The organism is Noviherbaspirillum soli, assembly GCF_015352955.1.
GTDB lineage: Bacteria > Pseudomonadota > Gammaproteobacteria > Burkholderiales > Burkholderiaceae_D > Noviherbaspirillum_A > Noviherbaspirillum_A soli.
This window is the reverse complement of record NZ_JACYOX010000003.1, coordinates 1-57,292: the sequence shown is the minus strand read 5'-3', so window position 1 is coordinate 57,292 and position 57,292 is coordinate 1. Positions and strand designations below refer to the sequence as shown.

Below are 57,292 nucleotides of genomic sequence, written 5' to 3'. Positions count from 1 at the left end.
AGCGGGCTTTTTTTATGGGCGACGCATTCCGGGCCGCCTAGCCGCCCATATTGGGCACGACGCCCGGTGAAGCGGGGACATGCTCGATGTCGCCATCGCGCACCGCCAGATGCAGGCTGTCGATGATCCCGGCGGCCTCTTCGCCGCCGACCGCGGGCCGGCTTGCCTGCAGGCGCGCGATCAATTCCTCCCGCGACGAGCACAATGAACGGTCCTTGTCGCCAAAGTCGATGGCGGCCGCCCCGTCATAACCCGAGATCTGCGCCAGCAATTGCCGGGCCTCGCTCTCCTGCAGCCGCAATGCATCACCCAGCACGGCGGCCTTCTGCTCGAATTCCTCACGATTGAGATACGGAGTATGCATCGTCATGGTCCCTATGATCGGCGCCGAACGGCAGACCGGACCAACATAGCGGATAGCGGCGCGATGTCCCGGCACTTCCGCGCCCGGGCTTGAAATTGCTCAACAATCCATGCTTGCGGCCATCCTGCGCCTGAAGTTTGGAAGGGCAACGGAACGAAGGCCGCGGCCCGATGCCAAACCGGCATCAGGACTCGCCAACGGAATCGCCATGCCAGGCATGCTGCCCAAAGCGCCGCTGTTTCCCTCCTCGTTCACCCAGGGCCTGCCTGCCTGCGAACTGGTTCTGCCACCCGCAGCGCCGCGCCATGCGGATGTCAACCGGCTGGCGCGTTCGCTGCCGCCCGGCATGCCTGACCGCTTGGAGGTCAGCATTACGCGGGCTGCGAACGGCAGCGAGCGCTGCACCGCGGCCTGGTACGGCAAGCGCGCCTACCTGATCCATCTGGCATTGCTGCCGGCCGAGAGCTGAAGCTCCCGGCTTGTCAGCGCAGCGCGCCCGATCCGCCGCGCGGCGTACGGGCACGTGCTCCCTGCCCAGCGCCGGCGCCTGAAAGGCCGCCGGGAACGCCCGCGCTGGCCGGCATCACGGTGGAGATCGCATGCTTGAACACGATCTGCGTCACGTCGCCGTGGACCGCAAGCACATAGTTGTCGAAAGACTCGATGGTGCCATGCAGCTTGATGCCATTGACCAGAAAGATGAACACCGGGGTGCGCTGGTCGCGCAGGTTCTCGAGGAATGCTGCTTGTAATAATTGCGGGTTACGTTCCACGGCACTTCCTTCAAAGGACAGGTTGGAGCGGCAGGCTGCGTTCGGCGCAAGACTCCGGGCGCAAAGGCGAACATTCAGCGTCGGTTCAGCTTAGTCCACAGCTTTGCGCCAAGGTTCGGTGTTCGACATCCAAAAGCGGCAACCGTCAAGTCGGGCTGGCGTTGTGCAGCCAACACAGTCGGTCGGCCGGGCTGGATGCGGCGCGCCGTCTTGCACGATCAGTTAACCGCAATCCTTACCACCTTGATACAATGTTTCTCCAAAGAATCTTTGTGGTGATCCGGATAGTCGCCGTGAAACGTGCTGCGTCAATGTGCTGCGCCCGGCGCGACTCCATCCCTTAACCTGTTCAGGTCGCCTGGCCGTGATTGCAGCATGAAAACTATTTCCAGCAGTGTGTCCGCCCACGCCGGCATCGGCAGCCAGCCCGCGAACCAGGTCAAGACGCTGGTGTGGATGACCGACACCAACGATGTGATCATTTACCTCAGCCGCAGCATCGCCCATCTGTTCGAGCTGGGCAACGTGCTGTCGGTCGACATGTACGTGCGCTTCATCCATCCGGACGACCAGGCGCGCGTGCGGCAGGTTTTCAGCCAGGCCAAGGCGGCACGGGAGGATTGCCAGGCGGATTACCGGGTCGCCGCGCCGGATGGCTCGGTGCGCTGGGTCACCGGCTCGGGCGCGCCGCGCTTTGCCGATAACGGCGACTTCCTCGGCTATGCCGGCGCCCTGATCGACGTCAGCGAGCAGTATGCCGCGCTGGAGCAGTTGGCCAAGAGCGAGGCCAGCCACCGTCTGCTCACCGAGAACAGCCAGGACCTGATCAGCCATCATGAAGCCTACACCGGGGTCTATCGCTATGCCTCGCCGTCCTTCGAACGGGTGCTGGGCTACGCGCCCGCGGAGCTGGTCGGCAAGGTCAGCATCTACCACCAGGTGCATCCCGACGACATCGACGTGATCCGGCAGGAGATCGCGCGCCAGGCCGGCAGCGACGGCGACAGCCGGCTCATCGAATTCCGGGTGCGCCACAAGGACGGCCACATGGTGTGGATGGGCACCAATGTCAAGCTGATGGTGCAGCCGGCGACCAGGGAGAACATCGGCTCGATCGCTGTCTCGCGCGACATCAGCGGGGAAGTGGAAATCGCGGAAAAGCTGGCCCAGCTGGCCGAGGAAAACAAGGCGCTGGTCGAGAACTCGCTGGACATCATCGCGCTGCTGGACGGCGACGGCCGCTTCCTGCGCCTGAACGCGGCAACCCATGACATCCTGGGCTATGCGCCGCAGGAACTGATCGGCCGCTCCTACCTGGAATTGCTCGACAGCGATGAAGTCATCCGGATGCGCGGCCTCGATGCCGGCCTGCGCAGCGGCCAGAATACCGCCACGGACCTGGAGGCCCGGTTCCGGCGCAAGGACGGCCGCATCATCCATCTGTCGCTGGGCATGCGCTGGTCCGAACACAAGCAGCTGATGTATGCCACCGCGCGCGACGTCACCGAGCGCTACCGGGCGCAGGATGAATTGCGCAAGTCCAAGGAGCGGGTCGACGCGATGCTGGAAAGCATAGGCGACGCCTTCTTCGCGCTCGACGGCGACTGGCGCATCACCTACGCCAACCGCAAGGCGTGCGCCTTTGCCTCGGTCGAGCCGGCCACGGCGATCGGCAGGCCGCTCATGGACCTGGTGCCGTCGATGCGGGACTGGGGCTCGCTGCTGCATTACCGCAATGCGATGGAGCGGCGCGAGAGCGCCTTCTTCGAAGACTACTGGCCGCCCAAGAACGCCTGGGTGGAAGTGCGCGTCTATCCGAACGAGGATGGCATCTCGGTGTACTTCCACGACGTCACCGACAAGCGCATGGCCGAAAACGCGCTGCGCAAGAGCGAGAAACGGTTTCGCAACCTGTTCGACCAGGCGGGCGACAGCATCATCATCGCCGACGGCATGCTGCGCATCCACGATGCCAACAAGCGTGCCTGCGAGGCGCTGGGCATGGACCGCGAAGCGCTGCTGCGCCTGACGATAGGCGACGTGGCGCCGCGCTTCGATGCCGCGCCGGCGCTGTGGGACCGGCTGCGCGCCGGCCAGACCCGGCTGGTGCAGAGCACCGTCAGCCATGCCGGCGGCACCACCTTCCCGGCCGAGATCCATGTGTCGCGCTTCGAGGAAGACGGCAATGAATACCTGCAGGCGATCGCGCGCGATGTGACGGAGCGGATCGAGGCCCAGAAGAAGATCAGCGCCAGCGAGCAGCGCTTCCGCGAGGTGCTGGAAATGACGCCGGCCGGCTACCTGGTGGCCGATGGCCAGGCCAGGATCACCGACGTCAACCCGGCGCTGTGCCTGATCGCCGGCTATGCCCGGGAAGAACTGATCGGCCGCACGCTCGACATGCTGTTTGCCTACTGTCCATGGGAGGGCGTGGCATTCGCGCCGGACGGACCGACCTCCACCCACGGCGCAGAGGCCGTGCTGCGGCACCGCAACGGCGGCCAGGTCTACGTGCTGTTCAATGGCAGCATCAGGCGCAACGCCGACGGCCGGGCCGAGTCCATGACCGGCCTTTTGACCGACATCACCGCACGCAAGGAAGCCGAGAGCCGGCTGGAACGGCTGGCCACCCATGACACCCTGACCGGCCTGCCCAACCGCAGCCTGCTCAACGACCGGGTCCAGCAGATGCTGGCCACCGGCCCGCGCAACATGCCGGTGGCGGTGATGTTCATCGACCTCGACCGCTTCAAGGAAGTCAACGACTCCTTCGGCCACGAGCCGGGCGATGTGCTGCTGCGGGAAGTGGCCGGACGCCTGGCGCGCGCGCTGCGGCCCAGCGACGTCATCGCCAGGCTGGGCGGCGATGAATTCGTGGTCGCTGCCTATTGCTCCACCGGCGCGGCGGGGGCGGCCAGCATCGCCGAGAAGCTGCTGGGCACATTGGCGGCGCCGATCGACATCGGCCACCAGGAAGTGATCATTGGCGCCTCGATCGGCATCAGCATGTTCCCCGACCATGCGCGCACCAAGGAACTGCTGTTCCAGAGCGCCGACACCGCGATGTACCGCGCCAAGGCGGCGGGCCGCAACGGCTACCGTTTCTTCGAAGCGGAAATGACGGTGGAGGCGCGCACCCGGATGACGCTGGAACTATCGCTGCGCCATGCGCTGGCGCGCGGGGAATTCGAGCTGCACTACCAGCCGCGCATCGACCTGCGGGCCATGTCCATCGTCGGCATGGAGGCGCTGATCCGCTGGAACCATCCGGAACTCGGCCTGGTGTCGCCGATGCAGTTCATACCCATCGCGGAGGAAACCGGGCTCATCGAAGGCATCGGCGAGTGGGTGCTGCAGGAGGCATGCCTGCAGAGCCAGCGGCTGATGGACAAGTTCGGGCGCGCGCTGTGCGTGTCGGTGAACATGTCGGCGCGACAGCTCAAATACCGCGCCATCGTCGACCAGGTCGGGGCGGCGCTGCAGCGGGCCGGGCTGAAGCCGGGATTGCTGGAACTGGAGCTGACGGAAAGCGCGCTGATCGAGAACATCGAGCATACGGCGCGGCTGCTGAAGGAATTGAAGGGGTTGGGCGTGCGCATCGCGGTGGACGACTTCGGCACCGGCTATTCCGGCCTGGCCTACCTGCGCCGCTTCCAGCTCGACGTGTTGAAGCTGGACCGCTCCTTCGTGCATCAGCGGGACGAGAACGACCAGAACTTCGAATTCATCAAGGCCTTTGTCGACATGGCCCATGCGCTGAAGCTGTCGGTCGTGGCCGAGGGCGTGGAAACCAGCGAGACCCTGCAGTTCCTGCGCAAGGCGGCCTGCGACGAGGCACAGGGCTATTTCCTGGCCAAGCCGCTGTCGCTGGCCGAGTTCGAGGCGTATCTGTCGCGGCTGCCGGCGTCCGGCAAGCTGGACTGACAGGCACAGGCCGAAGCGCAGGCTGGAACCGCAGGCCCGGCCGCTTGCGCCGGGCCTGTCATCGCCTATTGCGCGTAGGAGCAGGCTTTCACCACGCCGTACAGCGGATCGCCGAAGGTGGCGTTATCGCAGGCGATGCCATCGGTGGCGGAGCGGTAGGCATAGACGTCATTGGCGCCATAGCGCACCTGGCGGGTGCCGCTGAAGGAGCAGCTGCCATTTTCGCTGGCGCACTGGGCCCAGCTGGCATCGGTGGCGGCGGTGCTGCTGCTTGCGGTGGCCGTGGCGACGGCGGCGGTCACGGCCGACACCGTGCCGGCCACGATGGTCGACAGCGTGCCGCCCGCTTCATAGGCGCCGATATCGATGATGCCGTTGGCCGGCCTGGACTCGGTGCCGACCGGGAAACGGTATTGCAGGGTCGGCGACAGCGACAGGCCGCTGGACGAGGCGCCTACCGCTGCGCCGGCATCGATCATGGCCGCGCCCAGCGCCGGATGCAGGTCGAATTCGCCGCGGTTGATGAAGGACGGCGACAGCGAACGGTAGTTGTTGCGGTCGATTGCGCCAGCCTGGTTGGTTGCATTGCCGGTGCCGGAGAAGATGTTGTTCTGCAGCAGGGCCGGCTTGCTGACCTGGTCGCCGATCATCACGAAGGTGCCGCGCACGCTGTCGTCGTTGAGGAAGGTGTTGTTGACCACGTACAGCTCGTGGCCCGGGTTGCTGGCGCCTTCCTCGCCATAGGCCAGCATGGTGGCGGCCTGGTTGGCGCCGGGCTGCTGGATCACGTTGCCGATCACGTAGGCATTGCCGGCGTTGGGCAGGTCGATCTCGTAGCTGGGCTGGTTGCTCGAGGCGGAGAAGCGGCTGTAGACGATGGTGTTGGTGCGCGCGCGCGACTTCAGGTTGTGGCCGACATTGGCATCGTGTGAGTAGCTGCCGCGGAAGACCAGGCTGTTGATGTTGCCGATGTAGAGGTTGTGGGTATAGCCGGTTCCCAGGCCGTTGAACGCAAATTCGCTGTCCTCGATCACCACGTCGGAGGCGGCATCGCTGTTGGTCAGGATGCCGTTCTCGTTGTGGTGGAGATAGCTGTTCTTCAGCGTCAGGCCGCGCGCATCGAGGCGGATCGCCGCACCGTTCTGGTCGGGCACGGCGGCGCCGAAGAGCTCGACGTTGTCGATCGTCGTGTCATTGCCGTAGAGGACCCAGGTGCCCTTGCCGATGGCATTCTGGCCGGCGGCATTGATTTTCGGGCGGCCGTTGACGCCGCGTATGGTCAGGTTGCTGGCGTTGATCACGCACACGTCGCCGTCATAGCTGGCCGAGCCTTCGATTTCGATGGTGTCGCCGCTGGCGGCGGCAGCGAATGCCTTGCAGGGCGAGGAAAAGGTCTTGCCCGGTCCCACTGACAGCGTGGCGGCGGAAGCGCCGGCTGACACGGACAGCGCGCACAGGGCGGCAAGGGAGAACAGCGGACGTGGCGAGATCAGTGAAAACCTGGTCATGGATGAGTACATCTTTCTTCACAAGGGTTGGCGTCAGTACCAGCGGTTAAAACAGTCCACACTGACCCCCGGGAAGTTTGGATAGTTCATAGCCTGGCGGAAACGCCAAGTTAATGGGAAGAAACATACTCAACAATAAGACGGGATTGCAGGTGATGCTACAAGGAATGTATCGATGAGCTTGTACGACCGGAAGAAAAAACTGTGATCGGCAAAAATATTGCAGAGCAATTTTTTTGCCGAAATAACTGATTTTATTGAATCAAGGAAATCAAGATTTATTCTGGTCAATCAAATTTTTTCTAACAGGAAATTAAATACATTTCCTCATTGGAATAGTCCAAAAAAGTCGTCCACCATTTTCTGCAGCCGCTGCCATTGGCTTTCAATGGCCCGGATCGTGTCGTGCACGTTGGTGATGGTCTCCTGCAGCCGATCCAGCCATGACAGGCCGGCATGCTCTTCCCTGGAGGGTGCCGGCGGCCTGCGCGGATGCGCGGGCGCAGCCTCGCCCAGCAAGCCGCGCAGCCAGTCCAGCGCCGGCCCCCAGATCGCCGCACCCGGCCAGGCGTCGCGCGCTTTCGGGAACTGGGCAGCGGCGTCGATCATGCGGCGGCTGGCAGCCTGCCGCAGGAAGTCGCTGGACAGGAACAGCGCGTTATGGGCGCCCTGTCCCCAGTAACTGCTGCGCATGGTGACCCGGGCATCGTTGAAGCCGACCCAGGAACCGGTTACCAGTCGCGGATGCATCAGAATGAACCAGCCGTCGGTATTGTCCTGAGTGGTGCCGGTCTTGCCGGCCACGTCGAGCTGGATGCCGAACTGCCTGCGCACGCCCTGCCCGGTGCCGCGGTCGACCACGCCGCGCAGCATGTCGACCAGTTCTTCGGAAACGTCGCGCGACCATACCCTCTTGGCGCGCCCGGAAAATTCCACCAGCACCCGGCCCGAGCGGTCCTCGACCCGGGTCACCATCATTGGCGCCCGGTATTCTCCGCCGCTGGCAATGGTGCCGTAGGCCGATGTCATTTCCAGCAGCGTCACCGGACTGGTGCCCAGCGCCAGCGACGGCACTTCCTTCAACTGGCTCTGGCGCACGCCGGCGCGGCGCGCGAAGTCGGCCGCCCTGGCCGGGCCGACCGCTTCCATCACCTGCGCCGTCACCGTGTTCTTGGAATAGACCAGGCCGTCGCGCATGCTGACCGGGCGTCCGCTCGGCGCCGACTCGTCTTCCGGCCGCCAGACCGTGCCATCGTTCATCCGGATCTCGCGAACCTGGTCGATGAACTGGCGGTCCGGGTCCATGCCCCGCTCCAGCGCCGCGCCATAGACGAAAGGCTTGAAGGTGGAGCCGGGCTGGCGCTGGGCGCGGGCCACATGGTCGTACTGGTCAGCATCGAAACCAGTGCTTCCGACCCAGGCCTTGACATCGCCGGTGGTGGGATCGATGGCCACCAGTCCGGCCTGCAGCCGGGTCTTGTCGGCGCGCAGGCGGGCCATGAATTCGCCATCCTGCCTGAGCGCGGCCAGCGCGGCCGCCGGCTCGGCACCAGCCGCCACCGCATTGCGATAGGGGCCGGATTCACGGATGAAGGCGTCCACCAGGGCGGTCTTGCTGCGCCAGAAATACTCGAACGGCGTGGCCTGCCGCTGCGCGCTGACATAGGCGCCGGTGCTGGTGGCGAGCAGCCGCTCGCTGCTGCCGGCCCATTCCACGTCGGCCACGGCCTGCAGCGCATCCATCTGGCGCTTCACCGACTGGTTGGCGGCCGCCTGCAGGCGGGAATCGATGGTGGTGTAGACCTTCAGGCCGTCGGAATAAATGTTGTAGTCATTGCGGTCGGCCCAGTCGACCAGCCACTTGCGGATATGCTCGGCGAAATGCGGCGCCGCGCCGCGCGCTTCCAGCTGGCGCTCGAAGTCGAGCTGGATGGGCCGGCCCTTCAATGCATCGAAGCTGGCCTGGCTCAGCATGCCGCGCCTGACCATCTGCGACAGCACCACATTGCGCCGGGCCGTGGCGCGCGCCTTGTTCTGCACCGGGTTGTAGTAGCTGTTTCCCTTCAGCATGCCGATCAGGGTGGCGCTTTCCAGCACGCTCAGTTTCGCGGCCGGCTTGTCGAAGTAGGTGCGCGCCGCCATCTCGATGCCGAAGGCGTTGTAGAGGAAGGGCACCGTGTTGAGATAGTTTTCCAGGATCTCCTGCTTGGTGAAGGCGCGCTCCAGCTTCAGCGCGGTGATGGTTTCCTTGAGCTTCCTGGTGATCGAGCGCTTGCGGCCGATCTCCTCCGGATACAGATTGCGCGCCAGCTGCTGGGTGATGGTCGATCCGCCCTGCACGTCGCCGCCCAGGGTACGCACCAGCGCGCCGGCGGTGCGGTAGAAGTCGATGCCGTGATGCTCATAGAAACGATGGTCCTCGGTGGCGATCAGCGCCTTCGGCACGCTGGGCGCGATGCGCGAGAGCGGCACCCATTCCCGATTGAAGCGCTTGTAGGTCGCCAGCAACTGGCCGTCGACCGAGATCAGGGTGCTGGGCTGCTCGTTGCGGGTCTTGCGCAGGTCCGCCATGCTGGGCGTGAACGGGATCAGCAGCAAGGCATAGAGGAATAGCAGCAGCGCGCCGGCCGTAGCCAGCAGCACCATGGCGCGGCCTGCGGCAAGGCTTTTGGCGCGCCAGCCCAGGCCCGGCTGGATCACGGCCCAAAACGGGCCGGCGATGCGCCGCCACGGCCCGCGCGGCCGGGACCCTGTGTTTTCCGTATCGTCCAAATCATTTCCTGAATCACTATCCCGCGATCTCGGGTGCAATCTGAGAATAGTGGCTGGGCGCTGGCTGTGCTTGCGTGGATTCAACCGTAGCGCAGGCAGAATCGACGGCAGCACGGTCGGTTGATGTTGCGCATCCGGCGGAGATGCCAGAATTACAATATGGAAATAAATTTAAGGTCTGCCCGCCCGTCTTTTGCGTCGAGGCAAGACTTGCCAGGCGAAAGTGTCGTACAAGCTAGCCAAACATTTTCGAAGCACCCGATGGCAACTGGAAGCATAAGGAACGACGGTAAACCGATCGACGAGCAGGGGAATGGCCAGAGCGCCGGCGTGCCGGCCGACGGCGAGGTGGAAGGCAACAGCTACAGTCCGCTGGGCAGGCCTGGCATGCGCCACTGGCAGGCCAGCTACATCACCGAGCCTGGCCTCGATGACCGCAGCAGCGTGTTCTTCGCCGCCGTGGAAATGACCCGCATGCCCATGGTGGTGACCGACCCCAACCAGGACGACAATCCCATCGTCTTCGTCAACCGGGCATTCCTGGACATGACCGGCTACGAGGAAGACGCCGTGCTCGGCCGCAACTGCCGCTTCCTGCAGGGCGCAGAGACGGATCGCGACACGGTGCGGGAAGTGCGCGAGGCCGTTGCCGAGCAGCGTGCCGTCGCGGTCGACCTGCTCAATTACAAGGCGGATGGCAAGCCGTTCTGGAATGCGCTATTCCTGGGACCGATCTTCGACAGGGACGGCAAGATCCTGTATTTCTTTGCGTCGCAGATGGATATCACCCGGCGCCGGGTCTCCGAACAGTCGTTCCGCCAGGCACAGAAAATGGAAGCCATCGGCCAGCTCACGGCCGGCCTGGCGCACGACTTCAACAACCTGCTGCAGGTGATCACCGGCAACCTGGAAGTGGCGGCCCTGCATTGCGGCGACAATGCGCCGCTGCGCACCGCGATCGACCAGGCCGAACTGGCTGCCGCCAAGGGCGGCAGGCTGACCCAGCAGCTGCTGACTTTCGCCCGCAAGCAGCGGCTGGACCCGAAGCGCATCAGCCTCAATGCGCTGGTGGTGGAATTCAGCGAAATGCTGGTGCGCACGCTGGGCGAAAGCATCGACCTGCGGCTGGACTTGAAGCCCGGCCTGCCTTCCTGCACGCTGGACCCGACCCACATGGAAATGGCGCTGCTGAACGTGCTGATCAATGCGCGCGACGCGCTGCCCGGCGGCGGCCGGGTCACGATCGCCACCGCCATCATGACCGAGGGCAACCGGGCCGCGGCGCATCACCTGCCGCCGGGGCCCTACGTGGTGCTGTGCGTGATCGACGAGGGCGAAGGCATGCCGGCCGAGGTGCTGCAGCGCGCGACCGAGCCGTTCTTCACCACCAAGGGCATGGGAACCGGCCTCGGCCTGGCCATGGTGCATGGCTTTGTCCAGCAGTCCCATGGCCGGCTGGAAATCGACAGCAAGCCGGGCAAGGGCACCACGGTGCGCATGATCTTTCCGCTGGCTCCCGAGCGCGATGCCGCCGGGAGCCAGCCGGACCAGCCCGCCAGGGCGCCGGACGCCCCGGGCGAAGCGCCAGCGGCGGCGCAGACCATCCTGCTGGCCGAAGACAGCGAAGACGTGCGCCAGGTCGCCGCCAACTATCTGCGCAGCCTGGGCTACCGGGTGCTGGCGGCGCACAGCGGCGAGGAAGCCCTGGTGCTGCTGGAGCGCCATGGCAGGGTGGACCTGCTGTTTACCGACCTGATCATGCCGGGCGGCATGAACGGCCTGATCCTGGCGGAGCGGGTGCGCCAGAGCCAGCCGGACCTGCCGGTGCTGCTGACCACCGGCTTCATGGATGAACTGGTGCGCCAGGGATCGGGCGCCTTCGGCAAGGACATCCTGACCAAGCCCTACCGCCGCAGCGAACTCGCCGAACGCGTGCGCGCGGCGCTGGCCAAGCAGCATCCCGGGAAGCAGCCCGCCACGCCCGGCTTCCGCCATGAGGGCTGATCGCATGCCGCATGTGCTGGTGGCGGATGATGAAACGGCGCTGGCCGACATCATTGGCGCCTGTCTGGAAGCGGACGGCTAACGCATCACGGTGGCTAACGATGGCCGGGAGGCGCTGGCCCTGGATGCGCGCGACCCGGTGGGCATCAGCGCTCCCGCACAGTAAGCGGCGCCGGTGCCGCGATTGGCGCGACCGCGCAGGCAGTCCACGCGGAATACAGGCTGAAAATGCCTGGAAAAGACAGCGGAAAGGCTATACTACGCGCCACCTTTCCTTGCTCAGAACCATGCCATGCGACTTTTCGCCATTCTGCTCTCCAGCGCCCTCATCGTTCCGATGGCCTTTGCCGCCAGCGATACGGAAACCCTGCCATCCGGCGTCACCATCCAGAAGCAGAACAAGACCAGCGGCGCCCAGCCCAAGGCCAGCGACCAGGTCAAGGTCCACTATCGCGGCACGCTGGAAAACGGCACCGAATTCGACAGTTCCTACAAGCGCGGCGAGCCGGCCCGGTTTCCGCTTTCGCGCGTGATTCCCTGCTGGACCCAGGCGGTGCAGAAGCTGCATGTGGGTGAAAAGGCCAAGCTGGTCTGCCCGGCCGCCACCGCCTATGGCGCAGCCGGCATTCCCGGCATCATTCCACCCAACAGCACGCTCAACTTCGATGTCGAACTGATTTCGATCGAGTAAACGCCCAGCCAGCGGCGTCGGCCGGCAAGTGCCGGCCTGCGTCCCTGCATGCCGCCCAGCGCGAGATTGACGGCGCGCATTCTTTCTCCGACCATTGCGTCATGCCCCCTCTCTCTGCTTTCATTCCGGTTCTGTTCATCGTCTCGCTGGCGCTGTTGCTCAGGCACTTCCTGGGAGCGCTGGCCTGGGCTTTCCTGCTGGCCGTGATCACCTGGCCCTTGCACGAAAAACTGCTGCGCCGCGGCTGGTCGCCGCTTGGCAGCGCGACCACGCTGCTGTCGGTGCTGGTGCTCAGCTTCAGCGGGCCGTCGATCTTCCTGTTCAATGCGCTCGGCAACGAGGTGTCGACGGTCGAGCGGCTGCTCGGGCAACTGAACCAGACCGGCGTGCCAGCGCCGGCCTGGCTGACCAAGCTGCCGGTCGTGGCCAAGCCGGTGCTGGCCTGGTGGCAGGAACACCTGGCGGTGCCGGGCGGCCTGGCCACCCTGATCCGCACCACCGCCGGCGACCTGATTCCGCACGTGACCAGCACCATCAGCACGCTCGGGCCGACCATCCTGGCCAATGCGCTGTACCTGTTCCTGGCCATGCTGACGCTGTTCGTGATCTATGTGCAGGGACATACCGTGGTCAGCTACGTCGACCGCGCCGGCGTGCGCATCGCGCCCGGCTACTACCCGGTGCTGCGCCGCCTGTTCCCGCTGTCGGTACGGGGCACCGCGCTCGGCCTGTGCTCGGTGGCCTTGCTGGAAGGCGTGGTGCTGGGTTTCGCCTACGCCATCGCGGGCGCGCCGGCGCCGGTGCTGCTGGCGGTGATCACCGGCTATATGGCGCTGATCCCGGGCGGTGCGCCGCTGTCGTTCTCGCTGGTGTCATTGCTCCTGCTGGGCCAGGGCCACGCCGGCGCGGCGCTGGGCCTGTTCTGCTGGGGCGCGTTCGAGCTGTTCCTGGTCGACAAGTTCGTGAGGCCCAAGCTGATCGGCCGGCGCGTCGAACTGCCTTTCCTGGCAGTGCTGTTCGGCCTGCTGGGCGGGGTGTCGACGATGGGCGTGCTGGGCCTCTTCGTCGGTCCCTTCATGATGGCCGTGTTGTTCTGGTGGCTCCGCGGCGGCCGGGTGGACGCCATGGTCGCCACCGAAAAGCCTGCCAAAACCGACGAAGTGGCGCTTTAGCCACCTCGGGATTGCAAACTTTTTCATCCGAAGTGCGAAATTTGCAAGGCTGTACGAAATTCGGCGAACTTTCTGAATTTGCAGGCGATCAGATTACAATTTGACAATCCTGGGCCAACCGTATGAAACAAGTTTCCGTCGATAACGTCGTCAATACCTACCGTTTTTACGCTCCGCTCTATGACCGCATGTTCGGCGCGATCTTCGATCCGGGCCGCCGGGCACTGGCCGAAGCGGCCTGTGCGATCCGTCCGGCCTCGCTGCTCGAAGTCGGCGTCGGCACCGGCCTGACGCTTTCGCAATATCCCGCCAGCAGCGAAATCGTCGGCATCGACGTCTCCAGCGACATGCTCGACATTGCCCGCTACCGGGCCGAGCAGCTCGCCGAGCACAACATACAGCTCAGCCTGATGAATGCCGAGAGCATGGACTTCCCCGACGGCTATTTCGACTGCGTGGCCCTGCCCTACGTGCTGTCCGTGACGCCCAACCCGGACAAGCTGGTGGCAGAGATCCGCCGCGTCTGCCGCAAGGGCGGCACCATCCTGATCCTGAATCACTTCAGCGGCAGCCGCTTCTGGTGGCTGCTGGAACGCGCGGTGCGCTCGCTGGCCGACCGCATCGGCTTCCGTTCCGACTTCTGCTACAAGGAGCAGATCCTGCGCCACGACTGGGAAGTGCAGTCTGTCAGCAATGTGAATTTCCTTGGCTTGTCCAAGCTGGTGACGATCAGGAACGTCTGATTGCGCCAGGTTTCCCGGTTCTCTTCACGACCTGAGCCTTGCAACGCCCTTTTTGCCCCGGGCGTTGCGCAATGCGCAGCGCCCCGTCTCGCTGACACCTCAGCATCCGTGACGCCTCAACGCATGCCGGCCCCGGGCCTGTCCCACCCGTGTTTACCGGAGAGCCTCATGAAACGCGCCCTGCAGGCAGCAGGCAATTCCTCATCCCAAAGACCACGCATCGACACGCCGGCTGGCGCAGAGCCACCGCCAGACGCTACGGCTACCCTTGCGCCGATGGTCTCGGCAGGTGAGCAGAAGCGGACAAGCACCTTCCTGCAAGCCCAACTTTTTTCTCCAGCGTGGCCAGAAATGACCTCACGATGCTGAAAAGCTGACCCCGGCAATGGTCAGGGAGCTGATCAACGAGACCGACCGTGCCGGCAAGCCGAGCAAGCCCTCGTCATCGCCCCTGGCAATTTGCATGGCGCCTGCATGGGCTCCTTCACCGGAAGGCCATTCCACCAGATCGATCTCTATATCTGTCTGACAAGGCAATGCGGCCTGTATGACATCCCGGCCAAACGCGTCTGCGACGCCTTCGCCTGGATATGGGCCCAGCACAAGCGATCCAGCACTGCAACGCGGGAACGGGCGTTGACGCAGGCTCTGGACAAGCGTTGCCGCAGCGGCGAAGTGTTTGAGCAGATGCGGCATGACAGCCCGCTGTCCGGCAATGAAGCCACGTTCCACTGGCTGCTGAACCGCCAGCTCGACCTGGCCAATGCATGGCATAAAAAAGTGTTGGAGCCGGCGGTTCAGTGAACCATGAAGGCGCTGGCTCCTGGCAACGCCCTGCGTGGCATTCCCATGGTTTCTCCTCCCGCGCTGTGACGGATGCGGGCAACAAGAGGCACCCGGCCCCATCCGCAATTTGATCTGCGACAGCAAGCCCGGCAGCCATCCAGGGCTAACTAAGGTAGCAACAGCAAGCGAATGCCGGTCCATGACTATCCATGCCAATCAAGCGAGGCACGGTAATTGCAAGCACAAGCCTGTTTCGGACCGCATGGCTGCCCTGGCGGAAAAGCGCACCAGCGTGGAGCAGGCACCGCCCGGCATGCACACCGCCATGCAGCGCACGCAGCATGTTGAGGAGAAAGACCATGAACAGCATCAGCAGCAGGAATATCGCCGAACAACTTTGCACGCTGGCCACCCTGCTGGAAGCCGAAGCGCTGCGCTGCAAGGCCTATGGCGCGCCGAACGCAAGGGAAGTCGGCAGGCAGGCACGCGACGTGCGCGCCATGGCCGACCAGTTATGGGACGCCAACGTCGCGGTGCCCGTCGGACGCCAGCCCGCGCAGCGCGACCAGGCCACAAGCGGCAAGCCGGGGCGGACCGGCCGGCCGGCGCTGGACCTGCAGCACGCGATCGGCAGCCTGGTGATTTAACCGATTCGACCTGACGGGCCGGCCAGCCCGGCCCATCAGTTGATGACGCCCTAGAATGCCTGCCTGGCGCCTGCCATCGCGGCGGCGCAGCGCTCGAAAGGCAAGGCATGGATCTGGCACTCTGGCTGTCGCTGGCCGCATTCGTCGCGGTCACCGCGGTGTCCGTCGATGTTGCGCTGGGCTGGCGCCGCATCACCCATTTGAAGGATGTCGCCGTGCCGGCCGGCGCGCGGCAGCCGCGGGTCTCGCTGATCGTCCCGGCGCTGAACGAGGCCGGCACCATCGAGCCGGCGCTGCGCTCGCTGCTGGCCATCGATTATCCCGACCTGGAAGTGATCGTCATCGACGACCGCTCCACCGATGCCACCGGCGGGATCATCGACAGGCTGGCGGCCAGCCAGCCGCGCCTGCGTCCGATTCACCTGCGCGAACTGCCGCCCGGCTGGCTGGGCAAGAACCATGCGCTTGCCCGGGGCGCGGCCGCGGCCAGCGGCGACTACCTGCTCTTTACCGATGCCGACGCGGTGTTTGCGCCGAGCGCAGTGGCGCGCGCGGTCGCCTGGTGCGAAGCCAGGCGGGTCGACCACCTGACGCTGTTCTTCGACCTGGTGGCGCGGCCGCTGCTGCTGCGGCTGATGGTGATCAGCTTCGCCGCCGCCTTCATGGCCCGCTTCCGTCCCTGGAAAGCCGCCAGCTCGGCGCGCCATCATGTCGGCATCGGCGGCTTCAACCTGGTGCGGCGCACGGCCTATGACGCCGTCGGCGGCCATGGCGCGATACCGCTGGCGGTACTGGACGACATGGAACTGGGCCGTCTGCTCAAGGGCGCCGGCCATGTGCAGCATGTGCTGTCGGGCGAGGAGATGGTGTTCATCGAGTGGTACCGCAGCACGCCGGAACTGATGCGTGGCCTGGAAAAGAATGTGTTTGCCGGCTTTGACTACCGGCTCGGCATGCTGGCTGGGGTCACCCTGTTGGTGCTCGTTACCCGGGTCTGGCCGTGGCTGGCATTGCTCACCGCCAGCGGACCGGCCTGGTGGCTCAGCCTGGCCACCGTGGCGGTCGGACTGGCGCTGTACCTGGACTTGCTGCGCGCCAGAAAGTGGCCACTGCGCTGCCTGCTGTTTGCGCCGCTGGTGCCGGCCGTCGAGCTGGCCATCTGGTGGCGCGCCTGCCTCCTGACCGTGCTGCGCGACGGCGTGACCTGGCGCGGCACCCGCTATCCGCTTGCCCAGCTGCGGGCCGCGCACCGCGCCATGGCCCAACGCGGCAAGTGACACCGATCGCGGCCACATCGCCGATAATGGCGTCTTTTTGCGCAGCCGCCCCATGAGCTTTTCTTCCCTCGGTCTGATCGACCCCCTGCTGCGCGCCCTTGATGCGCTGGAATATCGCCAACCCACGCCGGTGCAGTCGCAGGCGATACCGCCGATTCTGGCGGGGCGCGACCTGATGGCCGCCGCCCAGACCGGCACCGGCAAGACGGCCGGCTTCGCGCTGCCGCTGCTGCAGCGGCTCACCATGCAGGGCCCGCAGGTAGCGGCCAACTCGGTGCGCGCGCTGGTGCTGGTGCCCACCCGCGAGCTTGCGGTGCAGGTGCATGACAGCTTCATCGCCTACAGCCAGAACCTGCCGCTGCGCATGGCGATCGCCTACGGCGGCGTCAGCATCAATCCGCAGATGATGAAGCTGCGCCGCGGCGCCGACGTGCTGGTGGCCACGCCCGGCCGCCTGCTCGACCTCTACCGCCAGAACGCAGTGAAGTTCAGCCAGCTCGAAACCCTGGTGCTGGACGAAGCCGACCGCATGCTCGACCTGGGCTTCGCCCGCGAGCTGGACGCCGTGTTTGCCGCCCTGCCCAGGCAGCGCCAGACCCTGCTGTTTTCCGCCACCTTTTCCGATGCGATCCGCGAGATGGCCGGCAGGCTGCTGCACAAGCCGGTGTCGGTCGAGGCAACGCCGCGCAATACCGCAGCCAAGGGCGTGAAACAGTGGATGGTGCCGGTCGACAAGAAGCGCAAGACCGAACTGTTCCTGCACCTGCTGAAGAAAAAGCGCTGGAAGCAGGTGCTGGTCTTCGTCAAGACCAAGAAAGGCGCGGACGAGCTGGCCAATGCGCTGTCGGCGCAGGGCATACCGGCCGACGCGATCCACGGCGACCGGCCGCAGCCGGCGCGGCTGCGCGCGCTGGAGCGCTTCAAGAGCGCCGAGGTGCGCGTGCTGGCTGCCACCGACGTCGCCGCGCGCGGCCTGGATATCGACGATCTGCCGCAGGTGGTCAATTTCGACCTGCCCATCGTCGCCGAGGATTACATCCACCGCATCGGCCGCACCGGCCGCGCCGGCGCGCGCGGCGATGCCTGCTCGTTGGTGGCGGCGGACGAAGTGCAGCAACTGGCCGCGATCGAGGCGCTGATCAAGGCGCCGCTGCAGCGCATCGAGGAGCCAGGCTTCCTGCCCGATCACCGTGTGCCGGCCACCGACGCCGCCGGGCGCGTGGTCAGGAAACCGAAGAAGCCGAAGAAGCCCAAGGCGCGCGCCTGAGGCGATAGGCATGCCCAACCAAAAGCCTTGTTGATTTCCGTCACAGCCCGGACTGTTGCAGCAGAGTTGATGCATAGCATAATGTCACTGCTTAAATGATGACATTCCGACAAAACCGGCGCGACTGCCGGATCACCAGGCTGGACAGGATTTATGACGAAGAGCGGCACGTTCGGCGACGACGCCGACGCAATGGCGTCCCAACACGGGGAATTTCTGGCAGGCGTCCTGGCGATGGCGCGCATCTCACGGGTCACCGTGGCGCTGGAATCCGGCACCGACGCGGGACCGTCGCTGCTGGAAGCGGCCAGGCTGACCGGGCATGCCGAAACCTGCCTGCTTTTCGAGGACTGGGAAGACCAGCCGCTGGCGGCGCTGCTGGCGTGCGCCGCGCAGGCAACAGGCGATGGCGAGCCAGGTAGCCTGCCCGAGGCCGGCAGTCAAGCGCAGGCACTGCAGCAGCTGTTGCATCAGGCCCAGGGACGTCAGCGCCGTTCCTTCCTGCTCATCCTGAACCGCATGGAACGCCTGCTTGCCCGGCCTACCCATGATCCGCACTACCAGATCTTCGAGCAGGCGCTGGTGGCGCTGGCCGGCGACCGCGCACTCGATCTGCATCTGCTGCTGGTGCTGGATGAATCCGCGGAATTTCTGCTGACCCGCCTCGAACACCGCATGCCGGGCATCGGCGACGGCTGCCTGCGCATTCCCCCTCCCGGCCAGCCGGCGCCCGGTGCCGAAGCCGGGCGGATGGGCCGTCACGAACTGCCGGCACAAGGCGCGGCCGCAGCTACCGGCAGCGCAAGCCGCGACCGCTCGTTCGGCATGCTGCTGGAGCGGCTAACCGCGAAAGTGCCGCTTGAACAGGCCGGGGACGACGGGCAGGCTTTGCATCGTCATCGGCCGGATCACCCAACTGCGGGCCTGCATGACAACGACGCCGGCATCGCCTCCGCGGAGGCGGCTGTTCCGCAGCCAGCCGCTGACGATGCGGCCGCGGATTTGCTCACGCCCGCCCCTGCTGCCTTCGCTGCCGCCGCGGAAACGCCGGATGCGCCGCATTCACCTGATCCGGACCGGCAGGAAGAACCGGAACACCAATCAAGCGGGCAGGAGACCCTGGGGCAGCACAGCCATGCAGCGCAGATCACGTCCGCGTCCGCGCCTACCTCCGCCGCAGCGATGGCCGTGCCTGACCTGCAACCGGCCGCGCCAGCGCGTCGCCGCCGTACATGGCCGCTGGCGCTGGGACTGCTGCTGGCAGCGGGCGCCGGCATGCTGGCATGGCAAGGACTGCCGGTGTCCGACCGCGGCAGCGCTGGCCCGGCGCAGGCAGCAGCGCCAGCCGTCGCATCGCAGCCGCAGTCAGCGCCGGCAGCGGATGACAAGGTGGCTCTTGCAAGCCAGCCTGCGGCTGGTGCGCCCGCGGCGCCGGCTTCATCAGACATACCGCCCCAGCCCGCAACGCCGTCCGGTCCGGACAAGCAGGCCAGCGCAGCGGCCCCGGACAAGGCAGCCAGCGCAACGGCGCCAGCCGCTGCCGCAGCGACCACGGCATCCACGCCGGCAGTGGTGTACGTCCATGTGCGTGACGCCCGCGAGCGCGACCAGGTGCAGGCGCAGCGGCGCGCCCTCGGCGCGCAGGGCATACGGCTGATGGAAGTCAAGGTGACGGGCAAGGGACCCAGCGTGGCCGACCTGCGTTACTTCCACGATGAAGACCGCGACGAGGCGTTGGTCGTACAGAAGGCGCTGCTGGCTGCCGGCGTGCCGGTCTCCAGGCTGAGCCGGATGAACGGCTATGAAGGCAGCACCCGCCGGCGCCAGTATGAAGCCTGGCTGGCCAGCCCCGCCCAGCCCAGCCAGGCCAGGCGTTGAGCGGAAAGCGCCCTCAGCCGCTGATTTCCTAAGCAATCAAGCGGAATTTGCGGTCAAAGTCTGAAGGAAGATTTTCGGAGGCTGGCAGCAGGAAACGTCTGGAACTGAGTCCGGTGGCAATTCGCACACTGTGCGGCATGGGCATTTTCCATAGCCATCGACGTAGCCATCCACGTACCCGGATTCGGGCTCAAGCCCATTGTGCGGCTGAGCCAGGGATTGACGCTGCAGCAGGTTGCAAGCGAGTTCGCAGTGCACCCGAACAGTGTTGGGCACTGGCGACAGCGCTGGAACAAGGATGGCTCGACCGGCTTGCACGAAGGCTTCATTCCGGACGCCTGCCGAGTTGGAATGAAGCGCAGCAGCAGGCATTGCGTGACCTGGCCAACCAGCCAGGCGGAACAGCGGGTGCGCTGCTGCGTCATATCAAGCAGCGCAAGCAGCAACATGCGGTGAGCGTCTATGCGATTAAGCGGTATTTGGATAGCGCGCGGATGCGCTATAAAAGGTGCCGATACAGCTTTGAAAAAACTTGACGGAGACGCCTTTGACCGCGCCAGAGCCGTAATTGGGCCGCTGCACCAGCGAGCATCCGCGGGGCAACGCGGACTGTTTTACTTTGACGAATCGGGCTTTCGTCCCAATCAGCCAATAAAGTATGGCTGGTCGCTTATCGGGCAGGTGCGCAGTGTTAAGCCACGCGCACATCGGCAACGTGTCAATGTGCCGGGTGTTCTACGCCAGGACGGCAAACCGGTTTCATGCACCCAGCAGCGGCCAACCGTGCGCAACGACGTCATTGGTTGCAACGGCTTCGCGCAAACCGAGGTTTTCGCGTGACTCGTACTTTGTTGATGGCAGTCGGGAAAAGGATGTTTGCTTGCTGCCGCGGATTTCAATTCCGCTGATGCTCCTAAGTCCTTTGTGGACGGTTTCCCAAAGCGGTCGGAAATTCGACGAGCGCGAACGAAAACTTTCTGGACCTCACGGACCAGTTCTGTCGCGCGTCGCTTCCGTCGCCGATACCTTGGGGCAAACAGGTCTCAATGACCAGCACCCTGAAAAATGACTTTCGCTGCAAATCTGGATTGGCGGTCTGGCAGAAAGCTGCATTCAAGAAATATTAATTCACGATTTATGCTGTAAGCCTGCATTATCAATATAGTGATTTATCGCGCATAATAATGCTCACAGCAGAATGCCATTTTTAGGATCGTTCCTGAAAAAACTCTTTTGCCTTTCTTTTCAATCCCTTAGGAATTTTTATGGCTGCCAGTTGGACAAGCCGCGGAAGTGTATTGATTCGTTTGGCGCGCCAGCATTTTGCCTTTTATCGTGGCTATCTGGACGAGCTGGATCTGCGTTTGCTGGCAGAACGTTACCCGGGAGGCGAAGCGGGGGCGTCCGAGAAAGACTCGGGTATGCCCGCTGCGAAAGGATTGCTTGGCTGGATCACGCAGCAGCTCGTCGTTGAGGCTGAACGCTGCGGCCAGCGGTCCGCAGCCCGTCTGCTGCGTCTGCGGCCGGTGCGGAAAGCAGCGGAGGAACAGGCTGGCGCCCTGCTCACGCTGGCAGAATTCCAGGAGGAGCGCGATCCGTACCACATGTATTCCGAGGTCGAGCTGCTTGAATTGTTCGAGCTGGAATACCCCGGCCGGAAAGGCAATGCTGAGCGACTTGCGCAACGTAATCGCCGGTTGAGACGGCGGCAGGAGGCGCTGCTACAGATCATCGAAGGTCGTATCCGAATGGAACCCAGCCTCGATGATTCGGTCTCGGCATGGATAGATCCCCGGCTGGCAAATTATCTGGTAAAGGCGAACATCATCACCTTGGGCCAATTGCATGCGACGATCGAGGCGCACGGTTTTCACTGGTATCGAAAGGTGCCAAGGATAGGCGTGAAGGCAGCACGTCATATTAGTAGCTGGCTGCTCCTTCCCTCCACGCGGGACGCGCTGGGGGCTACCCTCTCTACGCGTGGTATTACACCGCCGCGCAAAATACAGAACGAACTGGCAGGGCCGGTTGCAAAGGGTCTGGACATCCTGCCTTTGGAACGTTTGTACTTACCCGACTCCCTGAGCGGCGTGACAGGTACCAATCGCGGCGCCATGGCATCAATTGCTGCTACGAACGACATCGAAGCCATCCAAGCCTGGTTGCTGCAACTGAAACCAGGCAGCCATACGGCGCGTGCCTGTCGCAAGGAAGCGGAGCGTTTCCTGCTCTGGGCTGTACTGGAAGCTGGAAAGCCACTGAGTTCGACAGACACCGCTGGGGTGCGTGCTTATCTGCATTTTCTGAGTCAACTGGGCAGGCAGTCTCCAGAGGCATGGGCGCCGGAACACCGCATCCCGCAGGCAAGTTGGCTGGGACCACGCGGTGTAGATCGTTGGTCCGTGCGGTGGCGGCCGTTTGAAGGACCGCTATCAATTGCGTCGCAGCGCGCGGCTCTGTCGTTGTTGAAGTGCCTAATGCGGTTCCTGCATGCTGCGGGCTATCTCCAGAGCGACCCTTCGGCCGGAACAAACATCGTGGCGAACCCGGCGTCGAAATCGCATAGGGAAGAAAGTCGTCGCAAGGCAGTACTGCAAGACGAGTGGACGGCAGCATGGACCTATCTGGAAAGCCAGCCCGTGTCGGCACAATCCTTGCGCATCAAGGCAATCTTGCTGTTGCTCAAAGAAACAGGCTGCAGGCTGCAGCGAGTGAGTTCGCTACGTCGTGACGCGCTTTACCATGATGGAAGCCAGTGGCGTCTCCGCGTAGATACTGAGGATTTGCTGGGTAAAACAATTATCGTCAGCGCAGCTTTGCATGACGCACTTCTCGGCATCTTTCGCTTTCATGGTTTTGAAGGTTTGGACAGCGTGTCGCCTTCGGCGCCTCTTATCACAGCGATATCGACAGAGGGCGGGAGCAATGCAGGGTTACATGCCTTATCAGGTTCGAGAATTTATCGGATCATCAAAGACTACTTTGGCAGGGTGGCGAACGATATCAGTGCCACCAACCCAGGCCTGGCAAATCGGCTGCGGCAAATTTCAGTTGATTCCTTCATCTATCGTGAGTAGATCTGGGCAGCCATGTTCGTCATGTATCAGTCGCCATAGTCTGGTGGCTACCTCAAGCAGGAAGTGTAGCTGGCGCGGCCTCCGAAGACGAGCCAGGCTGGACTGCCTGGCGTTTATTCCTTGCACCGAAAAGTGCTGAGGATGCAAATAGCATAGCCTGGCATCTCGGCAGACCTCGTTTCAGCAAGCGAATAGAGTATTCCCCGGGGAATATTGCTTTTCATTGCTGATTTCAAGCGAGTCCATGCCCGGCCCACGGCGAACTCGAAACGAACCAAAACCAATATAAAGGTGTGAACTTGAGGGAGAACCAGTGCACGAGCGCATCTTCCTCCCCATGAACAGCGCGGGATTGCTCTATAGACATGACCATAGCGTCCAGTCAAGCAAGTTGGGTAACGACTTTGATTGCTTCCCTTTGAATATCATTGGATTAAAGAGTCCGAAAATTGTCCGCTCGCTGCGGCAACGAGATTTAGAAGCCTTTTGAGATGGCTACTGTGCTTATTTCAACCGGCCAAAAACACTTAAATTCTGTGCATTAGGAGGCGTAGCACAAAATTACGAGTCGAATCAGTAATCCTTACTCTACGAGGCGCCGAGTCGGACGACTCTTCTATTAACGTGGATTCAGGGACAACACCTGATTTTCATGCAATCACTATTTTTCGATCCGCGCTACCGTCCAGGACTTCGCGAAAATAGTTGAGGCTAGCACTTTGTCGAAACGGACAGCGGATAAATCAATTCGATAGGACCTATAAACCGAGAACTGGCCTCGGCTCGGGTCGGATTCCAATAAAAATATTCCTGAACAAACCAAACGTTGAGGCTCAAGCCAAATCGATTCCGTACCATATTCCCCGGGGAATAGCCTGGATCGTATGGCGTACTAAACAGCTTGGACGTGAACGAATACAGACGGCTCGCTATTGAAATTAATAGTTGAATTAATGAATTACATTTAGTATAAGAGACGCTTACTAAACATCGGGATGGTTATGCCGGCTAAAATTATTATCATCACCAACCAGAAGGGCGGCGCAGGCAAGACCAACGCAGCCGTCCACCTTGCCGGCACCGCAGTGCGCAGGCATTTCAAGACCCTGCTGATCGATGCCGACAAGCAGGGAACTGCAACGAAGTGGGTCGCCCAGGCAGAGGATGGCCAGAAACACAAGATACGGGTGATGGGCCTTGCGATGGCCGAGGCCAAGATTGCCCAGGAAGTGAAGCAATATGTCGAAGACTATGAACTCATCATCGTTGACTGCCCTCCGTCGGTAGATTCGCCGATTCCACAGGTAATGCTGATGATTGCAGACCTGGCCATCGTCCCCATCGTTCCGAAGCCGGGCGATCTCTGGGCATCGACCGATCTTCTCGAACTGGCCGAACGTGCCAGCACGATGAACCCTGACCTTAGGATAAGACTGCTAGGTTCGAATGTGATCGCCAACCTGGCCATGTCAAAGCATTCATTGACTAGTATGGCGACCATGCGCGAAACCGCCCCACTATTCAAAACCAGGCTGCATCAACGTACTGCCTATGTGGAAGCCATGCTGACGGGCGATTCCGTCCACTACTTCGGCAGTAGTGCGAAAGCAGCGATAAATGAAATAGAAGCCTTATTTGATGAAGTAATGCTAGCGCTGAACTTGCAGGCACCAAAGGCGAGGGCCAGAAAATGACTAAAAAGAAGGGTTTGTACGACAGGCTCAACACCAGCGTTGCCGACCAGAGCAGCCAGGCAAGAGACAAGTTTGATAACGCCGATCTGGTCATGGCCATGAGCCGGCTTAAGCAACAGCGGCCCGAGCAAACGGCCACGGAAGCGCCGCCAGCAGCGGCGATAGCGACTGCGACCGCAACCGAACAGGCCCGGCCAGCCGGGCAGACGTCTTCCGCCACGAGCGATGCAGCATCCGATGGCTATGTGGTGCAGGCAATACCGATTGCCAGTGTGAAGGATCATCCGCGCAATGCGCGGCAGGTGTACGACCCGGCGCGCATCGATGAAATGGCAACCAGCATTGCGCGCGACGGTCAGCGCGTGGCTGCGGTCGTCATGCCTGACCCCGCGGAGCCGGGCAGCTATCTATTGATTGAGGGCCGTTACCGAAAACGTGCGCTTCAAAGCCTGGGACGCGGCACGCTGCTGGCCTCCATTGTCGAGCCGCTGTCCGACCTCGAAGCCTACCGGCTATCTCTCTTGCTCAACGAGGAGCGCAACGACCAGACCATACTGGACAATGCCCTGTCGTGGAAAGCCATGCTCGATGACGGCACCTACCGCAGCCAGGACCATATCGCCGAGCATCTGAATATCAAGCAGGGCACGGTGTCGAAGACGTTGGCGCTGCTCGACCTGCCTGCTGGCGTGCTCAGCATCATCAAGACCCGTCCGGCCAGTTTCGGCATTCGTATCGCGCAGGAACTGCGGCAGCTTTCAAAGCTGGTTGACGAACCGGCGCTTGAATCCGTGGCGGAGCAGGTGATTGAAGAAAAACTGTCAGTCAGGGACCTTGAACGCTTGCGAGACCGAAAGACGCAGGAGCCGCTCACCCGGGAGCGTTCACGCGCCTATCCGCTGCAATGGGGAAATGTGCGGCTGGGTTCCATTCGCGAGTTCGAAGACGGGCGGCTCAAGATAGACCTGTCCAACGCACCGGAGGGCTTGCGAACCGAAATTATCAGTGCGGTCAAGAAAACGCTGGCAGAAGCGCAGGTGTCCCAACCAGGTCTGGACACGGCAGCGCAGGCGGCGGAGAAAAAAGGCGGCAGGAGCAGTACATCGTCCTGAAGCGTTATACGGGATTGCCCGCGGGGCTGGCGGCATCGTTCAAAGGAGCCGCCGGCATTCGAACAGGGCCGATTACTTTGCCGAGCCCATGCACAGGTACCGGGTCTCGAACGGGTCAGCCATCCAGCTCGGCAAAATCCAGCACCGCAGCATCGGTCACCTCGCCCCAGGTACGGGTAGCCAGCCAGTCTGCGAATGCAGCGCTGAGCACCGGGGAATTCAAACCCTTTTTAAGATGCGGCTTGATGCTGCGATCAGCCTGGGCAGAAAATTCGCTGAACAGGCTGGTCTGTTCCTGCGCCGACAATTCACCGTAATAGCGCAGTGCCTCCTGATTGCGCGCGGCGATGAATCGCTCGCGATATCCTTTCCTGGGCTTGGAAGCAGCTTTGGCCTTGCCTAACGGCTGCGCTACCGGAGCAACAGTGGCAAAGCCCTTTTGCAGCGCGGTGCGGAAGTAGCCCGCAGGCGCATCCACATTCGGTCCCTTCTTGATCCGCTTCTCGACGAAGTCGATCGTAGCCAGCAGCAATTTTTCTTCGTAGTTCGAATAGTATTCCTTCGCGTCCGCCTCGCTGACACCCATGCGCAGCATGCGTTCGATCACGGATGAGTCGATGACGATTGCAGCACCTGGTTCGAGTAACGAGGCTTGCGCCTTCAACTGGACCCGGAACTGGATTTCCTCTACCTTGCGGCCCCGTTTCGTTTCGATCAGTTCGACATCGATGTCCGTCACGCTATTGATTTCGGACAGCGCCTTGACGATCATGTCGCGCTTGAAGTACTTGTATTCCGGCAGCACGACATCCTTGATCGAATTGCCAGAAAGTACGTGATACCACTCCTGCCAGCTGTCGCGATTGGTCAGATGGGAAGGGCTGGTTGCATACCGGCGGCATACTTCGTACAGCGCCAGGCTGTGCGCACTGCGCAGCACTGCTTGGTAGTAAAGGCTTAGCTTGGTGTACGTGTCTGGCTTGAGAACTTTTTCCTTGACCTGGGGCGGAAAAGCAAAGCCGATGAAGACCGTGCCACCCTTGTTGCGCAGCCCCGAGGTGTTAAAGATGGTCAGGCCTGCCAGCAACCGTTCGCTGGCCCACATCTTGTCGGAGGTGGCTTCCACCTTGATATTCTGCAACGCCTCCGCATGCTCCTTGAAGAATTCATAATCCCGGCTGGTGTACTCGGTGTTGGCGCACAGATCAGCCATTCTTATCCAATAGTATTCCTCGAAGCCAGGCACATCGGCCGGCGCGTCGACACCGGTCCTGCCCACCTCCTGCGCCCTGAAAATGAAGGCGTTATAGATACGACGCGACAACAGCGAGAATTTGCCTTCCACAACGCGGAAACCGATGGCATCGTTGGCTTTCCTGAACTCGGATGCAAGCAACTCGGGCTGCTCGGGGCTTGATACGGCAAGCGGAGTCGAGTTTATCGCCTTCTTAGGCTTTTTTGATGTGGCCATACGGATGTTGAGCGGAACGCGGAGATTGCCATGATGCCTTTAAGGTGAAAGTTCGGCAAATTTTTTTTCACCGGTGAACGTACATCGTTGTGGAATCACCATGCGGGCAAAAAAGGCCCTTCACAAACCTTCTCACCTCAAAGGTTCGCGCTTCACTTGTCCACTCACCTGCGTTCACAGAGCCACTCACCATTCAGCGCGTCACTTCACTTCAACTCTCACACATGTTCACTGAAATGCTCACCAGTGTTCACACCAATGCTCACCACAATCGCGGGAGAGGCTTATCTGGCAAGGGTTTGCGGGCCTCCTTAATGTAGTTAAGGTTTACAAGGGTTTACTACTAATAACTCTCAATGCGAATAACATGCCATTCTGCGCAAGCATGGGAATGCAAGGACCACTGGCACTGCAAGCTATTTTCCCTTTCCAAAGAAGCAGGCAGTCTCTACCTGCCGCAGATACAGCAATTTTTCGGCAAGACGTAGTCGACAACTCAAAAAAATAGCCTTCAGGAAAGGACATTGACGCTATAAGCCGGAATAACCGCCGAAATGATGAAAAACCTTCACAGAACTTCTCACCTGAAGCCGCTCTTATACCGTCGAAGCAGTTGCAGCAATGCATATCTGACGCAGCTTCACAGAAATTCTCACCTGACTTATGGATGGCCACGTCACTTCTCCGCACTCCCTGCATGTCCAAGCGAACCGCCAGCCATGATTCAACCGGCAGAAGCGGTGTTCACAATAACGCTCACCTTCATGGCTTCGGCGTGCTGTATGTTCACAAAAAATCTCACCTCACCGTTGGGATTTCCCAGAATTCGACTTCACACAAGTTCTCACCCTTCTTTAGCGTCGCATTATTCTGGATATAAGGTATTGTTTTTAATAGGTATTTATAAAATCGCCCACACATCGCACGGACTTCACAGATTTGCTCACCTTTGCGCGGTTTCCAGAACATTCTCATCGTCCGTCTCTTCACAGACATTCTCACCATGAGGCCGGCACCATAGCTATCGACCTGGACCATCAGCAAAGTAGGCAAGGAAGTTCACAAACTTACTCACCTATCGCAGGCTAAGGCCATGCCAGGCATGTTGGATGCCTGGCCTGATCACAAATATTCTCACCTTTGCGTCAGGAGATGAGCGTTGGGAGGGCACAGGATCACAAAACTTCTCACCTTTGCATTGCTGACAGCTGCCTCACGCTTCAAGGCATCCACAAACGGCCTATCAGCAGCAAGCACTTCACAGAAAAGCTCACCTTCGGGAATCAGCAATGAAAAACGCCAGCAGATAATGCAGAGCGGAACAGCAAGGAGCCTGCGGTCCGACGCAAACAGGCAAGGTTCACAGAATTTCTCACCTTTGAAATCTGTTCGCCCCTGCCAAAGCGCAATTAATGGCCAGGGGCATCAGCCAGGCCGCCTCGTTCCCATTCCGCAGCCCAGATCGCTTCATCGATACTATCTGCCAGCAGAAATGCCAGATCATGTGGCAGGCGGCACACTAAGTCCGCGGGTGGCATGCGGGAAAAGCGAAGAATGAGGCCGAGCGACGTTGGCGTCGACTCCACAAGAATGCCCATGTTCTCCCGTTGCAGGGTAGTGCGGAAAGTAAGGGGAACGGCCAATTCACCCTGCCTGCGATGAAAAAGGCGATAGGCATCCTTCGCGGGCAGGGTTTTCAGGAACTTGTCGCCGTAGTTCAACTGGTGCGAAGCGCGTCTCTTCGCCAGGAAGTTTTGATAATGATCGGCATGCAGCGCTGCAAGGCCTGCACAGGCATCGCGCACCTTCCAGACCAATGCAGGCTCGAGCTGCAGGAAAACGGTCGATTCGCCGGATGAGCCATGCAGCAGCAAATGCAAGGTCAGACCAACCCCGGGTTGACCACGCGCCTGCTGTATCACAGCGAACTGGTAGGCGATGGCGACAGGCAGATCGGTAGCGGTCATGGACTGAACGATGAAGGAGGTCACAAGGCTGCCCATACGGCAGCAGGATGAGTTCTGCAAACCGCATCGGGAAAGCTTAATATAGACCGCCTTTTCGCATCTGTTTGACTTCCTCATCAACAAAAATGGAGCTGGAGACATGGCAACACTGAACGTCAACGGGACAGTCCGTGAATTCGAGGCCGAGCCAGATACGCCGCTGTTATGGGTGCTGCGGGAGCAGCTTGGATTGACCGGCACCAAATACGGCTGCGGCATCGCCCAGTGCGGCGCCTGCACCGTGCATATCGATGGTGAAACAGTGCGGACCTGCGTGCGGCCGGTATCGACTGTCACTCCCGAGCAGAAAATCGTAACGATCGAAGGCCTGTCCAGCAACGGCTCCCATCCGCTGCAGAAAGCCTGGGTTGCGCTGGATGTGCCGCAATGCGGCTTTTGCCAGAGCGGCATGATCATGGCGGCGGCGGCGCTGCTGAAGGAAAAGCCTCAACCTACCGACGCCGACATCAACCAGTCGATTACCAATATCTGCCGCTGCGGCACCTATAACCGGGTGCGTGCGGCCATCAAGGCGGCCGCGCAGGGCGGCAATACCAGACAGGCGGGCCTGGCGATCCAGCATGCCGACGGGAGCACCACATGAGCCGCGCCATGACTGAAGAAACCAGCGGGATGAATGCTTCGCGACGCCGCTTTCTCGGCACCACCGCAGCCGCCTTCGGCGGCCTGATGGTGGGTTTTCACATACCCTATGCGCATGCGGCCGATGCCGGGGCCTCGGCCGCAGCAACGCCGGAAGTCAATGCATGGGTCGTCATCAAGCCCGACGATACGGTGGTAATCCGTATCGCACGGTCGGAGATGGGGCAGGGCTCGCTGACCGGGCTGGCGCAGCTGGTCGCCGAGGAACTGGACTGCGACTGGGCCAGGGTCACGACCGAATATCCGACACCGGGACAGAACCTGGCGCGCAACCGCGCCTGGGGCAATTTTTCCACCGGCGGCAGCCGCGGCATCCGCGAATCCCATGACTATGTCCGCAAGGGCGGCGCGGCGGCGCGCATGATGCTGGTGCAGGCCGCGGCGAATGAATGGAAGGTGCCGGTCTCGGAATGCCGGGCGGCCGCCAGTGTCATCACCCACCAGCCCTCCGGGCGCCAGACCACCTATGGCAAGGTGGCGGCAGCCGCGGCCAGCCTGACGCCGCCGGAATCGGTGCAGCTGAAAGACCCGAAGGACTGGAAAATCGCGGGCAAGCGCCTGGCGCGGCTCGATACCGTTGACAAGACCACCGGCGCCCAGGTCTATGGCATGGACCTGAAGCTGCCAGGCATGCTCAATGCCGCCATCCGGGATTGCCCGGTGTTCGGCGGCAAGGTGAAAACCTTCAACGCGGCAGAGATCCAAAACCGTCCCGGCGTGAAGAAGGTGATACAGGTCGGCGACAGCGCAGTGGCGGTGGTGGCCGATACCTGGTGGCGGGCCAAGACCGCGCTGGAGACGCTCAAGGTCGAATGGGACGATGGTCCGAACGCCAAGGTGTCCAGCGCCAGCATTGCCGAGACGCTCAAGGCCGGGCTGGAGGCTAAGGAAGCGGCGGTGGGAAACCGCAATGGCGACGCCGCAGCGGCGCTGGCCACAGCCGCGCGCAAGGTGGAAGCGGTCTATTCCTATCCGTACCAGAACCACGCGACGATGGAAACCATGAATGCGACGGCACGCTGGACGCCGGAGCGCTGCGAGGTCTGGACGCCCACCCAGAACGGCGAGGCGGCGCTCGCCGCGGCGGCCGAGGCGGCCGAGCTGCCGCCGTCCAAATGCGAGGTCTACAAGCTGCATCTGGGCGGCGGCTTCGGCCGTCGCGGCGCGGTGCATGACTGGGTGCGGCAGGCAGTGGCGATCGCGCGGGAAATGCCGGGCACGCCCATCAAGCTGATCTGGTCGCGCGAGGAAGACATGCTGCATGGCCGCTATCATCCGGTTACCCAGTGCAAGCTGGCGGCGGGGCTGGATGACAAGGGCAACATCACTGCCTTGCAGATGCGCATTTCCGGGCAGTCCATCATCGCGGGGGTCTTCCCGCAGAACATCAAGGACGGCAAGGACCCGGTCGTGTTCCAGGGCCTGAACCCGCCCGGCCCGGAAGCGTCGATCGGCTACAGCTTTCCGAATCTGCTGATTGACCATGCGATGCGCAATCCGCCGGTGCCGCCCGGCTTCTGGCGCGGCGTCAACCTCAACCAGAACACCATCTATCTGGAGTGCTTTCTGGATGAAGTCGCGCATGCGACGAAACAGGATCCGCTGGCGCTGCGCCGCAAGCTCATGGCCGATCATCCCAGGCACCTGGCCGTGCTGAACGCGGTGGCCGAGCGCGCCGGGTGGGACAAGCCGCTGCCCAAGGGGGTGTACCGCGGGGTGGCGCAGACGATGGGCTTCGGCAGCTATGTGGCGGCAGTGGCCGAGGTGTCGGTCAGCGATGAGGGCGCCTTGAAGATCCATCGCATCGTTGCCGCGACCGACCCCGGCCATGCGCTCAATCCGCAGCAGATCGAAGCCCAGGTCGAAGGCTCCTTCGTCTATGGCCTGTCGGCCGCGCTGTATGGCGAATGCACCGTCAAGGACGGCCGGATGGAGCAGGAGAACTTCAATACCTACCAGGTGATGCGCATGGACGAGATGCCGGCGGTGGAAACCGTCATCGTGCCGTCCGGCGGTTTCTGGGGCGGGGTGGGCGAACCGACCATCGCCGTGGCCGCGCCGGCGGTGCTCAATGCGATCTTTGCCGCCACCGGCAAGCGCATACGCGATCTGCCGCTGAAGAACCATAGCCTGAAAAGGGCTTGATCGGAGGCAGCGATGCGTCGCAGTCCGGGCTGGATCGCAGGATGGGCATTACCGTGGGCACTGCTCTGGCCTGGCCTGGCGCAGGCGGCTCAGCAAGCCGGACTGGCGCCATACAGTGTGGAAGGCGATGGCATACCGCAGCCGTTGACCGCGGTAGCGGGAGACGCCGGCCGCGGCCGGGCCATCGTTGCCAACCGCCAGGTCGGCTTATGCCTGCTGTGCCATGCCGGACCGCTGCCGGAGGAACGGTTCCAGGGCAACCTGGCGCCGGACCTGGCGGGCAGCGGCACGCGCTGGAGCCAGGCGCAGCTGCGGCTGCGCATCGTCGACGCCGGCCGCATCAATCCGGACACCATCATGCCGGCTTACTATCGGATCGACGGCTTGAACAATGTCGCGCCGGCAGTGCGCGGCAAGCCGATACTGGACGCGCAGCAGGTCGAGGACGTGGTGGCCTACCTGCGGTCCCTGAAGGAAAAGGAAGGCGAGTGATGCTTGCGAAAACCGGCCCCAACCTGAAACGCCGCCGCCTGCTGGCAGGCAGCGCCGCGTTGGGCGCGACCATCCTGGTGCGGCCCGCCGCCGCCGCGCCGGATGAACTGGCGGCAGCGGTACAGGCCTGGACCGGCGGCATCAAGCCGACGCCGGGCCGCGTCAAGTTCGACATTGCCAGCCTGGTCGACAACGGCAATGCCGTGCCGGTCACGGTCAGCGTCGACAGCGCCATGACCGCGGCGGACCATGTGGCGGCCATTGCGATTTTCAATGAACGCAATCCGCAGCGCGACGTTGCCCGGTTCACGCTCGGTCCGCGCGCCGGCCGCGCCAAAGTATCGACCCGGATACGCCTGGCCACCTCGCAGAAACTGACCGCGGTGGCGAAGATGTCCGACGGCAGTTACTGGTCGGATACGGTGGACGTGGTGGTGACGCTGGCCGCCTGCATCGAAGGGGAGGGCTAGCCATGGCACGCACACTGATCAAGCTGCCGGCCAGCGCCAGGCGCGGGGAGGTGATCGAGATCCGTACCCTGATCAGCCATCCGATGGAAACAGGCTACCGGCCCGGCGCGGATGGCCAGGTTCTACCGCGCAACATCATCCGCCGCTTCAGTTGCCGCTATAACGGCGACGTCGTCTTCAGCGCCGAGCTGTTCCCGGCGATCGCCGCCAATCCCAACCTGATTTTTTTTACGGTAGCCACCGAAAGCGGCAAGCTGACCTTCACCTGGGAGGGCGACAACAACTTCAGCCAGACCGAATCGGCCGAGATCACGGTGACTGGCTGAGAACGCCATGCGCATCGTCCTCTTCATGCTGTGCGCACTGCTGAGCCTTGCGGCGGCGGCGCAACGGATGTCGGGCACGGCATTCATGGGGCCGTCGACGCAGGCGATGCAGCGCGACGACAGCCTGAATCCTGCCATGCTGTGGGTCAAGGAAGGCGAGACCGCCTGGCGCCGCAGCGACGAGGGCAACGGCAAGTCCTGCGCTTCCTGCCACGGCGATGCGGAAAGCGCGATGCGCGGCGTGGCGGCCCGCTATCCCGCGTTCGATGCGCAGGCTGGACGCCCGATCAACCTGGGACAGCGCATCAACCAGTGCCGCGTCCGCCAGCAGTCCGCTGTAGCGCTGCCGGCCGAAAGCGATGCGCTGCTCGGCCTGGAAAGCTATATCGCGCTGCAATCGCGCGGCATGCCGGCGGCGGCGCCGGACGATGCGCGCCTGCGCCCGTTTTTGGAGCGTGGCCAGGCGCGCTGGCAGCAGCGCATGGGCCAGCTCAATCTGTCCTGCGCGCAGTGCCACGACCAGCGCTGGGGGCAGCGCCTGGGCAGCAGCATCATTCCGCAGGCGCATGCCACCGGCTATCCGATCTACCGGCTCGAATGGCAGGCGATGGGCTCGCTGCAGCGGCGTCTGCGCAACTGCCTGAGCGGCGTCCGGGCGGCGCTGTACCCGGCGGGCTCGCTGGAACTGGCGGAGCTGGAGCTCTACCTTGCGCAGCGTGACAGGGGAATGGAAATGGAAGCGCCGGCGGTGCGGCCGTAGGCGGCGCCATGCCGGGGCTGGTTACTGGAACTTCAATGGTTCATGGAAGGAGAACAATGCCATCAACGCGCCTTGCAAATGCATGCCTTGCGATCGGGCTTGCCGTGATCGCAGCGCAGTGCCCGGCCGCGGCCCAGACCCAGCCCAAGACGGCGGACGACGCCGGCCGCAGGCTTTACGCCAGTTGCGCCGGCTGCCACGGCACCGAGGGAAAGCCGGCGCCCGGCAGCAGCCTGCCGCCGCTGGCAGGGCAGAGCCAGGATGCGCTGGTGGCCAGCATGAAGGCCTTCCAGGGAGGCAGCCGGCCCTCGACCATCATGCAGCAGCTGGCAAAAGGCTATACCAGCGAGCAGATCGACCTGATCGCGGCCTATCTGTCGCAACGGAAAAAATAGGGAGACAAGACCATGAAACGTCGCCAGTTTCTCCAGGCGCTGGGCATGGGCGCAGCGCTCGGCGCCATTGCGGCCCGCGCCAGCGGCGCCAGCCAGGCGCGGCCCAAGGTGATAGTGGTCGGCGCCGGTTACGGCGGCGCCACCGCTGCCCGCTATCTGTCGCTGTGGAGCGAAGGCAGCATCGATATCACCCTAATCGAGCCGAACCCGGCCTTCATCTCCTGCCCGCTGTCCAACCTGGTGCTGGGCGGCTCGCGCCGCCTGGACGACCTGACGATCAGCTACGACCGGCTGGCCAGCCGCAGCGGCATCACCATGGTGCGCGAGCTTGCCACCGGCATCGATCCGGACAAGCGCACGGTCACGCTGGGCGATGGCAAGACCTTGCGCTATGACCGCCTGATCCTGTCGCCAGGCGTTGACTTCCTGTATGACAGGCTGCCCGGCATGGGCCAGCCCGGCGCCAGGGAACGCGTCCTGCATGCCTGGAAGGCGGGCGAGCAGACGGTTGCGCTGCGCCGGCAGCTGGAGGCGATGGAAGACGGCCAGTCCTTCCTGATCTCGATTCCGCAGGCGCCCTACCGCTGTCCGCCGGGGCCCTATGAGCGCGCCTGCCAGGTGGCGCACTATTTCAGGCAGGCCAAGCCGAAATCGCGCGTCATCCTGCTCGATGGCAACGAGGACGTGGTATCGAAGGGCGCGCTGTTCAAGAAGGTCTGGGCCGAACGCTATCCCGGCATCGTGGATTACAGACCCAGCTTCAATACGGTGGACGTGGATGCGAAGACGCTAACCGTGGTGTCCGAACTGGGCGAGGAAGTCAGCGGCGCGGTGGTCAATCTGCTGCCGCCTCAGGCTGCGGGCAGGATCGCCGCGGGCGCTGGCCTGGCCAATGCAAACCGCCGCTGGTGCGAGGTCGATTTCCTGAGCTTCGAGTCGACCCAGGCCAGCCATATCCATGTGCTGGGCGATGCGATCCAGGTCGCGCCGCTGATGCCCAAGTCGGCCCACATGGCCAACCAGCATGCCAAGGTCTGCGCGGCAGCCATCATCGAACTGCTTGCCGACCGCCCGCCGCCAGCCCATCCGCTGCTGACCAATACCTGCTACAGCTTCGTCTCGGACCAGGACGTGATCCATGTGGCATCGGTCCACAGCTACGACGCGCAGCGGAAGACGCTGATCGCCGTGCCGGGCAGCGGCGGGCTTTCAGCGGCGCCCAATGCGCTGGAAGGGCGCTATGCGATGGACTGGGCCCGCAACATCTGGGCTGACACGCTGCTGTAATTGCCGGCCCGGACGCAAAAACGGCGGCCTGAAGCCGCCGTTTCCGTGTGCAACAGCGCCGCCTAGCGGTTTTTGCTGCTGCTCTTGACGGCGCTATCCTTCATGTCGCCGGCAGCCTTCTGCATCTTGCCCTCGGCCTGTTTCGCCATGCCCTTGGCCTGCTGCTTGTTGCTGCCCATGGCTTCGCCCGCCTTGCGCTGCACTTTGCCGGCGGCATCCTTGACTGCGCCCTTTACCTGGTCCTTGTTCATGGCGATCTCCTTTATCTTGAAATATCAAACCGCCCATGCGGCTTGTGTTTGGAGCATAGACCGAAAGACGCATTTGACAAGGTAGGACAAGCGCTGATGATGCGGTAGGACTATGTCGGCAGTTGCAGCGGCCATGCCCGTCCATGCCTTCAGCGGCCGCGCCATGACCCAGTGCGTCGATTCCTACACGCCTTTCTCCTGCCGTCCTATAGGTCGTTGCGAGAAATGGCTCTACGATAAAAGCGACATCAACAAGCAGGAGGAACAGGCAATGACCAACCGCATCGGAAACAAGAACGTCGCCCAGCTGCGCGGCAAGCAGGAACGCAAGGAAACCAAGGCGGCCAATCGCGCCCGCGAGGCGATCAAGCGCGAAGAAGCCCGCGCCAAATACCGCAACGCGGTGAAGGGCCAGCCGTTGCCGGCAAGCGCCTGATCCGGCCGTCGCTCTGCATCCCGCAAGCCCCGGCCGTCAGGCCGGGGCTTTTTCATGCCGTCTTTAATGCCTCGCTTGCCACCGGAAGCTTGCGCAGCCGCTTGCCTGTGGCGGCGAAGATCGCATTGGCCAGGGCCGGCGCAGTGGCCGAGGTGCCCGGCTCGCCGATGCCGCCCGGCGCATCGCTGCTCTGGGCAATGAATACCTCGATGCGCGGCGCCTCGTTGATGCGCATCATCCGGTAGTCATGGAAGTTGGACTGCTGCACCCGCCCCTTGTCGAAAGTGATTTCGTTCCACAGCGCCGCCGTCAGGCCGAAGATCACGCCGCTTTCAATCTGCGCGACCACGGTGTCGGGGTTGACCACCTGTCCGCAATCGACCGCGCACACCACACGGTGCACCCGCACCTCGCCATCCGCGCCCACCGAGACTTCAGCCACCTGCGCCATGTAGCTGCCGAAGGCGAACTGGGTCGACAGGCCGCGTCCGACGCGACGCCCGGCGACCGGGGCCAGCGGCTGTCCCCATCCGGCTTTTTCGGCGGCCAGGTTCAGCACCGCCCGCATGCGCGGCGATTTATCCAGCAAATCGCGCCGGTAGACCAGCGGATCCTGCTTGGCCGCGGCTGCCAGCTCGTCGATGAAGCTTTCCACCACGAAGATATTGTGGGTCGCGCCGACGCCGCGCCAGAATGCGGTCGGCACCGGCGGCTCATGCCGCACATAGTCGACCATCACATTGGGAATCGCGTAGGGCATGTCCTTGGCGCCTTCCACCGCGTCCGGATCGACGCCGTTCTTCACCGCCGGCGGCGCAAAGCGCGCCATGATGGACGAGCCGGTGATCCGGTGCGACCAGGACAGCGGCTTGCCCTTGTCGTCCAGCGTGGCGGCCAGGCGGTCGTAGTAATAGGGCCGGTACATGTCGTGCTGCACGTCTTCCTCGCGGGTCCAGACGAACTTGACCGGCTGCTTCATCTGCCTGGCGAAGGCGACCGCCTGCGAAATGAAGTCCACCTCCAGCCGCCGTCCGAAGCCGCCGCCCAGGAAATGATTGTGGACCTTCACCTTCTCCGGCGGCAGGCCGGTGATCTTGGCGGCCGCGCCCTGCGCGAAGGTCGGCACCTGGGTGCCGACGTAGAGGTCGCAGCCGTCTTCCCGCAGGTCGACCGTGCAGTTCATCGGCTCCATCGTCGCATGGGCAAGGAAAGGCATCTCGTACACCGCTTCCAGCACCTGCCCGCCCTTGGGCGCTTCCTTGCCGACATCGCCGTCCTTGCGCGCCACTGCTGCGCCCTTGCCGCTTTCGGCGGCGGCCTTCATGTCGGCAACGATGGACGCGGTGGTCATGTCGGCATGCGCGCCGTCCGACCATTGCGGCTTCGCCGCGGCCAGGCCCTGCTTGGCGGCCCACATGTGTTCGCCCACCACCGCCACCGCATTGTCGAGCTTCAAGACCTGGCGCACGCCCTTGACCGCCATCGCGGCGGCTTCGTCGACCGATTGCAGGGCGCCGCCCGGCACCGGCGACGCCGCCACCGTGGCCACCAGCATGTTGGGCAGCCTCGCGTCGATGCCGAACTTGGCCTGGCCATTGACCTTGTCGGCCGAGTCGAGCCGCTGGTGCTTCTTGCCGATCAGGGTAAAGTCGGCCGGCTTCTTCAGCACGATGGCCTTGGGAGCGGGCAGCTTGGCCGCGGCATCGACCAGTTCGCCGTAATGCATGGTGCGGCCGCTGGCGCCATGTGTCACCATGCCGTTCTTCGCGGTGCAGCCGGCGGCGTCGACTTTCCAGGCCTGTGCCGCCGCCTCGACCAGCATCAGCCGCGCCGCCGCGCCGGCCTGGCGCAGCGGTTCCCAGGCGGCGCGCACCGAGGTCGAACCGCCGGTCACCTGGCCGCCCAGCAGCGGATCGCTGTACAGGTTGTTGTCGGCCGGCGCCTGTTCCAGCTTGACCTTGGACAGATCGACTTCCAGTTCTTCGGCCAGCAGCATCGGCATCGCGGTGTAGGTGCCCTGGCCCATTTCGACCTTGTGCACGATCAGCGTCACCAGGCCTTCACGGTCGATGCGGATGAAGGCATTGTGCGCCAGGCCTGGCGCATCGCCCGAGGTCTTGGTGGCGGCATTGCCGACCGCGGCTTCGGCCGGCACTTCATTGCGCTGCTCGCGTCCGCAGGCGCCGAGGCCGAAACCGATCAGCAGGCCGCCGCCGGCGGCGGCGCCAACCCGCAGGAAACGGCGGCGTCCCGGCGATGACGGGGCGCTTGGGAAAGTAATGTCGTTCATGACCGTGGCTCCTTCGGCGCCTGGCCGGCAGCCAGCTTGATGGCGGCGCGTATGCGGCCATAAGTGCCGCAGCGGCAGATATTGCCCGCCATCGCGGAATCGATGTCGGCGTCGGTGGGCGCGGGCTTGGCGCGCAGCAGCGCGGTGGCGGACATGACCTGTCCGGACTGGCAATAGCCGCACTGCACTACATCGATGTCGCGCCACGCGGCCTGGACCTTCTGGCCTACCGGATCCTGGGCCATTGCTTCGATGGTGACCACTTTTTTGCCGGCCACTGCCGACAGCGGGGTGACGCACGAGCGCACTGCCTCACCGTCAAGATGGACCGTGCAGGCGCCGCACTGGGCGATGCCGCAGCCGAATTTGGTGCCGGTCAGGCCGGCAACATCCCGTATCGCCCACAGCAGGGGCATATCGTCGGGGAGGTCGAGCGTCGTGCTCTGACCGTTCAGGGTGAAGGTGGGCATGGAATTCCTTTGTGTCTGGCGGTGAAAAACCGGTGTTGACAATTTTCCCTCCCGTGTGCGGCCAGCCTTTGTTCGCGTGCAAGGGAATGGTCGAAAAGACAGGTGGGGCACGGCGATTCTGTCCTCCCAGGTGGCGTGCCCGCACAACGATCGCGTCGACAAAATAATTACACATGGAAATAAGCGCGGAAAGCAGTTACCATGGCGCAACTATTATTCGTTTCTTTTGGCAATCCCGGCCGCCCGCAATGCAAGACAAGAGGCGATGACTGACGGCTGCCCCACAGGAAAAGCGCCTGATGGCTATAGCGCTTCTCCCGAGCGTTTCGGCTTCGATATGGAAAACCACTTGCAGCATATTGCCAGCGGCAGCGTCATCCTTTGGGAACTGGATGACGGCGACCACTTCATTTTCTTCGACCATGACGGCGCCTGGCCGCTGCCCGGCGGTAGCGATACAACACTGGCCGGCTGGGCGGCCGGCATTCATCCTGACGACGCGGCGCAGGTGGCGCAACTGCGCCGGCAAGCCCGGCAAGCGAACCGGCGTTTCCAGCTGGACTACCGGGTGGCGGGCAGCGACGGCCAGTACCGCCATATCCGCGAGACCGCCGCGCCCCGCCTCCGGCCCGGACAGCCGGCAGGCTATGCGGGCGCATTTACCGATATTTCCGAGCAGGTCCGGTCGCGCGCACGGCTGGCCTGGGGCGAAGCCGAGCATCGCCTGCTGACCCAGAATGTGCGTGACCTGATCGCCTACAGCGATGTCGACAACATCTACCAGTACGTGTCGCCGTCGCACCAGGAAATACTGGGTTACCGCCCGGAGGAAATGGTCGGCACCAATGTGTTCGACTACCTGCATCCGGCCGACCTCGCGGCCATGCACGAAGCGCGCGGCAGCGATGGCGCCGACGACCGCTCCGCCATGTACAACATGCGGGTCAGGCACAAGGAAGGCCACTGGGTCTGGCTGGGCATCAACAGCCGCACGCTGCGCGATGCCGGCAGCGGGCGCAGCACCGGCTTCGTGGCGGTCGGCCGCGATATCACGGCCCAGCTGGAAGCGCAGCGTGAACTGGCCCGGCGCGAGCAGCAGTTCCGCAGCCTGACTTCCCTGTCCTCGGACTGGTACTGGGAAACCGGTGCCGACGGCCGCTTTCGCTTTCTGTCCGACGGCATCCAGTCCCGGCTGGGCCTGGAGCCGCGTCAATTGCTGGGCACCAGCATGGAATCCTGCGCGCTCGATACCAGCGAGCCGGGCTTTCTGGCTTGCCAGAGCAGCATGGCCTCGCGCCGGCCGTTCCGGGATGCGGTCTTTTCCGTTGGCCTGGAAGGCTATCCGGGTGTCGTGCGCTATATCCGGATTTCCGGCGAGCCGGTCTTCGAGGAAGGCGTGTTCCACGGTTACCGCGGCGCCACCCGCGACGTCACAAGGGAAGTGCGCAATGCCAAGACGCTGGAGCACATGGCCACGCACGATTCCCTGACCGGCCTGTGCAACCGGACGCTGCTGGAAACACGCCTCAGGCAGCGCGCCCGGGACCGGCGCGCCAATGGCCTGCATGCCATCCTGTTCATTGACCTCGACCGCTTCAAGCAGGTCAACGACACCCTGGGCCACAAGGCCGGCGACCTGCTGCTGGCCGAAATCGCGCGCCGCCTGAAACAGTGCGTACGGCCCGATGACACGGTGGCTAGGCTGGGCGGCGATGAATTCGTCATCCTGGCCGACTGCGGGCAGGATATCGCGGCCGCTTCCGCCATTGCCGGCAAGCTGCTGGTCGCACTGAACGCGCCTTTCGTACTTGGCAGCCACAGCATCAAGCCGAGCGCATCGATCGGTATCAGCATCTGCCCGCAGGATGGCATCAATCCGGAACGCCTGCTGCAGGACGCCGACTGCGCGCTGTACCGGGCCAAGCAGGACGGCCGCGAATGCTTTCGCTTCTATCATCCGGACATGCGCAACCCGGCGCAGCCAGGCACGCACGCCGTCCATTGAGCGCTGGTCGGACCTGTCCGGCTTAGCGCCTGGTGGCGAACGCCATTTTTCCTGCTATGTTGCACGGGCCGGCGCACATCATGCCGGCTCTCTCGACATGCGAAGGAAATTCGGGATGCGACTCATGCGCCGGCATGGCCCGCTGCTGCTGTGGATGCCGCTGCAGCGCCGCGTTGAAGCCATTGCCAGCGCCTATTTCGCCGTGCCGGACGGCGCCGGCATCGACTTCAGCGCGCCCTCCGGCGAACCGGCGCTGGCTGCGCCCGATTCGGTTTCCTGGCAGGTTTTCAAGAATCCGCTGGCCCTGTTTGTCGGCGGCATTGCAGCGGTGCTGCTGGAACTGGCCGAGCCGCGTGTGCGCACCGGCGTCTGGCATGCCACCAGCTTCAGGAAGGAGCCTGCCAGGCGGCTGCGCAGCACCGGGCTTGCCGCCATGGTCACGGTCTATGGTCCGCGCAGTGGCGCGGAGGGAATGATCGCCGCCATCAACCGCCGCCATGCAACGATCCAGGGCGTCACGCCCGACGGCATCGCGTTCAGTGCGGCTCAGCCGGAATTGCTTGAATGGGTGCACGCCACCGCTTGCTATGGTTTTCTCGAGGCGTTCCATGCCTATGTCAGGCCGCTGGACGCGGCGCAGCGCGATCGCTTCCATGCCGAAGGACGCGCCTCGGCACTGCTGTACGGCGCCGTCGGCGCGCCAGCCAGCCAGCACCAGTGCGCGTCGATGATGCAGTCCATGCGCGGCATGCTCGAGCCTTCTCCGATCATTTTCGAGTTCCTCGGCGTCATGCAGGAGGCGCACCTGCTACCCGGCCCGCTGCGCATGGCCCAGGGCCTGCTGATCCGGGCCGCGGTGGAACTGCTGCCGGCCTGGGTCCGCGAAAGGCTTGGCCTCGACCGGCGCTGGCGCCTGCGGCCATGGGAACACAGGCTGCTGCGTCATGCCGGCGTCTTTGCCGACCGGCTGCTGCTGCGCAATTGCCCGCCTGCGCTCGCCTGCTGCCGCATGGGACTCCCCGAGGACTATCTTTACCGCCAGACTGGCCAGACCAATCAGCCTTGACGCACCACAGGAAAGCGCCGGCCGACCATGCTAGACTTTCCTGTCCGTCACCATCACGAGGCAATGCAATGGTCATCATGCGAATATCGCCGACTGAAGTCCAGGCAGGCGACATCATCTATGTTTTTGCCGACACGGCCGATGCGACCGAGTTTCAGGAATGCGTCGCCACCGTCGGCGTGAAATATTGTGAACTCGAAGTGCCGGCAGCCGACAAGCGCTACGCGCAGGCGGAAGACGACCGGCCCGATTCCGCCACTTCCCTTTCTTCCCACTAATGCCTGCCCCTGCCTCGTCGCCATGCACGGCGGCAGGGCAGGGCGCTCCTGCAGCTCGTTTCCTTCCTTAATACTTTCCTTAACACCCTCCTTTAATTTCCCATTAGCACGCTAGGGCAGCGTCGCCGGTGCGGATCGACCGGCGACACGGCGCGAATGCAAGCGGGGCAGGCTGCTTATGTAAGCAACGTTACAGACGAGCTCGATGCAGCCTTACACAATGCAGTCTTCCTAAACGCATACGAGCCTGAACATGAGTTTTGCTGCGTCTGCGGGCCGACATCGCTGGATACTGGATTCCATTGCTGTCTATGTCGACGACCATGCTGTTGCCCTTCAGGTCGTTGAAGCGGTAAAGCACCGTGCCGACGAGGGCGCGCGCATGGGCGTCTTCCAGCTCGACAACGGCAACAAGGTTGCATGGGTCCGGTTCGAGAACAAAAATCCCGGCGCGACTGACCATCACGACGGCGGGACCTCATGACCCTGACGACGGCGCTGCCGCAAACATGCGGCGAGATGGACGATTGCCCCGCGCTGGAAGACCGTATCGTGGTGCTGCGGGACAAGGGCATGACTTTCAAGGCAGTCGGCGAAGCGCTTGGCCTGACGCCGTCGCGCGCCCGTAACATCTATCTGCGCGCCCGTGGCCGCCGGGCCGGCAAGAAACCTGCATGGACCGACGGCCTGAACCAGCGGCTGGCCAATTGCCTGCGCTGGCTGGAATTCAACAGCCGCGAGGAAGTCGCGCAGGCGCTTCAAAGCGGCCATCTGCGCAGGCTGGCCGCCTGCGAGCGCAGCCTCAATGCCGCCGCCCTGGCTGAACTGGAGCAATGGCTGGCAGGCGACGAATGTGAACAGTCTGACAGGGCCGCCTCGGTATAGCCCGCCTGTCAACCATTTCATTGACGCAGTGATGCGCCATGACGCTGTCCGGCCCGGCTACAATACGCCGGCATTGCCGTATAAAAACTACCAATGGAGACAGCATCATGACATCACTGCAAGGACAGGTAGCATGGGTTACCGGCGCCGCTTCGGGCATCGGGCTGGCCGGCGCGCAGGCGCTGGCGCAGGCGGGCGCGACGGTCGTCATGTCGGGTCGGCGCCGCGAGGCGTTGCAGGCCCAGGCCGACGCCATCAACGCCGCCGGCGGCCGCGCTGAAGTGGAAGTGCTCGACGTCAGCGACGCCGAGGCGGTCGGCACGGTTGCCCAGGCCATCCTTGGCCGCCATGGCAAGGTCGATATTCTGGTCAACAGTGCCGGCCTGAATGTGCCCGCCCGCTTCTGGAGCAACCAGACGACTGCCGGCTGGAACGAAGTCATCCGCGTCAACCTCGATGGCAGCTATTACTGCATCGCCGCGGTGCTGCCCGCCATGCGCGCCAGGAAGTCCGGCCTGGTGATCAATATCTCCTCCTGGTCCGGGAAATACGACACCTACATGACTGGCCCGGCCTACAACGCCGCCAAGCATGGCGTGGTCGCCATGACGGCCCATCTGAACCAGGAAGAATGCGTCAACGGCATCCGCGCCTGCGCAGTGTGCCCGGCCGAGGTCGCCACGCCCATCATGGAAAAGCGGCCGGTGCCGCCCTCGGCCGAGGACCGGGCCAGGATGCTGCAGCCGGACGACCTCGGCCGCACCATCCGCTTCATCGCCGAAATGCCGGCCCATGCCTGCATCAACGAGATCGTGATCAGTCCAACCTGGAACCGGATCGTGCTGGGCGCCTCCGATCTCAAGCGCGCCTGATCCCTGCGGCGGTCTTACTGCCTGGCCGGCGCATGCCGCGTGAGTTCGGCGCGCAGTTCGCGCAGCTTGGCCTTGACCACCGCTTCATTGTCCCTGCCCATGCGCACCATGATCTTGTGTCCGGCCGAAGCATTCTCCAGAGCCGGATCGGCAAACTTGTAGAGGATGTGCGGCTGCGTCAGCCTGACCGGGCCTTCCGGCTCGGGCGCCGCCAGCATATGGTCGATCACTGCCACGACGCGGTCATTGAAATAGGCCTTCGGATAGCCGAGTTCCTCGTAGGCTTTCTGGAACAGCGGATAAAAGCCGGCATAGATGCGCGCCACCTGGGCCGCGTTGGTGCGCCGCGCCAGTTCGACGTAAGGCAGATAGCGGGCAGAATTGGAAGGCGCGATCGCCAGGCCATCGGCGCTCTTCTTGACCAGGAAGGCGCCGCGCACCGGCCGGGTCGGCAGCAGCCGTGTGGCGATGGTTTCGCGCGGCAGGTTGTCCACGGTGACCACGATATGCCGGATGATGCTGTCCAGCCCGAACAGCTGCTGCACCGACTGGCGGCCGAAATAGTCGACCAGCGCATCGTTGACGGCCTTGTCGCTCTTGTCGAGCGGCGGCAAGGGCTGCGGCACCGCCTCGGTTTCGGGCGGCACCGGATAACGGATGGCCGGTTCGGCGGGCGGCGCCGGCGCTTGTGCCGCCACTGCAGGCGTAGGGGGCGTTTCTTCGGGACCGCCCCGCATCCTGGTGAGATAGAAAAAGCCTGCCACTGTCGCCACGCCGACAATGACGGCGACGCCACTGGTGAGATTCCATTTCATTTGCTTCCCCCTGACTGGTCGCGGCATGCGGGCCGCGACTATTCGATGGCGGGCAGGAAAGCTTGGTTCCGTAACGGATGAGATTCAGTACTGCCTCGCGGCAAGGAAGCCAGAAACCGTGTTCTAGCCAGGGCCGAACAGGCCATGTTCATCGAGGATGGCATAGCCCAGTTCGGGATGGCTTTCAAGGCAGCGGCGGATTGCCGCCGGAATAGCCTGCCGGGTCTTGCGGCACAGGCCGGGACGATCGCTCAGCTGGATCTGGAAACCGCGCATCGTGCGCACTTCATGCGTACCCGGCTCGATGCGCACATCCAGCCCAAGCAGCTGATCCATGCGTTGGACGATGCGCTTCAGGTCCTGATAGGTAGAAATGGCTTCGATCCGGGCCACCAGCCGTTTCTCCTCTTCCCTGGTGAGCTGCAGGATGCGCCTGTCGGCATGCGGATCGTCCAGCAGCCGGTCGCGGTCGCACTGGCAGGCGCCGGGAGGGCAGGGGTTGCGTATCGGGAAAACAGGCGCTTCTGACATGCTTCTCACATCCGTTGGCATCGCTTACCGAGCAGGCGAGTATCCACGGGCCGCCAGGCGGTGTCAAACCGTCCCTGAACCTAGCGCGTGCTGCGCTGCTCCCACCATTCCGGCTGGGCCGATACCACCTGGCCCGACTGCTGCAGCCGGTTGGCCAGTTCCAGCGCGGCCAGGCCGGGCGGCGACGACAGCACCAGCACATTGCCGCCTATAGGCAAGCGGCGCACTTCGGACAGCCGGTTTTCCTTCAGCCAGTCGGCCACCTGCTGCGCACTCCACGATGGATCCAGCCGCACGATCACATTGCCAGGCAAGGCGCGCATGGCGCCGCCTTCACTGTCGCGAAACACGGGTGACGCCGCGCCGTCCGCCGCCGCACGGGTTGCCGCCTGGTCCTGCTGGCGCCAGATGCGAACGCCGTTGCCACGCATGACCGGTTCACCGCCGCCTTCCGCCCGGTCGCCAAATTCCGCCACCACCGTGCTGTCGAGCCGCAGCTGGCGCGGCTTGCCGCCGTCATACCAGACATAGTTGCCAGGGGCGGCCTTGACCTGGGCGCAGGCCTGGGTGGCGAAAGTGGCCAGCATCAGAATGGCCGCATACCGGGAAAGCTTCATCATCGCTGCTCCTGTCTCTTCTCTTCTCTTCTCTTCTCGTGTCGTGTCGTGTCGTGTCGTGTCGTCTGTCCGTTCTTTTGCGCGCCGATCAGCGCTCAGTGGCCATAGACCGTCAGCTGCCAGCTGTCGACATTACCGACATCATCAACCGCGCCATCCTTCACGCTGATCTTCCAGACGCCGTCCGCGGCTTCATCGAGCAGGTGGGCAATGCCAAAGCGCCAGCCGTCATAGGGCACGCAGCGGCCATCGCATAAATGGGTGTCGGCCAGCACCAGCTCGGTGCCGGAGGGCGAGGTGAGCACGATGCGCAAGTCGCCCGAATAAGGGTGGCTGGCGGCATTGAACACCAGGTCCACCCACTCGATTTTCGCGATGTTGCTGCCAGCGACCGTCAGGGTGCTCGACACGCCGGTCGGCGCATTGTCGGGTATCGGCAGGTTCACCGCCTGCGACGGCGATCGGTACACCTTCTGCGGCGGCAGATTGACCCAGCCGCGGGCCGCATCCACCGCAGCCTTGGCATCGACGGCGCCAAAGCCATAGGCTTCGCTGATGCGGCGCCCGGCGCCGTTGGTCTTCCAGGAAGCGTCGGCCGGATCGGTCTGGCGCGCGCTCCGGGCCAGCGCCGCGCGGGCATCGCGCCAGCCCAGCGCCGGATTGGCCTGCAGCATCAGCGCCATCACCCCGGATACCGAGGGAACCGCCGCCGATGTGCCATTCATGCAGCGGGTGTAATCGGCATCGCCGAGTTCGGGACTGCCCGCGCCGGTGTTGTAGCCTTTTGCGCCGGACAGGTCGGTGGTGATGATGGCCAGGCTGTTGGCGCAGGGCTCGCCGCCTGGCGCGCTGACCCAGACATTGGCGCCCGGTTCGGAGTAGGAAGCCCGCCGCCCTTGCGCACTGAGCGCGCCGACCGCGATCACACCCCGATAGCTGGCATAGCCGTCGTAGGTCGAACGTTCGTTGAAACCGCTGGTATAGCCATTGCCGGCGGCCCAGACGTAGATCGTGCCCAGGCCGTTGCGGCCGCTGGCAAGCCCGAATTCGATCGCATCGCGCCATAGCGAGTTGGCGTCGCCGAGCTGGCCATTGCCATCCGCCGGACCCCAGCTGTTGTTGGAAATAGCTACATCCCCGGCCTGAAAGGCCATCGCATCGGCCTCGTTGCTATTGGTGCTGGCCTGCAGCAGGGCATAGCCCGTCAGCGTCGCGCGCGGCGCCACGCCGCGTCCGCCCAGGCCATTGTTGTCGCGCGCGGCGACGATGCCGGCCACCGCCGTGCCATGCGCATTCTCGCGGTCGGTCTGCGCCGGCGTCGGGTCGCCATTCGACGGTGCCGCGGTCAGCGAGTACACCCGGCCGGCAAGCGAGGTCGAGACATTCGGCTGGAGATCGCGGTGCGCGATTTCCACGCCCCGGTCGACCACGGCAATCGCAACGCCTTCTCCCTTGCATTTGCCGTTATCGCTGCAGCTGTTCCATACCGGTTCGACATTCACATCCTGGCCAGCCGTGGCCGCCGGTCCCACCCCGGCTGTCTGGCCGGTATTTTTCAGGTGCCACTGGCTGGCATATAGCGGATCGGGCTGGTTGCCGGCGGCCGTATCTGGGTTGGAGGCCGGTCCGGCAACTGCCGGCGCAGCAGGCGTTGCGCCCTGCGCCGCGTTATCGCCGCCACCACCGCCGCCACCGCCGCAGGCGGTGAGCATGCTCAGGGCGAGCGCCGAGATGATCCATGTCGAAGTTCCTGCCATAGCCGCACCCGAAAACAGGCGCCTTGCGCCGGGAAAAAGTTGGACTGACAACGCGGCGAAAGTTCAGTACGGCGCCGGGGTTTCGCCATCGCATGACCGGACCGGCCTGCCGGCGCCGTTGCTGCTGCGATGAATGGTGACCGGATTGACAAGCACTGCCGCTTGCCTTTAAGGTCTGGCGGCCTGAAGCATTCATTAAAAGGGAAACCGAATATGGAACAGCGTGCGAAAGCGGTGATCTGCCGTGAAATCAATCAACCAGTGACGGTAGAGGAAATCATCGTCGAGCCGCCACGCCACGGCGAGGTCATGATCAAGCTGGCTGCCTGCGGCGTCTGCCACAGCGACCTGTCGGCCACCAACGGCACCATTCCGTTTCCGCCGCCAGTGGTACTGGGACATGAAGGCGCCGGTCGCATCGTGGCAGTGGGCGAAGGCGTATCCGATTACAAGGTTGGCGACCATGTCGTCAGTTCCTTCGTCAGCATGTGCGGCAAATGCCGCTACTGCCAGACCGGCCGGCCGCAGCTGTGCGACCAGGCGGCCAAGGCGGCCATCAGCCTGCCTGACGGCACCACCCGCGTCCGCGACCTGGCGGGCAACCGTCTGCATGTCTTTTCCGGCTGCGGCGTGATGGCCGAATACGCCACGCTGCACATCGATAATGTCGTCAAGGTCGACCAGCAGATGCCGCTCGACAAGGCGGCCTTGATCGGCTGCGGCGTCATGACCGGCTACGGCGCCGCCGTCAACACCGCGCGCGTGGATGCGGGGTCGGTCACGGTCATCTTTGGCTGCGGCGGCGTTGGCCTGAATGCGATCCAGGGATGCGCCATTGCCGGCGCCCGGATGATCGTCGCCGTCGACACGTCCGACGCCAAGCTGGAAGCAGCCCGGCAATTTGGCGCGACGCATGTCGTCAACAGCGCCGGCCAGGAGAACGTGGTCAAGGCCATCCTGAAGCTGACCGAGGGGGGCGCCGACTATGCCTTCGAATGCGTTGGTCTGGGCGAGATCGCAGCCCAGGCATATGGCGTCCTGCGCAAGGGCGGCACCGCGGTGGTGGTGGGCGTGGCGGGGCAGAAGGACATCACCTCGATACGCACCGCAACACTGACCTTCGGCGAAAAGACCCTGACCGGCAGCTACTTCGGCTCGGCCCGGCCGCGCGAGGACTTCCCGCGTCTGATTGGTCTTTACCGCAACCACAGGCTGAAGCTCGATGAGCTGATCAGCCGCACCTACACGATCGATGAAGCGCCGCAGGCCTTCGCCGACATGCAGGCCGGCCGCAATGCCGCGCGCGGCGTCATCGTCTTCGAATGACGCCCGGCGGCGGCGTCGCGTCTACTTTGCCGCCGCGCAGGCGCCGATGCCAGCGGGGCTGGGCGCGCCGACAAAGCTGCAGCCGGCGATGCCCTTGCCATCATTGACGAACATCTCGTAGCGCCCGGCGCCTTTCTTCGAGCCGGCATGCTGGATCAGATAGCCGCCATCGGTGTAGTCGGGAATGCCCTGGTAATCAGCGGCCTTGAAGCGATCGGGAGGATCGATGGCCTGGTCTTTCTTGTCCAACGGAGCAAGGTCGGCTGAAACGATGCCCATGTACACGTCATTCGATGTGCCGGACCTCGACTTCTTGATGGGCTCGTCGTTATAGGAAAAGAATACGGCGCCCAGATTGCCTACCGGCGTTGAATTGGCCACCACGTATTGCCATTCATGATTGAACCAGAACGGCTTGAAGCGATCATTCTGGTGTTCGCCGGTTTCCCCGATCAGGAATGGCTTCCGGTACTTTTCAGTCACGCCCTTGATGTCGCTATAGAAGAGTTTGTGATAAGCATCGATATCGCCGTTGCTGGGATTTTTCCGGTAGATATTCACAGTCAGAAAGTCCATCAGCGGAAACTTTTCCATCAATGGGCTTTCACCATTCTGGTTGTTTGCCATCACCCAGTCCGGCGGGTTGTCATTGTGGGCATAGGTCACCAGTGCGCCAGGGCAGGTCGCCTTGACGATCTCCATCGTTTGCTGGATACGGCTCGCATCTTCCTGATCTTGGATAGGCGTAACTTCATTGCCTGCGGTATAAGCCAGTATGGCCGGATGCTGGACTTTTCCAGGACAGGTCTCGCTCACAATTGCCTGCACCAGTTCTTTCTTGAAGCCGCCTGGCGTTTCGCGCGCGAGGTAATTGGACAGGGCCGGGTAAATCACGTACATGCCGCGCTCGGCGACTGCATCAAGAAAGGGTAGATGATTCTTCCCGGCCGGGTTGACGTTATAAAGCCGCAGCGTATTGACCCCCATCTTTTTCATCGTGTCCAGATCGCGCTTCCACTTATCCTGGATTGCCGTGTTGTAGGCAGAGTTGGCAGAGGTACCGAGGATGAGCGTACCAACCAGGTCGTCATCCGCGCAGGGAGATTGCCAGTCGTTTGGCGCATACTGATTCGCCGGTCCGCAAAGCCAGGCGCCCTGGCTATAATTCCAGCCGTATTGGCTCTTGGTTTGCATTGCGTTTCCCGGAAAGCCCAGCGGTTCGGGCGCATAAGCCATGCCGCGGATAAAGAAGGGTTTGCCATTTACGCGCAGTTGCAGGTCTTCCCCGATATACGGTTTTGAATCCGCCGCATAAGCGGAGGCATGAGTGATCAGTAAAGCGGCGACGCATAACACAGTGGACTTGGTCAAGGTATTCTCCCGGCAATCATCTTGTAAAAATTGGCCGTTCGCCATTTGATTGCCAAGAACGAACCGAAAACGAATCAAGCGGTTTGCCAGTGTGGCGCGGCCAGTTGCAAGTTGTCCGGACGAGGCAATGCTGCCCGGATTGCTTCAGATGCGTAACCAGGCGGAGAAGGTCGTTCCGCTGGGGAAATGAATGCGTTACATCGACGCCATCAGGAAAGTCTGTCGGAGCAATGCAGACCAGAGCAATGCCAGTCGCCTGCCAGCAGCGTGCCCGGCAAAACCTACAGCGAAGCCGCAGCCCGTGCAGCCTGCTCGTACAGACCGGACAGCACGCGCAGGAAGCGCGCCAGCTCGCTGAGTTCGAAGCCCTCGGTGCCGCTTCCAGTCAGCCCGGACACCAGTACCTGCTCGCGGATCTCGTGATAACGCTGGCATAGCGCCTGACCTTTCTCGTTCGTCGAATAAAGCACCTCCTTGCCGCGCTTTTCCGTCTTCACCAACCCCAGGCCCTGCAGTTTTTTAAGGGAGTAATTAACGACATGGGTGTCTTCGATATTCAGGATGAAGGCAATGTCGGCCAGCTTCTTTTCACGTGCCCGATGATTGATATGGTGCAGCACCAGCACATCGGTGATGGTCATGTCCGTCACGCCGGCAGCCGTCATGCAGCGTACGGCCCAACGGTTGAATGCATTGCTGGCGATGATCATGCCGAATTCGAACTCGCTCAATTCGGCGCTGCGTCCGGAAGCGAGATGAGCGGACGAGACGATCGGTGTTTTAACGGCCGGGGCCAACTCCGCCGGCGTACTGTCGCCAGCGCCTGTCTTGTCACCTGCAGCAATTTTTTCCTTGGGCATGATTCCTGACTCCTGTTTGTTCAACCCTTTTGTTGAGTAAGCCAACTTGACTGGACCTGCCGTCCGCACGCATCGAGACCGGCTCAAAAATTCTTGTTTTTAACCCGCTGGCACTGCCTCGACAAATGAATCATCAGTCGTGCCTTTCTCATGTAACAGCCCGCGCAAACCAGCATTTATCCATCCGGCAGCAGGCCTGATCGAAGTTGGTGGGTACATCCAAAAATGAAAGGTGAGACATTATGTGAACCTGATATTTCTGCCACCGACGCAATTATTCCTCCCATATTAAACAAATAAATCAGATATTAACAAACAATATTTATCGATAAAGTATATGAAAAATCATGTACGTCTTGTCTGTGTAAAGATAATATTGCGAAAAAATTTAGACCACACCCTGAAAAGCAGCGACGTCCCGGGTGCCCGCCTCGCAAAGCGCTGGCATGCATGACACCCACTTCTTCCATCAACGGTACGAGAGGAATGCATATGAGCGAAAAAAGCAGGGCAAAGGACGTGTCCGACAAGCGCTGGGAGTTCTGGATCGATCGTGGCGGCACGTTCACCGACATCGTCGCCCGCCGGCCGGATGGGGTACTGCTGACCCACAAGCTGCTTTCCGAGAATCCGGAGCAATACAACGATGCCGCGGTCGCTGGCATCAGAAAGCTGCTCGGACTCGCTTCCGATGATCCGATTTCCCCGGCGCAAGTGGATGCGGTCAAGATGGGCACCACGGTCGCCACCAACGCGCTGCTGGAGCGCAAGGGCGAGCCGATGATTCTGCTGATCACACGCGGTTTTCGCGACGCGCTGCGCATTGCCTATCAAAACCGGCCACGTCTTTTCGACCGGCACATCGTGCTGCCGGAGCTGTTATACCGGGAGGCCATTGAAGTCGAGGAGAGAATCGACGCTCAGGGTGCGGTTGTCACGCCGTTGAATGAAGCGGCGGTGCGTTGCGATCTCGAAGCCGCCTACGCCAAGGGCTACCGGGCTGCAGCTGTCGTGCTGATGCATGGCTACCGATATCAGCATCACGAAGCACGGGTAGAAGCGATTGCGCGGGAAATCGGTTTTACCCAGGTGTCCGTATCACACAAGGTGAGTCCATTGATGAAGCTGGTGTCGCGCGGCGATACGACCGTCGTGGACGCCTATCTTTCCCCGATCCTGCGCCGCTATGTGGGCCAGGTTGCCAGTCAGATGAATGGCGTCAGGCTGCTGTTCATGCAGAGCAATGGCGGGCTGACCGACGCCCATCGTTTCCAGGGCAAGGACTCGATCCTGTCGGGCCCGGCGGGCGGCATCGTCGGGATGGTGCGCACCGCGGAAACTGCCGGCTTCGACCGCATCATCGGCTTCGACATGGGCGGCACCTCCACCGATGTCTCGCATTATGCTGGCCAGTTTGAGCGTGAATTCGAGACACAGGTTGCCGGCGTACGAATGCGCGCACCCATGATGAGCATCCATACGGTCGCCGCCGGCGGCGGCTCGGTCCTGCATTTCGACGGCACCCGACTGCGCGTCGGACCCGACAGCGCGGGCGCCAATCCCGGGCCTTCTTGTTACCGCCGCGGCGGTCCCCTGACCGTCACCGACTGCAACGTCATGCTGGGCAAGATCCAGCCCGCCTACTTCCCCGCAGTCTTCGGACCGAAGGCCGATCAGCCGCTGGACCGGGAAGTAGTGGTCCGGAAGTTCACCGTGCTGGCGGAGGAAATTTTCCAGGCAACCGGCATGCGGCGAACGCCGGAAGAAGTCGCAGAGGGCTATATCGAAATCGCCATCGGCAACATGGCCAATGCGATCAAGTTCATTTCAGTACAGCGTGGTCACGACATTACCGATTACACCCTGACCACCTTCGGCGGCGCGGGCGGGCAACATGCCTGCCTGACCGCAGACGCGCTGGGCATGAGTCGTGTATTCGCCCATCCAATGGCTGGCGTGCTGTCTGCTTATGGCATGGGGCTGGCGGACCAGGCGGCAATGCGGGAGCGGGCGATGGAAGTCAATCTGGAGCCTGCGCAAATGGAGGCGATCGCTACAGAACTGTCTGCTCTTGGTCATCAGACGACCGAGGAACTGCTTGGCCAAGGCGTTGAAGCGGAGCGTATCCGCATCGTCGAACGGGTCCATTTGCGTTATGCAGGAAGTGATTCGGTCATCATCGTCAGTTTCGGCCCGCTGAAAATGATGAAAGCCCAGTTCGAGGATGCTTACCGCAAGCGTTACTCTTTCCTGATGGAGGGCAAAGGCCTTGTAGTAGAGGCTGTTTCGGTGGAAGCCATTGGGGCGTCGGACGCAGCAACGGCTGCGCCGGAAATCCTGCAGCAGCGCGCCAGCGCCCTCGAACCTGCCGGCAATGTGCGCATGTTTTCCTGCGGCGCCTGGCATCAGACACGACTTTACCGCCGCGAGGACATGCGCCCCGGCGATGTCGTGCATGGTCCCGCTATCGTCGCGGAAAAGAACGCGACCAACATCGTCGAGCCTGGCTGGTCAGTCGAGGTCACTTCCCTCGACCATCTCGTCATGACGAGAACGCAGGCGCGGCCAGTGAGACGCGCAATTGGTACCGAGGCCGATCCGGTCATGCTGGAAGTATTCAACAACCTCTTCATGAGCATCGCCGAGCAGATGGGCTTGAGGCTGCAGAATACGGCAGTGTCCGTCAATATCAAGGAAAGGCTGGACTTTTCCTGCGCGCTGTTTGACGCGCAGGGCAACCTGATCGCAAACGCGCCGCATATTCCGGTGCACCTTGGCTCCATGGGCGAGAGCATCAAGACCATCATTCGCAAGAATGCCGCCATCATGCGCCAGGGCGACGTGTACATGCTCAATGATCCTTACAACGGCGGCACCCATCTGCCGGACATCACGGTGATCACGCCGGCATTCGATGCGTCGGGCCGGGACGTGCTGTTCTATGTCGCTTCACGCGGTCATCATGCAGATATCGGCGGTATTACGCCTGGGTCGATGCCGCCAGACAGCATCGAGGTCGAACAGGAGGGCGTGCTGATCAATAATTTCCAACTCGTCAGGGAAGGACGTTTGCTGGAACAGGAAACGATTGCCTTGCTGTCTTCCGGTCGCTACCCCGCGCGCAATATTCAACAGAATCTTGCGGACTTGCAGGCCCAGGTAGCGGCCAATCAAAAAGGAGTTGATGAACTGTTGAAGATGGTAGGCCATTTCGGGCTGGAGGTCGTCCGTGCCTACATGGGCCATGTGCAGGACAATGCGGAAGAGGCGGTGCGTCGCGTCGTAACGGCGCTCAAGGACTCCAGCTATGAATACCGGTTGGACAACGGTGCTGTCATCAAGGTGGCAATCCGGGTAAATCATGCAGAACGCACCGCAGACATCGACTTCACCGGCACATCGCCGCAGTTGCCAAACAACTTCAACGCGCCAAGCGCGATCTGCATGGCTGCGGTGCTTTATGTCTTCCGTACCCTGGTTGACGACGACATTCCCTTGAACGCCGGTTGTCTCAAGCCCCTGAATGTCATTATTCCGGAAGGCTCCATGCTCAATCCACGCTATCCGGCTGCTGTCGTATCCGGCAATGTGGAAACATCGAGCTGCATCACAAATGCCTTGTATGGCGCGCTGGGCGTGATGGCGTCGTCGCCAGGAACAATGAACAATTTCACGTTTGGAAACGACAAGCATCAATATTACGAAACCATTTCGGGCGGATCCGGTGCGGGTGATGGCTTCGATGGAACCGACGTGGTGCAGACGCACATGACCAATTCCCGTCTTACCGACCCGGAAATTCTCGAGTGGCGCTACCCGGTCCGGCTGGATAGCTACGAAATCAAGCCTGGCTCTGGTGGCCGGGGGCGATGGCACGGTGGAAATGGAGGCGTCCGCAGGATACGCTTTCTCGAACAGATGACTGCATCCATTCTGTCCAACAACCGCATCGTGCCTCCCTTCGGCACTGATTGCGGTGAACCCGGGTCATGCGGACGCAACAGCGTGATCCGATCAGACGGGCGGACCGAGGAACTGGGTTTTGTCGCCAGTGTAGAGATGCATCCGGGAGATGTATTTGTCATTGAAACGCCGGGCGGTGGCGGTTACGGCAAGGCTGATTAACTGATTCGGCTCATGCTCGCCTCCACTGACAGGGGCGCATGAGCCGCTCGACGGCGAGCAGCATTGTGTACGACAATGGCTGGTCGGGTAGATATCGGTAATTGCTCGATGCAGTTGATGTGTTTCGGGGCAAATCAAGAATACTCACACCGGAGGCATGACATGACTCATCTCGCTTTGAAATCAAGGACAGCTCTTATTGCAACCGCCATACTGCTGTCAGCCTGTTCTGCGTTGCCTGGCACAGGCGGTGGCATCGTTGAAAAGACCAGTGCCCCATTAACCGGCGCACAGGAAGTGCCTCCGGTCTCGACTGCCGCGTCGGGACGAAGCACAATTACCGTGGCGGCCGATCGAACCGTAAGCGGTTCCGTCATCGTGACGGGCATGGAAGGAATGGCAGCGCATATTCACCAGGGGGCTGCAGGGACCAATGGCCCCGTGATCATTCCGCTTGCCAAGGCATCTGCAACGACGTTCGCGGTGCCCGCTGGCTCACGATTAAGCGACGCTCAATATGCCGCATATATGAACGGTGGCCTCTACGTCAACGTCCATAGTGCCGCCCATCCAGGCGGCGAAGTGCGGATGCAAATAAAACCGTGATGTGAACGCGCCCGCCAACTTCGCGCATCAACAAGAGGTTAGCGGGCAGCTTTTCCCAAAGCCGGGCCGCTCGGCCAGCCTGGCGACTGCAGGCTGCTGCAGTAATCCGATTCTTCCTTTTCGTCTGCAGGGAGGCGTCCGCGACGATTGGCAATCTGCTTTCCATAGCATTCCGCGGCAGTAAGCGCATCGGTACGCGTGCCGAATTTCTTGCTCACGGCATGGCTTTTATCGCGGACGAAAGCATTCCCGTCGCCTACCTTGTGCAGGAAGTGCACGATGCCTTCAAAGGAATGAGGAGCCACCTTTCTGGCTTCGCAATAAAAGAACTGACCGGCTTCTTCGAGCAGCATCTTGATTATCATGGTGGACTCCCTTGTTATGGGAAATTATCGTAGCATCAATAAAATTGCAATAAAGACAATTTTGCGATTTGTTTGACAATAAGCAATGTTACGAAATGCTGAACTCGCCAGGGCCAATACGTTTATCTCGGCTATTGGCTAGCAAGCGGAAAATTCCTTGATAAGCGGCTCAGAAGCGGCTCAGATCACTTCGCTCTAATCTTGGTAGCCCTGAAGAATGAATGAACAAATGGGGCTGCGTGAAAAAATGTATGTCCCACCCCTTGCATTCCAAAACCGGGCTTTGCTATAGTTCGCCTCCCGCCGCAGAACAGCGCGGCGGGGGCGGAAAAAGGCAGCATGCTGGTCCGGTTTTTTTGAAGCGAAGCGAAAAAAAACTGTTGACGCCAAACAGCAAAAGCCACATAATCTCGCCTCTCTGCTGCTGACGAACACAACGCTTCGCAGCAGCCGGCAAGTCCCCCGGGACGGCTGGCAGCAGACTGAATTGCCCGGTTCTTTAACAACCAACAACCGATAAGTGTGGGCACTTGACGAAGTGCGCCGGCGGCAACGCCGGATGCTCAACTATTAAGCAAGTGCTCACAACAAAGAAGTAGAACGATTCGCAAGAATCGGTCTGTCAGTATTTTGAGTGAGCGACGGTTCTTCGGAACCTGCCA

General features: G+C 62.5%; 50 protein-coding genes and 1 pseudogene. 35 read left to right on the top strand and 16 right to left on the bottom strand.

All coding sequences use genetic code 11. The features are described 5' to 3' along the window. Nucleotides 1-37: 37 nt before the first annotated feature. Nucleotides 38-370 (bottom strand): hypothetical protein, encoded by a 333-nt coding sequence (locus tag IGW04_RS04320; protein ID WP_194711814.1) that lies wholly within the window; start codon nucleotides 368-370, stop codon nucleotides 38-40. Between the two features lie 202 nt (nucleotides 371-572). Here IGW04_RS04320 and IGW04_RS04315 point away from each other — a divergent pair, with 202 nt between their 5' ends. Then, nucleotides 573-833, top strand: a complete 261-nt coding sequence (locus IGW04_RS04315; RefSeq protein ID WP_194711813.1) for a hypothetical protein — start codon at nucleotides 573-575, stop codon at nucleotides 831-833. A 13-nt stretch (nucleotides 834-846) separates the two neighbouring features. Here the strand turns inward: IGW04_RS04315 and hfq are convergent, their stop codons facing one another. Then, a complete protein-coding gene (gene hfq / locus IGW04_RS04310) occupies nucleotides 847-1,137 on the bottom strand; it encodes an RNA chaperone Hfq (RefSeq protein WP_194711812.1) in 291 nt (96 codons plus the stop codon). A gap of 375 nt (nucleotides 1,138-1,512) precedes the next feature. Here hfq and IGW04_RS04305 point away from each other — a divergent pair, with 375 nt between their 5' ends. Continuing rightward, nucleotides 1,513-5,061, top strand: coding sequence for a PAS domain S-box protein (locus IGW04_RS04305; protein WP_194711811.1), 3,549 nt, complete (start codon nucleotides 1,513-1,515; stop codon nucleotides 5,059-5,061). Between the two features lie 65 nt (nucleotides 5,062-5,126). Here the strand turns inward: IGW04_RS04305 and IGW04_RS04300 are convergent, their stop codons facing one another. Continuing rightward, on the bottom strand, nucleotides 5,127-6,569 hold the full coding sequence (locus tag IGW04_RS04300) for a right-handed parallel beta-helix repeat-containing protein (RefSeq protein ID WP_194711810.1): 1,443 nt from the start codon (nucleotides 6,567-6,569) through the stop codon (nucleotides 5,127-5,129). A 327-nt stretch (nucleotides 6,570-6,896) separates the two neighbouring features. Continuing rightward, nucleotides 6,897-9,341, bottom strand: coding sequence for a penicillin-binding protein 1A (locus IGW04_RS04295; protein ID WP_228526847.1), 2,445 nt, complete (start codon nucleotides 9,339-9,341; stop codon nucleotides 6,897-6,899). Nucleotides 9,342-9,602: 261 nt separating this feature from the next. Here IGW04_RS04295 and IGW04_RS04290 point away from each other — a divergent pair, with 261 nt between their 5' ends. From IGW04_RS04290 to IGW04_RS04225, 15 genes and pseudogenes are all read left to right on the top strand, one after another. Next, a complete protein-coding gene (locus tag IGW04_RS04290) occupies nucleotides 9,603-11,345 on the top strand; it encodes a histidine kinase famiy protein (RefSeq protein ID WP_194711809.1) in 1,743 nt (580 codons plus the stop codon). A 292-nt stretch (nucleotides 11,346-11,637) separates the two neighbouring features. Next, nucleotides 11,638-12,036, top strand: coding sequence for an FKBP-type peptidyl-prolyl cis-trans isomerase (locus IGW04_RS04285; RefSeq protein ID WP_194711808.1), 399 nt, complete (start codon nucleotides 11,638-11,640; stop codon nucleotides 12,034-12,036). A gap of 101 nt (nucleotides 12,037-12,137) precedes the next feature. Then, complete coding sequence (locus tag IGW04_RS04280; RefSeq protein ID WP_228526846.1) at nucleotides 12,138-13,208, top strand: AI-2E family transporter; 1,071 nt, start codon at nucleotides 12,138-12,140, stop codon at nucleotides 13,206-13,208. 122 nt (nucleotides 13,209-13,330) lie between these two features. Then, a complete protein-coding gene (locus IGW04_RS04275; RefSeq protein ID WP_194711807.1) occupies nucleotides 13,331-13,951 on the top strand; it encodes a class I SAM-dependent methyltransferase in 621 nt (206 codons plus the stop codon). Nucleotides 13,952-14,425: 474 nt separating this feature from the next. Beyond that, entirely contained in the window at nucleotides 14,426-14,755 is a 330-nt protein-coding gene (locus IGW04_RS04270; RefSeq protein WP_194711806.1) for a hypothetical protein, read from the top strand. A 341-nt stretch (nucleotides 14,756-15,096) separates the two neighbouring features. After that, nucleotides 15,097-15,384, top strand: coding sequence for a hypothetical protein (locus tag IGW04_RS04265; RefSeq protein ID WP_194711805.1), 288 nt, complete (start codon nucleotides 15,097-15,099; stop codon nucleotides 15,382-15,384). Between the two features lie 107 nt (nucleotides 15,385-15,491). Further along, on the top strand, nucleotides 15,492-16,661 hold the full coding sequence (locus tag IGW04_RS04260; RefSeq protein WP_194711804.1) for a glycosyltransferase: 1,170 nt from the start codon (nucleotides 15,492-15,494) through the stop codon (nucleotides 16,659-16,661). Nucleotides 16,662-16,713: 52 nt separating this feature from the next. Further along, the gene (locus IGW04_RS04255; RefSeq protein ID WP_194711803.1) at nucleotides 16,714-17,928 is read left to right on the top strand and encodes a DEAD/DEAH box helicase; all 1,215 of its coding nucleotides are present in this window, start codon (nucleotides 16,714-16,716) and stop codon (nucleotides 17,926-17,928) included. Between the two features lie 153 nt (nucleotides 17,929-18,081). Further along, on the top strand, nucleotides 18,082-19,806 hold the full coding sequence (locus IGW04_RS04250; RefSeq protein ID WP_194711802.1) for a hypothetical protein: 1,725 nt from the start codon (nucleotides 18,082-18,084) through the stop codon (nucleotides 19,804-19,806). Between the two features lie 201 nt (nucleotides 19,807-20,007). Then, a pseudogene (locus IGW04_RS26185) lies at nucleotides 20,008-20,109 on the top strand (helix-turn-helix domain-containing protein); the annotation flags it as partial. 68 nt (nucleotides 20,110-20,177) lie between these two features. Next, nucleotides 20,178-20,342, top strand: a complete 165-nt coding sequence (locus IGW04_RS25585) for a hypothetical protein (protein ID WP_228526845.1) — start codon at nucleotides 20,178-20,180, stop codon at nucleotides 20,340-20,342. Next, the gene (locus tag IGW04_RS04240) at nucleotides 20,329-20,646 is read left to right on the top strand and encodes a transposase (protein ID WP_194711800.1); all 318 of its coding nucleotides are present in this window, start codon (nucleotides 20,329-20,331) and stop codon (nucleotides 20,644-20,646) included. The genes IGW04_RS25585 and IGW04_RS04240 overlap by 14 nt, the downstream gene beginning before the upstream one ends. 425 nt (nucleotides 20,647-21,071) lie before the next feature. Next, entirely contained in the window at nucleotides 21,072-22,883 is a 1,812-nt protein-coding gene (locus IGW04_RS04235; protein ID WP_194711799.1) for a phage integrase family protein, read from the top strand. A gap of 1,001 nt (nucleotides 22,884-23,884) precedes the next feature. Continuing rightward, nucleotides 23,885-24,577, top strand: coding sequence for a ParA family protein (locus IGW04_RS04230; protein WP_194711798.1), 693 nt, complete (start codon nucleotides 23,885-23,887; stop codon nucleotides 24,575-24,577). Beyond that, a complete protein-coding gene (locus IGW04_RS04225; protein ID WP_194711797.1) occupies nucleotides 24,574-25,689 on the top strand; it encodes a ParB/RepB/Spo0J family partition protein in 1,116 nt (371 codons plus the stop codon). The genes IGW04_RS04230 and IGW04_RS04225 overlap by 4 nt, the downstream gene beginning before the upstream one ends. A gap of 115 nt (nucleotides 25,690-25,804) precedes the next feature. On the opposite strand, the gene IGW04_RS04220 is transcribed toward IGW04_RS04225, so the two are convergent. Continuing rightward, nucleotides 25,805-27,160: a replication initiation protein gene (locus tag IGW04_RS04220; protein WP_194711796.1), complete on the bottom strand. Its 1,356-nt coding sequence runs from the start codon at nucleotides 27,158-27,160 to the stop codon at nucleotides 25,805-25,807. A gap of 1,409 nt (nucleotides 27,161-28,569) precedes the next feature. Beyond that, nucleotides 28,570-29,127 carry a hypothetical protein gene (locus tag IGW04_RS04215; protein ID WP_194711795.1) on the bottom strand — a complete coding sequence of 186 codons (558 nt, stop codon included), beginning with the start codon at nucleotides 29,125-29,127 and terminating at the stop codon, nucleotides 28,570-28,572. Nucleotides 29,128-29,266: 139 nt separating this feature from the next. On the opposite strand from IGW04_RS04215, the gene IGW04_RS04210 reads away from it, so the two are divergent. Genes IGW04_RS04210 through IGW04_RS04175 form a run of 8 tightly spaced genes read left to right on the top strand, consistent with a single transcriptional unit; the run spans nucleotide 29,267 to nucleotide 35,704 of the window. Then, the gene (locus IGW04_RS04210; protein WP_194711794.1) at nucleotides 29,267-29,770 is read left to right on the top strand and encodes a (2Fe-2S)-binding protein; all 504 of its coding nucleotides are present in this window, start codon (nucleotides 29,267-29,269) and stop codon (nucleotides 29,768-29,770) included. A gap of 8 nt (nucleotides 29,771-29,778) precedes the next feature. Continuing rightward, nucleotides 29,779-31,974, top strand: coding sequence for a xanthine dehydrogenase family protein molybdopterin-binding subunit (locus IGW04_RS04205; protein WP_194711793.1), 2,196 nt, complete (start codon nucleotides 29,779-29,781; stop codon nucleotides 31,972-31,974). Nucleotides 31,975-32,034: 60 nt separating this feature from the next. Continuing rightward, nucleotides 32,035-32,466 (top strand): sulfur oxidation c-type cytochrome SoxX, encoded by a 432-nt coding sequence (soxX, locus tag IGW04_RS04200; RefSeq protein WP_407672038.1) that lies wholly within the window; start codon nucleotides 32,035-32,037, stop codon nucleotides 32,464-32,466. Further along, complete coding sequence (locus IGW04_RS04195; protein WP_194711791.1) at nucleotides 32,466-32,936, top strand: SoxY-related AACIE arm protein; 471 nt, start codon at nucleotides 32,466-32,468, stop codon at nucleotides 32,934-32,936. The genes soxX and IGW04_RS04195 overlap by 1 nt, the downstream gene beginning before the upstream one ends. Nucleotides 32,937-32,938: 2 nt before the next feature. Further along, nucleotides 32,939-33,262, top strand: a complete 324-nt coding sequence (gene soxZ / locus IGW04_RS04190) for a thiosulfate oxidation carrier complex protein SoxZ (RefSeq protein WP_194711790.1) — start codon at nucleotides 32,939-32,941, stop codon at nucleotides 33,260-33,262. A gap of 7 nt (nucleotides 33,263-33,269) precedes the next feature. Next, nucleotides 33,270-34,022 carry a sulfur oxidation c-type cytochrome SoxA gene (soxA, locus tag IGW04_RS04185; protein ID WP_194711789.1) on the top strand — a complete coding sequence of 251 codons (753 nt, stop codon included), beginning with the start codon at nucleotides 33,270-33,272 and terminating at the stop codon, nucleotides 34,020-34,022. A gap of 56 nt (nucleotides 34,023-34,078) precedes the next feature. Further along, nucleotides 34,079-34,417, top strand: coding sequence for a c-type cytochrome (locus tag IGW04_RS04180; protein ID WP_194711788.1), 339 nt, complete (start codon nucleotides 34,079-34,081; stop codon nucleotides 34,415-34,417). A 12-nt stretch (nucleotides 34,418-34,429) separates the two neighbouring features. Then, the gene (locus IGW04_RS04175) at nucleotides 34,430-35,704 is read left to right on the top strand and encodes an NAD(P)/FAD-dependent oxidoreductase (protein ID WP_194711787.1); all 1,275 of its coding nucleotides are present in this window, start codon (nucleotides 34,430-34,432) and stop codon (nucleotides 35,702-35,704) included. 62 nt (nucleotides 35,705-35,766) lie between these two features. Here the strand turns inward: IGW04_RS04175 and IGW04_RS04170 are convergent, their stop codons facing one another. Next, nucleotides 35,767-35,955: a CsbD family protein gene (locus tag IGW04_RS04170; RefSeq protein WP_194711786.1), complete on the bottom strand. Its 189-nt coding sequence runs from the start codon at nucleotides 35,953-35,955 to the stop codon at nucleotides 35,767-35,769. 112 nt (nucleotides 35,956-36,067) lie between these two features. Between IGW04_RS04170 and IGW04_RS04165 the strand changes: the two genes are divergently transcribed. Then, on the top strand, nucleotides 36,068-36,391 hold the full coding sequence (locus IGW04_RS04165) for a hypothetical protein (protein ID WP_228526844.1): 324 nt from the start codon (nucleotides 36,068-36,070) through the stop codon (nucleotides 36,389-36,391). Between the two features lie 52 nt (nucleotides 36,392-36,443). On the opposite strand, the gene IGW04_RS04160 is transcribed toward IGW04_RS04165, so the two are convergent. After that, nucleotides 36,444-38,681: a xanthine dehydrogenase family protein molybdopterin-binding subunit gene (locus IGW04_RS04160; RefSeq protein WP_194711785.1), complete on the bottom strand. Its 2,238-nt coding sequence runs from the start codon at nucleotides 38,679-38,681 to the stop codon at nucleotides 36,444-36,446. Then, nucleotides 38,678-39,151, bottom strand: a complete 474-nt coding sequence (locus IGW04_RS04155) for a (2Fe-2S)-binding protein (protein ID WP_194711784.1) — start codon at nucleotides 39,149-39,151, stop codon at nucleotides 38,678-38,680. The genes IGW04_RS04160 and IGW04_RS04155 overlap by 4 nt, the downstream gene beginning before the upstream one ends. Before the next feature lie 349 nt (nucleotides 39,152-39,500). Here IGW04_RS04155 and IGW04_RS04150 point away from each other — a divergent pair, with 349 nt between their 5' ends. From IGW04_RS04150 to IGW04_RS04125, 6 genes are all read left to right on the top strand, one after another. Beyond that, nucleotides 39,501-41,156, top strand: a complete 1,656-nt coding sequence (locus tag IGW04_RS04150; RefSeq protein ID WP_194711783.1) for a sensor domain-containing protein — start codon at nucleotides 39,501-39,503, stop codon at nucleotides 41,154-41,156. Nucleotides 41,157-41,271: 115 nt separating this feature from the next. Beyond that, nucleotides 41,272-42,222 (top strand): oxygenase MpaB family protein, encoded by a 951-nt coding sequence (locus IGW04_RS04145; protein WP_228526843.1) that lies wholly within the window; start codon nucleotides 41,272-41,274, stop codon nucleotides 42,220-42,222. Between the two features lie 68 nt (nucleotides 42,223-42,290). Continuing rightward, nucleotides 42,291-42,500: a hypothetical protein gene (locus tag IGW04_RS04140; protein ID WP_194711782.1), complete on the top strand. Its 210-nt coding sequence runs from the start codon at nucleotides 42,291-42,293 to the stop codon at nucleotides 42,498-42,500. Nucleotides 42,501-42,753: 253 nt separating this feature from the next. Beyond that, nucleotides 42,754-42,984 carry a hypothetical protein gene (locus IGW04_RS04135; RefSeq protein WP_194711781.1) on the top strand — a complete coding sequence of 77 codons (231 nt, stop codon included), beginning with the start codon at nucleotides 42,754-42,756 and terminating at the stop codon, nucleotides 42,982-42,984. Continuing rightward, nucleotides 42,981-43,385 (top strand): hypothetical protein, encoded by a 405-nt coding sequence (locus IGW04_RS04130; RefSeq protein ID WP_194711780.1) that lies wholly within the window; start codon nucleotides 42,981-42,983, stop codon nucleotides 43,383-43,385. Before IGW04_RS04135 ends, IGW04_RS04130 begins: the two co-directional genes overlap by 4 nt. Nucleotides 43,386-43,492: 107 nt before the next feature. Continuing rightward, complete coding sequence (locus tag IGW04_RS04125) at nucleotides 43,493-44,257, top strand: SDR family oxidoreductase (RefSeq protein ID WP_194711779.1); 765 nt, start codon at nucleotides 43,493-43,495, stop codon at nucleotides 44,255-44,257. 14 nt (nucleotides 44,258-44,271) lie between these two features. On the opposite strand, the gene IGW04_RS04120 is transcribed toward IGW04_RS04125, so the two are convergent. The 4 genes from IGW04_RS04120 to IGW04_RS04105 form a co-directional block, all read right to left on the bottom strand. After that, nucleotides 44,272-45,072 carry a DUF3014 domain-containing protein gene (locus IGW04_RS04120; RefSeq protein WP_194711778.1) on the bottom strand — a complete coding sequence of 267 codons (801 nt, stop codon included), beginning with the start codon at nucleotides 45,070-45,072 and terminating at the stop codon, nucleotides 44,272-44,274. Between the two features lie 123 nt (nucleotides 45,073-45,195). Continuing rightward, the gene (locus IGW04_RS04115; protein WP_194711777.1) at nucleotides 45,196-45,603 is read right to left on the bottom strand and encodes a hypothetical protein; all 408 of its coding nucleotides are present in this window, start codon (nucleotides 45,601-45,603) and stop codon (nucleotides 45,196-45,198) included. Nucleotides 45,604-45,683: 80 nt separating this feature from the next. Next, nucleotides 45,684-46,223 carry a hypothetical protein gene (locus IGW04_RS04110; RefSeq protein WP_194711776.1) on the bottom strand — a complete coding sequence of 180 codons (540 nt, stop codon included), beginning with the start codon at nucleotides 46,221-46,223 and terminating at the stop codon, nucleotides 45,684-45,686. A gap of 92 nt (nucleotides 46,224-46,315) precedes the next feature. Continuing rightward, a complete protein-coding gene (locus IGW04_RS04105; protein ID WP_194711775.1) occupies nucleotides 46,316-47,977 on the bottom strand; it encodes a S8 family serine peptidase in 1,662 nt (553 codons plus the stop codon). Between the two features lie 213 nt (nucleotides 47,978-48,190). Between IGW04_RS04105 and IGW04_RS04100 the strand changes: the two genes are divergently transcribed. Next, nucleotides 48,191-49,303: a zinc-binding dehydrogenase gene (locus IGW04_RS04100; RefSeq protein WP_194711774.1), complete on the top strand. Its 1,113-nt coding sequence runs from the start codon at nucleotides 48,191-48,193 to the stop codon at nucleotides 49,301-49,303. A 21-nt stretch (nucleotides 49,304-49,324) separates the two neighbouring features. Here IGW04_RS04100 and IGW04_RS04095 read toward each other — a convergent pair whose 3' ends face one another. Both IGW04_RS04095 and IGW04_RS04090 read right to left on the bottom strand, forming a co-directional pair. After that, nucleotides 49,325-50,674 carry a glycoside hydrolase 5 family protein gene (locus IGW04_RS04095; RefSeq protein ID WP_194711773.1) on the bottom strand — a complete coding sequence of 450 codons (1,350 nt, stop codon included), beginning with the start codon at nucleotides 50,672-50,674 and terminating at the stop codon, nucleotides 49,325-49,327. A gap of 281 nt (nucleotides 50,675-50,955) precedes the next feature. Beyond that, a complete protein-coding gene (locus IGW04_RS04090) occupies nucleotides 50,956-51,534 on the bottom strand; it encodes a winged helix DNA-binding protein (RefSeq protein WP_194711772.1) in 579 nt (192 codons plus the stop codon). 492 nt (nucleotides 51,535-52,026) lie between these two features. Here IGW04_RS04090 and IGW04_RS04085 point away from each other — a divergent pair, with 492 nt between their 5' ends. Further along, nucleotides 52,027-55,659, top strand: coding sequence for a hydantoinase B/oxoprolinase family protein (locus tag IGW04_RS04085; protein ID WP_194711771.1), 3,633 nt, complete (start codon nucleotides 52,027-52,029; stop codon nucleotides 55,657-55,659). 162 nt (nucleotides 55,660-55,821) lie between these two features. Then, the gene (locus tag IGW04_RS04080; protein ID WP_194711770.1) at nucleotides 55,822-56,265 is read left to right on the top strand and encodes a CHRD domain-containing protein; all 444 of its coding nucleotides are present in this window, start codon (nucleotides 55,822-55,824) and stop codon (nucleotides 56,263-56,265) included. A 38-nt stretch (nucleotides 56,266-56,303) separates the two neighbouring features. Here the strand turns inward: IGW04_RS04080 and IGW04_RS04075 are convergent, their stop codons facing one another. Continuing rightward, entirely contained in the window at nucleotides 56,304-56,630 is a 327-nt protein-coding gene (locus IGW04_RS04075; protein ID WP_194711769.1) for a hypothetical protein, read from the bottom strand. Between the last annotated feature and the right edge of the window lie 662 nt (nucleotides 56,631-57,292).

Bases quoted from the DNA above. Each gene is read 5' to 3' on its own strand.
- IGW04_RS04320 (WP_194711814.1), bottom strand. From the start codon at position 370: ATGACGATGCATACTCCGTATCTCAATCGTGAGGAATTCGAGCAGAAG.
- IGW04_RS04315 (WP_194711813.1), top strand. From the start codon at position 573: ATGCCAGGCATGCTGCCCAAAGCGCCGCTGTTTCCCTCCTCGTTCACC.
- IGW04_RS04305 (WP_194711811.1), top strand. From the start codon at position 1,513: ATGAAAACTATTTCCAGCAGTGTGTCCGCCCACGCCGGCATCGGCAGC.
- IGW04_RS04300 (WP_194711810.1), bottom strand. From the start codon at position 6,569: ATGACCAGGTTTTCACTGATCTCGCCACGTCCGCTGTTCTCCCTTGCC.
- IGW04_RS04290 (WP_194711809.1), top strand. From the start codon at position 9,603: ATGGCAACTGGAAGCATAAGGAACGACGGTAAACCGATCGACGAGCAG.
- IGW04_RS04285 (WP_194711808.1), top strand. From the start codon at position 11,638: ATGCGACTTTTCGCCATTCTGCTCTCCAGCGCCCTCATCGTTCCGATG.
- IGW04_RS04280 (WP_228526846.1), top strand. From the start codon at position 12,138: ATGCCCCCTCTCTCTGCTTTCATTCCGGTTCTGTTCATCGTCTCGCTG.
- IGW04_RS04275 (WP_194711807.1), top strand. From the start codon at position 13,331: ATGAAACAAGTTTCCGTCGATAACGTCGTCAATACCTACCGTTTTTAC.
- IGW04_RS04270 (WP_194711806.1), top strand. From the start codon at position 14,426: ATGGGCTCCTTCACCGGAAGGCCATTCCACCAGATCGATCTCTATATC.
- IGW04_RS04265 (WP_194711805.1), top strand. From the start codon at position 15,097: ATGAACAGCATCAGCAGCAGGAATATCGCCGAACAACTTTGCACGCTG.
- IGW04_RS04260 (WP_194711804.1), top strand. From the start codon at position 15,492: ATGGATCTGGCACTCTGGCTGTCGCTGGCCGCATTCGTCGCGGTCACC.
- IGW04_RS04255 (WP_194711803.1), top strand. From the start codon at position 16,714: ATGAGCTTTTCTTCCCTCGGTCTGATCGACCCCCTGCTGCGCGCCCTT.
- IGW04_RS04250 (WP_194711802.1), top strand. From the start codon at position 18,082: ATGACGAAGAGCGGCACGTTCGGCGACGACGCCGACGCAATGGCGTCC.
- IGW04_RS04235 (WP_194711799.1), top strand. From the start codon at position 21,072: ATGGCTGCCAGTTGGACAAGCCGCGGAAGTGTATTGATTCGTTTGGCG.
- IGW04_RS04230 (WP_194711798.1), top strand. From the start codon at position 23,885: ATGCCGGCTAAAATTATTATCATCACCAACCAGAAGGGCGGCGCAGGC.
- IGW04_RS04225 (WP_194711797.1), top strand. From the start codon at position 24,574: ATGACTAAAAAGAAGGGTTTGTACGACAGGCTCAACACCAGCGTTGCC.
- IGW04_RS04220 (WP_194711796.1), bottom strand. From the start codon at position 27,160: ATGGCCACATCAAAAAAGCCTAAGAAGGCGATAAACTCGACTCCGCTT.
- IGW04_RS04215 (WP_194711795.1), bottom strand. From the start codon at position 29,127: ATGACCGCTACCGATCTGCCTGTCGCCATCGCCTACCAGTTCGCTGTG.
- IGW04_RS04210 (WP_194711794.1), top strand. From the start codon at position 29,267: ATGGCAACACTGAACGTCAACGGGACAGTCCGTGAATTCGAGGCCGAG.
- IGW04_RS04205 (WP_194711793.1), top strand. From the start codon at position 29,779: ATGACTGAAGAAACCAGCGGGATGAATGCTTCGCGACGCCGCTTTCTC.
- IGW04_RS04195 (WP_194711791.1), top strand. From the start codon at position 32,466: ATGCTTGCGAAAACCGGCCCCAACCTGAAACGCCGCCGCCTGCTGGCA.
- soxZ (WP_194711790.1), top strand. From the start codon at position 32,939: ATGGCACGCACACTGATCAAGCTGCCGGCCAGCGCCAGGCGCGGGGAG.
- soxA (WP_194711789.1), top strand. From the start codon at position 33,270: ATGCGCATCGTCCTCTTCATGCTGTGCGCACTGCTGAGCCTTGCGGCG.
- IGW04_RS04180 (WP_194711788.1), top strand. From the start codon at position 34,079: ATGCCATCAACGCGCCTTGCAAATGCATGCCTTGCGATCGGGCTTGCC.
- IGW04_RS04175 (WP_194711787.1), top strand. From the start codon at position 34,430: ATGAAACGTCGCCAGTTTCTCCAGGCGCTGGGCATGGGCGCAGCGCTC.
- IGW04_RS04170 (WP_194711786.1), bottom strand. From the start codon at position 35,955: ATGAACAAGGACCAGGTAAAGGGCGCAGTCAAGGATGCCGCCGGCAAA.
- IGW04_RS04165 (WP_228526844.1), top strand. From the start codon at position 36,068: ATGTCGGCAGTTGCAGCGGCCATGCCCGTCCATGCCTTCAGCGGCCGC.
- IGW04_RS04160 (WP_194711785.1), bottom strand. From the start codon at position 38,681: ATGAACGACATTACTTTCCCAAGCGCCCCGTCATCGCCGGGACGCCGC.
- IGW04_RS04155 (WP_194711784.1), bottom strand. From the start codon at position 39,151: ATGCCCACCTTCACCCTGAACGGTCAGAGCACGACGCTCGACCTCCCC.
- IGW04_RS04145 (WP_228526843.1), top strand. From the start codon at position 41,272: ATGCGACTCATGCGCCGGCATGGCCCGCTGCTGCTGTGGATGCCGCTG.
- IGW04_RS04140 (WP_194711782.1), top strand. From the start codon at position 42,291: ATGGTCATCATGCGAATATCGCCGACTGAAGTCCAGGCAGGCGACATC.
- IGW04_RS04135 (WP_194711781.1), top strand. From the start codon at position 42,754: ATGAGTTTTGCTGCGTCTGCGGGCCGACATCGCTGGATACTGGATTCC.
- IGW04_RS04130 (WP_194711780.1), top strand. From the start codon at position 42,981: ATGACCCTGACGACGGCGCTGCCGCAAACATGCGGCGAGATGGACGAT.
- IGW04_RS04125 (WP_194711779.1), top strand. From the start codon at position 43,493: ATGACATCACTGCAAGGACAGGTAGCATGGGTTACCGGCGCCGCTTCG.
- IGW04_RS04120 (WP_194711778.1), bottom strand. From the start codon at position 45,072: ATGAAATGGAATCTCACCAGTGGCGTCGCCGTCATTGTCGGCGTGGCG.
- IGW04_RS04115 (WP_194711777.1), bottom strand. From the start codon at position 45,603: ATGTCAGAAGCGCCTGTTTTCCCGATACGCAACCCCTGCCCTCCCGGC.
- IGW04_RS04110 (WP_194711776.1), bottom strand. From the start codon at position 46,223: ATGATGAAGCTTTCCCGGTATGCGGCCATTCTGATGCTGGCCACTTTC.
- IGW04_RS04105 (WP_194711775.1), bottom strand. From the start codon at position 47,977: ATGGCAGGAACTTCGACATGGATCATCTCGGCGCTCGCCCTGAGCATG.
- IGW04_RS04100 (WP_194711774.1), top strand. From the start codon at position 48,191: ATGGAACAGCGTGCGAAAGCGGTGATCTGCCGTGAAATCAATCAACCA.
- IGW04_RS04090 (WP_194711772.1), bottom strand. From the start codon at position 51,534: ATGCCCAAGGAAAAAATTGCTGCAGGTGACAAGACAGGCGCTGGCGAC.
- IGW04_RS04085 (WP_194711771.1), top strand. From the start codon at position 52,027: ATGAGCGAAAAAAGCAGGGCAAAGGACGTGTCCGACAAGCGCTGGGAG.
- IGW04_RS04080 (WP_194711770.1), top strand. From the start codon at position 55,822: ATGACTCATCTCGCTTTGAAATCAAGGACAGCTCTTATTGCAACCGCC.
- IGW04_RS04075 (WP_194711769.1), bottom strand. From the start codon at position 56,630: ATGATAATCAAGATGCTGCTCGAAGAAGCCGGTCAGTTCTTTTATTGC.